A 57,671-nucleotide genomic window follows, 5' to 3' on the forward strand; every position below is an offset into this window, starting at 1 on the left:
ATACTGTTTTTATCCAGGATTGGTGCAGCGGCGTCGTAGAAATACAAACCTTCACTACCGTTTAACGCGCTGATTTGCTCTGCTAAACCAGGTGATGTTAATGGACCAGTAGCAACTACTGTCGGGCCTTCTGGGAAAGCCGTCAGTTCTTCGTGATGCACGGTTACTCGTTCATGATTAGCAAGTTTATCGGTGACCGTTTGTGAAAATGGTGTCCGATCGACAGCTAACGCCCCACCAGCAGGAACGGCATTTTCGTCCGCTGCAGCGATGATAATTGAATCTAAACGGCGCATCTCTTCTTTAATCAAACCAGCCGCATTCGTGACTTGGTTTGCGCGGAGTGAATTGGTACAAACTAATTCCGCAAATTGTTCCGTGTGATGGGCGGGCGTCATTTTAACTGGCCGCATTTCATATAAATGAACATCAACACCGCGTTTGGCGATTTGCCAAGCTGCTTCAGAACCAGCTAAGCCGGCACCAATCACATTTACAAAAGGTTTTGTCGTCATCTAATTACCTCAAATTTTCTCTTATTTTTGAACGGCTTCTTCATAATCACCATTAGGACAGATGACTTGTTTGCCGCCTTTAATTTTCTTTTCAACTAAGTAGTGTTCACACTTAGGACAGTTTCTGCCGACTGGTTTATCCCAGGTGACAAAATCACAGTCTGGATAACGATCACAGCCGTAGAATAACCGGTTTTTCTTAGATTTACGTTCAATGACTTGCCCCTTGCCACATTTAGGACAGGTCACACCGATTTCTTTAACAATTGCCTTGGTATTGCGACAATCTGGGAAGCGACTGCAGGCAAAGAACTTACCATAACGGCCCATCTTAACCACCATTGGTGCCCCACAGATATCACAATCAAAACCAGCCGGTTCATCTTTAATCTGAACCTTTTCGATTTGAACGCTAGCTTTTTCAACTTCTTTTTCAAAAGGTTGGTAGAAATTATCAATAATCTTGATCCAATTTTCTTGGCCTGTTTCAACTTCATCCAAACGATGTTCAAGATCGGCAGTAAAGTCGATGCTGACAATATCTGGGAAGAATTCGACGATTAAATTATTGACGATTTCACCTAGTTCCGTTGGTTCAAATCGTTTGGCGTTCAACTTCACGTAATAGCGTCGTTGAATCGTTTCAATCGTTGGTGAATAGGTTGACGGACGTCCAACGCCGTTTTCTTCGAGCGCTTTAACTAAGTTAGCTTCAGAATAACGTGCCGGTGGTTGTGTGAAATGTTGCGCTGGATCAGTTTTAGCTAATTTAACCTCATCGCCAATCGCTAATTCAGGTAATAAATTATCCTTCGCTGAATCTTCGGTATCACGGGATGAAACGTATAGTTTAGTAAACCCTGGAAAGCGCATTTGTGACCCATTAGCCTTAAATAAGACGTTGTTTTGGTTAATCTTAACCGCCACTGTGTCAAAGACCGCCGGTGTCATCTGACTGGCGACAAACCGGGACCAAATCAAGTTGTAAATCTTATATTGATCGTTTGTTAAAACATCTTTTAAGCTCTTAGGTGTCCGCATCACAGAAGTTGGGCGGATTGCTTCATGGGCATCTTGTGCGCCTTCTGGATTTTTCGTCTTATGGGCTTTAACAGCCGCGTATTCTTCACCATAATTATCGTGAATGAATTGGGATGCTTCGTGTTTGGCCCCCGTTGAAATCCGGGTTGAATCGGTACGCATATACGTAATCAACCCAACCGTGCCTTCTTTACCCCCGAGATTAATCCCTTCATATAACTGTTGGGCTTGCATCATCGTTTTACGGGTTCTGAAGTTTAACTTCCGGTTGGCTTCTTGTTGCAATGAACTGGTGGTAAAAGGTGCCGCCGCAAAACGTTTGCGTTCACGCTTTTTGACATCTTCAATTGTAAAAGGTTGCGTCTTGTCAATTTGCTTTAAGACGTCTTGAACCGCATCGTTATTGCCTAAGGCTGTTTTCTTACCGTTTAAACCGTAAAAACTAGCTTTAAACTTACTGCGGCCCTTCTTGAATTCAGCATCTAATGACCAATATTCTTCCGGTTTGAAAGCTTTAATTTCTTGTTCACGATCAATCACGAGTTTTAACGCCACTGATTGCACCCGACCGGCACTCAAGCCCTTTTTAACTTTTTGCCAAAGGAGCGGACTAATTGAATAGCCCACAATCCGGTCTAAAACCCGGCGTGCTTGTTGGGCATCGACTAATTTCATATCGATACTACGTGGATTTTTAAAGGCACTCTTAACAGTGTCTTTGGTAATTTCATTGAAGACCACCCGATTTTTATCGTTTGGATCTAATTTTAAAATATGCGAAACATGCCATGCAATTGCTTCCCCTTCACGATCGGGATCGGCTGCTAGATAGATATGATCCGCTTTTTTAGCGTGTTTCTTTAATTCTTTAATTGTTTCGCCTTTACCGCGAATTGAAATATATTTAGGTTCATAATTATTTTCGAAATCCACACCCATTTGACTCTTAGGTAAATCGCGGATATGACCCTTACTTGCAACGACTTTATAGTTGCGTCCAAGATATTTCTCAATTGTTTTGGCCTTTGCAGGTGATTCTACAATGACTAAATTTTTGCCTGCCATGGACAAACCCCTTTCAACAGAACGCTTTGTTCAAAATCGTACATAATGATATGTGACGTGGCACCGTTTGTCAAATCTAACGGGCACTAGTGATTATCAGATTAAAGCATAGCATAGGTTTCCCAGTATTCAAAGGAAACTTATCAGAAAAACGACGGATTATAATAAATTCATAACCAATCCTACCGCATTAAACCACAAAAAAACAAGGTGCGATAAAAAATAATTTTTATCCTTACCTTGTTTTCTTGAAAACTATACTCGTGCATTATTAACCAAAATATCAGCAATAATATCAGCCAACTTAATCTGAGCCATCTGATTTTCCGCCGCTTGTTGAACCTGATCATAAGCGTCATTCAAAGCAGATTGGATGTTAGCACCGACCAGACATTTTGGATTGGTCTTATCATCAACATGCAATAGGCGTTGATCAGCATCTAATGCCTGATAGACATCCAAAACACTAATTTGTTCAGCTGGTCGAGCCAATTTAGGGGCAATCGTACCTGGACGACTTTCCAATAAATCAGCTTTAACTAAAATCGACATCAGGCGGCGAACCAAACTTGGATTAGATTCAATACTGCCTGCAATCGCCTGACTCGATAAATCACCATCCTGACAAATTTCGACATAAGCTAAGATATGAATCGCATCACTTAGTTTGTGGGAATATTTCATCGTTTAACCTCAATTTCAAACTTGTTCTCTACTATGATTGTGCTGATAATAACTCTTGAAGAGCCGCCGTTAATGATGGCAATGGCCGCCCTAAGACATCCGGTAAGTCACTTGAAACTTCATCTAGTTCCCCATCACGGATCAGGCCTTGAATCATGGTAATAACCCCAGCAACTTCAGTAGGTAAGCCGCTTGCTTCCAGCCCTTTTTGATAATCAGCGATACTTAATGATGATACCGCAAATTCTTGATTAGTCAATTGTGCAACACTTTTGGCTAAATCAGCGTAAGTGGCGGGTGCACCAGCGAATTCATAAATATCTTTCGTGTCAGTCATGGCCAATACTTTAGCAGCTGCTTCAGCATAAAGACGTTCAAGTGTCCAACCAACATGACTGTCACCAGCGCCATAAACGAATGGTTGCCCCGCGATAGCGCCTTTAATTGTATCGAGTTCGTTTTCAAGATACCAATTATTACGTAAGAAAGAATGCGCAATACCAGATTCGATAATAGCCGCTTCTGTTTTACGGTGGTCTTCAGCTAAACCAGAAGTTGTTTGGTCAGCATGGGGGAAGCTTGTATAACCAATCCAGTTAACCCCGGCTTTTTTAGCTGCCCGGACAACAGCCAGATGTTGTTGATCACGTGGCACTTCTGCGCCTGGTTGAGAGGAAATAAATAGTAGACGATCAACACCTTGTAATGAGTCGACTAATGTTGCTTCTTGTGTATAATCGCCAGGGCGAACGATAACACCTGCTGGTACCATCTTTTGCGCTTTTTCCACGTTCCGTGCCAAACCAATAATATCTGAAGCAGGTACTAATTTTGCTAATTCGTGAACGGCTACTTGACCAAAACGTCCTGTTACAGCTGTGATTGCATATTTCATATTTAAAATCCCCTTAGTGGTTTATTTGTTACTTTATAAGTAACTTGTTGTTTTAACAATAACAGGTAAGCTGATGGATGTCAAACAAAACGGTTTTGCCTAGTCAAAATAACGTAATTCTTCTATTAACATGTTTTTATCTAGCAATGGTGTCGCTCCCGCGGCGATTAATTGGTTGCACCCTTGCGACAGGGATTGATCAATGCGCCCCGGAATTGCATAGACATTGCGATTAGCTTGAAGGGCCAAGTTAGCGGTAATCAAGCTACCACTCTTATGGCGGGCCTCCGTCACAATTAAGCTATGACATAACCCCGCAATAATTTTATTCCGGGCTGGAAATTGATAGCGCCGGGCCGGTGTATCGAGGGCATATTCAGATAGTAACAAGCCTTTTTCAGCAACTGTCTGTTGTAAATGCTCATTTTGTGGTGGGTAACTGCAATTAATGCCCGTGCCAATCACCCCAATTGGTGCTAACCCACGCTGCAAGGCAACTTCGTGGGCCATCGCATCTGCTCCTTGCGCTAACCCACTAATAATCGTAGTGGCAGTTAGTCCTTGTAATAACAGTTCAAGTGATTGTTTAGAATAATGAGTTGCTTGACGCGCCCCGACTACCGCGAGACATGGCCGTTTTAACACTGTTAAATCCCCACGATAAAATAACAAAACGGGCGGCAAATAGGTTTCCAATAAACGCTGGGGGTAGTCGCTATCTAAGATGGTTAAATAAGTGGTTCGAACGTCATGTTCGATGCATTGGCGTTGTAAGGTTGTACTTTGAAAACTTGCTTGAAAAGTCGGCCAATAACGTTCCGGCAAGCGCGCAATCTGCGCAATTTCTAACGCCGATAACGCCCAATGATGACTGGTTGCCAGCCACGCCGCCAAGCGTAATTCACTAATAGGCCCAAACCCCGCCGCTAAATGTACTTTTAAGAGTAATTGATTTTTAGTTAACACAAAAACAGCTCCTTTACGTTAATTAATAATCCGTAAAAGAGCTGTTTTATTTTTCTATAAAGCATCTTGAACTGGGGAAAAACTGCGACGATGAATTGGTGTAACCCCGAGTTCAGCAAGCCCCGCTAAATGCTTAGCTGTCCCGTACCCCATATTGTTAGCTAAATCATAGCCCGGATATTGTTGATCATAATTAATCATCAATTGATCCCGAATGACTTTCGCGACAATGCTGGCTGAGGCAATACTAATACTGCGGGCATCGCCCTTAATTAATTTTTCTTGCGGAATATCAGTGGGCACGGTCATCGCATCCACTAATAAGTAGTCCGGTTGCTTATCCAGACCGGCAACCGCTTCGCCCATTGCCAATTCTGTTGCGTGGTAGATGTTTTCGGTATCGATCCGTTCAGGGGACGCAATTCCGATACTGACACTGACTGCCTGAGCCATAATCTTCCGATACAACGCTTGTTTGAGTTTAAATGACAGTTGCTTAGAATCATTGACCTGCCAAAGATCAAAATCATGGGGCAAAATCACAGCAGCCGTTACAACGGGGCCGGCTAGTGGCCCCCGACCCACCTCATCAATTCCGGCGACTAGCGGATAATCAGGCCAGAGCGCTTTTTCCATTTGGCGCCGTTCTTCAAAAGCCGCTTTTTGGGCCGCTAATTTTGCCGCTCGCTTATGATATTGAACTACCAATTTCTGAACACCCGCCCGCGAATCAGCCGCAAAAGTGGCTAACTGCTCTTCAGTCACTGGTGCTTGTAATAATTGCTTAATTTCAGCAATCGATTGTGCTTTGGTCATCTTATGACGCCTCCACTGGGACAACGTCTAAAGTGAAGCGTCCTAATTTACCTTGGCGCGCATCATTAATGAACTTCACACAAAAACGATCATAGTCTTCTTTGAAACCTAATCGCTTGGTCAAAGTCATGATTAATTCTGCAGCGGGTTCTTCAAGCTCCGCATCTGTTACCTTATAAACTTTTTGAAGTTGACTTGGATAATATGCTTTGAAGTAGTCTAAGGCAAAAATAACGACATCATCGGGATGATAGATGGCATCTGAAATCGCACCGGTAAGCGCTAATTTACTACCGACCGTTGGATCTTCAAACTTAGGCCATAAAACCCCTGGTGTATCGAGCAATTCAAGTGTTTGTCCGGCTTTCAACCATTGTTGGTTCTTCGTCACACCGGGACGATTACCGGTTACGGCGATGTTCTTTTGCACTAAACGGTTTAAAATCGTCGATTTACCAACGTTCGGCACGCCGACACACATCGCCCGGATGACCGGGTTACGAATGCCTTTAGCACGTTTTTTAGCCAATTTTTCAGCTAAAATTTCTTGTGCTACTTTTTCGATCATGGGTAACTTAGCCTTATGCTGGGCATCAAGGGCAATTGCGGTTATGCCGCGTTTCTTGAACGTTTCAATCCATTGTTGCGTCCGTCGTGGATCAGCCATATCGGCCTTATTCATAATTAATAAAATGGGTTTATTTTGACCCAGTTCTTGAATCATGGGATTAATTGAAGCTTCCGGTACACGGGCGTCCACAATTTCTAAAATTAAATCAACTGCCTTGAGCCGTTCTTTAATTTGTTTTTGTGCTTTGGCCATGTGACCTGGGTACCATTGTATTGTCATAATAACTCCTTTATTACTGTTTAAGATGAATACATCTCTTACCGATAGTATTATTCTTAATTCTATCATACCTCAGCGCGAACTTGCTGGCTTAAATTAAAAAGGTTACGACCCGCAGCCGTAACCTTTTTCGTTTATTTAAAATAATTAATCTCTTCAAACGGCCAATAAACGCCCACTGCGCGACCAATAATCATTTCACGTTCGATTGTACCAAACGTGCGACTATCCTTGCTAATTCGGCGATTATCACCAAGAACAAAGTATTGATTAGCCGGAATTCGATCATGATCGGTTAATGTTTTTAAATCAAAATCAGAAGTTAAGACCGTCTTTTGCCGTGATTGCTTCAAAAAAGGTTCCGCAACTGGCCGGTCATTCACGTATAATTGGCCCTCCCGATAAGCAATATGCTCCCCTGGTAACCCAATCACTCGCTTCACATAAGTGGTCCCATTGGCTAAGCGAAAGACGACGATTTCAAAGCGGTGGACCGGCCCAAACTTTTTCAACAAGAGTTGGTCACCCGATTCAAGGGTTGGTTGCATCGAATTACCGGCCACCGTCGCTGGCACCAAAAAGAAGGACCGAATGACAAAGGCAACCAGTCCGGCCACGAGAATTGCTAAAAACCAATTACCTGCGATTGCTAGTTTCCGTCTCATTAAATCGCCTCAATCACTCTTTTACTATGCCTCTTCGCTTTCTTGATACAGCTGATAGGCCTCATCAAAAATTAGCATGCTCGGTAAATAACTACCGTTTAACTCCAAATATTGGGATAACGGTTCATAGTCCCCTTCATGTTTAGGGAATGATTGATCAAAGAAAGCATTGTTAGCAAATTGCGCAACTGGTTCGTAGTTATTCGGATCGCGCTGTGTCATGAGATACCGATAGAAACTCTGCTTCATTTTGCACACCTTATTTCTTATTTTTTAGTGGCACGTATACGGCTAAATCAATCTTATCGTTCTTCAAATCAATATGGCGGGCCTTGACTTGCATCCCGTTAGCTAACTTAAATTCATTCAAGCGCAAGGTAATGCGACTCTTATGCGCATTTAAAACCACCCATTTAGGGAATTTATATTGGCGTTGGATGTAATTAAAAACAAATGACATCGGTACTTTCAACTGACCAACAGCCAATTGCTTAGCACGTAGTTGAATATCACCATTTTCAAGCACATACGGTTTGAAAAAGAGGTTGAATTCGACCGGAAAACCTAAGAACTTAAATTGACCGGAAAGAATCGCTTGTTGGTCTAAAGTAAAATTATACTTCACTTTTGAGTTCTCAAGATAGTTTTCGAGATAATAGGCCACTACACTATTAATTTGCTTCTTGTGCATCTGAATATCAAAGGTACTGTCAGCCTTAATCATTTTTTCAGTCTGAACTTGCTTGGTTTGCGGTGCACTAACGTTATAGGCGATAAAACCCAGTGTGCCAATCACTAACGCTAGTAAAACAATAAAGCTATATTTCCAATAATTAATCGTTCGTTTGGGGCTAACTTGTTCCTTTTTTTTATCTTGTCTAGTTTGCATGAACTAACTTCCTTACTTGGCCCAATCTTTTTGGTGTTGCGCCATCTGTTGCCAAAAAGCGTTGGTAATGAGTTGATACCCTTTTTGGTTAGGATGGAAATGATCGTCGTCGCTAATATAGGGATTAAGATGCTCGTTTGCTGCTAGTGTCTTTTGTAATTGACTACTATCCATCTTAGCGAGCGATTTCGTTTGTTTTACATAGTGACCATCACCATGCGTTAAAAGACGGTCGCTATTGATATAATAGGCCGACTCAAAGTCATTGGCAACTTCTTTGACTGTCTTATTCCAGGCCGTTACAGCCGTTGACATCCCGGTAATCTCTGGAAAGTAAACGTAAAATGGGTTATAGACCCCCATTACGAAAATGGGTGCCGTTAGATTTTGTTGCCGAATTTGTCTAAACAACGTCATCAAATGTGTTTGATAGGCCTTTTGACCGGCTGCAATCTGTTTTTGATTTAAATCTAAAAAGTTGTTCTGCAAGACCGCCATTAAGTCATTACCCCCAACGGTCAAGGTGATGATGTCCGCTTTTTTCAAATTGGCTTGTAAGGTTGGTTGCGTACGCACGCGTTTTTCAATCTGCACGCTGGTATCCCCGGTGACACCATAATTTTCAGTCACCACAGGATGACCCGTTTCGGTTTTAATTTTAGTGGCAATCCGCGAAACATAACCTTCTTTATTTTGCTCATCACCCACCCCGTGGGTCAATGAATCGCCGACTGCTACTAAGTGCAATGTTTTCTTAACTTTTTTTGGTTGAACGACTTTTGTTTTTTGAATACTTTCTTGATGACTACGAACTTTGACTTTCATTGGACGTGGTGTCAATAACTGCCAAACGATAAAGACGACGAGTAACACCCCGGTAAATATCCCTAGGTCAATCAATAATTGTCGTATTTTTTTCATATCTGACACCCTCATATCTCTTTAGATAATAGTTAAGGCTGGGACAAATAAATGTCAACCAGCCTTAGTCATAAACTTCTTAGTTTTCAGTATAATACATCACTGCAAAAGCCCCAGCGCCCGCGTGGGTTGCAATGACTGGATCAGTGGTTCGTACTAAAATTTCGATTGCTGGAAAGGCTGCTTGTAATTGCGCCTTGATTTTTTCACTGAGTTCCAACCCATCGGCGTGTGAAATACCGATTGCTTTAACATTTTTTAACTTTCTGAGGTCATCATCCATTTCATCAATGAACTTCGTAATCGTCTTCATACCACGCCCCTTACGGAGGACCTTAAGCTCACTGTCAGCAACTTCAAGAATTACTTTGATGTTTAATAAACTTGAAATCACACCGGCTGCATGACTTAAACGGCCACCTTTAACAAGGTTAGTTAAGTCAGTCACACCCATATATAGTTTCGTATTATCATGGACTGCTTGAATAGCTGCTAAGGCATCTTCTAATGAGCCGCCTGCTTCAATCACTTCCGCTGCTTTTAAAACTTGGAAGGCCATTGCACGATCTGTAAAGTCACTATCAATAACAGTGACGTCAGCTTTCGCCATTTCGCCAGCTTGACGCGCAGTATCAACTGTCCCGCTAATCGCACGTAACATATGAATTGATAGAATTTGACTACCGTCAGCTGCTAGTTGTTCGTATGTTTCGATAAAATTACCGATGGCTGGTTGACTCGTCTTAGGAAGCGCACTAGCACTAGCCATTTCAGTCATAAATTGATCACGTGTGATTGTTTCACCATCAATATAGACGGTATTGTCAATCATGATGGTCAACGGAATCACCGTAATATGATGTTGTTTAATTTCTTCTGGTGTTAATTGAATTGATGAATCCGTTACGATTTTAATATTAGCCACTACTACTTCAGCCACACTTTCTATCTCGAAACAGGCCCATATGCGGACCGCTATTTCTATGATTATATCTATAAGACAGTATATCAAACTACGCCCATTTTTTCAGCAAAAGTTACTGAGAAAAAATGACAGTCTAACTAAAAAGGATCACGCCGTTCGTTTTTAAACGAATAACGTAATCCTTTTTAACACCGTTTATTTCTAATATCAACAGCCACTAATCTTTGCGTCAACTGCAAGCACAAACAGACTAGCTGCCAATAAATCTGCACTACCACCTGGCGAAATATGGTGTGCTTGGCAGTATTGGATCAACGCCGTAAAACGATCATTGGGAAGCGCGTTTTGACCAGCTTGAATGGCTAGTTGTTGCATCTTAATAAGCGTTTGTTGATCACTGCGGTGTAATACGCAAGTATCTGCAACTGAGCCCATTAACGACAATAACATCTGGAGTTGGGCTTGCTGCGGTGCACTTGTTTGCCATTTTTGATAAGTCTGAATGGCTAGCAAGATATGCGGGTACCCTAAGACCGCCTCTTCATAAGCACCATTCACCCGATACCGTTTTTTTACAACGGCGCCATGTGTAACATTTTGAGGTGTATAACGTTCATCTGGGAATTGCGCTAATTGGCTCACTGTTTTTAAAACGGTCTCAATTTGCGTAGACTTGTGCATACTAATTTGGTGCGCATAAACGCTTACCAAAAGACCCATCACCCAAATAGCGCCTTTATGCGTGTTAACCCCATTGGTGGCTTCAAACATAGCTTGCTCAGCGGCTCGACCAATCTGCGCAATTGTCTCTCGCAATGTCTGATCGACAGGATGATTCCAAGCAGCTTGTGCCATTTGTTCAAAAAAAGGTGTCAAAGCCTGTGCCGACTTGATAAATAAAGATGCATCCATATCCGTATGCGCACCATTATTGTACGCATCAACTAAACCTGGTTTAGGACTCAACTGAACCTCATCGACTAAAGCTTGCTCGACTAAACCAGCTAATTGTTTAATCATCATTTGGTGTGCCTCATTATTTATCAAAGTCTAAACACTCCTTAACTAAATTGCTTTTTAATTCCTGACCATCCTAAATGGAGGAGCCAGCTGAGCATAAACGCGCCGGTTGCCGTGCTCAAGTAGGCAACCACAATCATCGTCCCCATTGGTAATCGTAACCAAGTTGACTTAAAAACTAGCAATAAGGCTTGAAAAACAAAAACATTAGCTAAATACGTCCGATAAGCATAAACCGCTAGCCATTTGAACCAGGGTAACTTAGGTGATTGATTAACAATCATTCTTGAGGCAAACGTAAAGACTGTCAGAATAATCATCAAACTGTATAAGCTTTGCAAGGTATTCAAATAAGGCGCGTGGCCAAAGTTAACATCACCAGGATAAGCTAATAAGGCGCGTACTGATAAACCGCCCACTACTAAGCCAACAGGTAGTAATGCAAAGCGAATTCGATTTAACTGCTTAAAAATTGCTTCATGATAGACAAAACCGGCAACGCCATAAATCCCATAAATTAGAAAACTGACGACCAAGCGGTCTAATAAATACCAGCTTTCAGCTAATGGGCCGTTTAAAACCTGCATACTATAAAAAGAGTACCATCCGATATAAAAAACAGTAGCCCCGATGAGTACCGGCCAAACGAGTTTACGGTTGGCAAAAACGCGATAGCCCAACCAAATAAAGAACGGCATCAATAATTGAATTTGTAACATCATGACCGTATACCATAGATGCGGTGCACCATCACCTGTGACAACTTTCAATAAAAAGGTTCCCACATTAGTGTATGGTGTTTTTTGTTGCACACCTGGGAATACCAATAAATAAGCGATTGTCCATAGTAAATATGGTACAACGAGTTCAAAAAATTTATCCTTTAAAAATTCAAAATAAGATGTTTTCTCACTGGTTTTAACCATATTGTAGACAATGGCAAAAATAAACATCGGTGCTGTGTACTTAGCAAATACATAAAGTGTTCCAACAAAAGCCGCCGTCGTCTGATTATGACAATTAGCCAATGCGAAACTTAATATGGTTTGTAACATGACCGCCGTCACGGCTGATACTTTTTGAAAATCACTAACGTTTATTTTAGTCTTTTGATCTTCGAACATTTTTTCCACCCTCATTTATGACCAAAGTTCTTTGGTTAATAGCGGGCCTGCATCGGTTTTTAATAAAATCTTTTTAGCCGGTGTTCGCAAATATTCCTTTAATGCAAAACCACCCTTGGCGGTTATCACTTGCGTATCAAACTGTTCGAAAAAAGAATGATTGGCAGCAATTACCGTAAGCGGTAACTCTGCCGGCGCGTTAGCATATAGCAATAAATCAAAATCACTCGTCGGCTTAATGGCACTAATACCAGATGATAATTCAAACCCTAAGCTGCCACCAACACCCCATTTGAACCCTGATAATATTTTTCTAGCAGCATGATATTGTGCATAAACCGGAAATTGTGCGACTTCAGTGACTCTGAAAGATTCACGCGTCGTAATTTCCCAGGGATGAATAACAGCTTGAATTGCATCAGCAGGAATTTCGAGAGCAAACCGCTGATTCCGAGCTACTCCGCGAAGGCCGACTGGTACGAGATCTGACTGACTAGCAATTCCCCGTCGAATAACGCCGAAAACCTGTTTAGTCAGCGCTAATTGGGCCACTAAAGCTGGTTGTTGAATAATTTCACGATCAAAGCGAACAATATCATGTGCAGATTTCATTTAATTAAGCATCCCATTCTTCGTCCATTTTTGCTTGGACCTTATTAGTTTCAACACGGCCCATTTTGACAGCAATGTCATTTGTATAGCGATTCGTCAACATCGTATCGTTTGTATGACGAACATCTTCAATGGCATCATTAACGGCTTCAATCACAGTTGCAACGTTATCAGTCGTCGTTTTTTGATCTGTCACACCATCTAAGAAACAATACAAGGCACCTAATTTATTATAATTACGGATATCGTAGGCAATTGAAGGTACTTTTTCCGCTGCTGCTTCAATTTCAGCAATTGATCGTTTAGTAATTCGGCTAGCACTTGCTTTAGACATCGCTTGAACAGTAATTGCGTCACTGTTTAAAGCAATTAACCGACTAGATTGTAACCCATGCGCCAAGAAAGCACCTGAAATAGCATTACCAACAACCACCCCAATTACCGGGTGCCCTGCTTGCCGTAATTTGGCATAAGCCGCTGCACTATTTGCTAACGCCACATGAATCCCGATTAATTCTTCGTTATAACCGTAAGCTTGACTAGGGACATCAATGACGACAACGATTGGTCGTTTAACGATCTTATTTTGATCTTCTTCATAGACGTGATTTAAGATTTGTGCCATCCGGAAGCCTTCTACTAAGCCAACTTCACCATCTCGGACGCGATACATTGGATTTTTACCATCCGGTACAATTGTCGTTACGACAGCATCTTCATTAAAACGATCTGAATCACCGTAATAAACAGTACTAATTGTTGAACTTGGATTCTTTAACCCAGTTAGCGCTTGGAACCAGTCGTACCCAACACTGGCGGTTGCCGGTGTTGCTTGTTCAGTAATCACTGGTAGCTCAACTACTTGTGTTTGGTGTTTGGCAAGTATTTGATTATAGTCTTCAATGGCCATTGGTTTTGAAAGATCGAGTTTTGCCAATAATGACAAGTAAAAGTCAGCATTTTCACTACGGTGGCTATCTTTACGTTCAACCATTGCCGCCACGATTGCATCCTTAACATTTTCGACACTATCAGTCACCAATTCATCAATAATTTGAGCTTCAACGCGTTGACGGGCACCAATTGTATTCCAAATTAAATCTTTGTCGCTGGAATCAAATTCGCGGACACCGGCTTCTTGTTCGATTACTTCTGGGCCATTCAAGCCAACCCGCGCTTTTTTAGTCGTAATTAAATAACTCATTAAAGCTGAAGTAATGGACATCCCACCAAATGAACCAACTCGTCCAGGGACAACCCCAATGACGGGCACGTATTTTTTAAGCGCCACAATTAAGTTGCTAATTTCAGAAATTGAAAGTAGACCATAGTTGGCTTCTTGTAGCCGCACGCCACCAGTATCTAACACGATGATTGGGAAAATTTCATTACCATTTTGATTTTCAGTTAGGGCATGTGTTAGTGCAGCGATAATCTTTGCACCTGAAACTTCGCCAATCCCACCACCTTGGAAACTACCTTCCATTGCGATTACGACAACTTCTTTATTACCAATCGTCCCACGTGACACAATAATGCCATCATCACTTTCTGGGACAATTCCTTGGGCAATCAAGTTAGGGGCTGTCATTTGGTCAAAAGGACCAACTAATTCGCGACCAGTCGGTGTGTCTAATAAAGCATTCACCCGTTCGCGGGCCTTTAATTCTACAAAACTATTTTTCATCAGCTAGTTCCTCCATTGCTTGTGTTAATCGGAGATAAACGACACCTGGTGTTGCACCAAAGTCATTAATCACAATGTCGGCCGAAATTGGATAGCGATCAAAGAAACGGGTTAAAACATTTCCCCATACCTCGTCAAAACCGTCACTACCGGTGCAGACTTTAACTGTTGATTCAGCTTTAGTGGTTGGAAACATTAAAATTTCCAAATCTCCTGATCCAACGACCCCGACGTGTACTCGTTTATTAATGGGTTGGCTTGTTTGATATTGATAAGCTAATTGTTCCATGATAATCTCCCTTTCCTATGACCAAGTTCTGAACTTCATTGGTGGTTGATATAGGCCATCTGACCATTCAACCAAATCATCAATTGTTTGCGCTGCTAATAATGAACGTTTTGCATCGCTTCGTTTGATACCCAAGTCTTCAGGCAGTTTAACAATCCCAGCTCGGCGTAATTGATCCAATGATTCTTTAGTACTTGTCATGCCAAGTGGTGTTACGCCACCAATTGCGGCAATTGCGGCTTGACGCTGTTCTTTGCTAGTTGTCTTGTAAAGATAGGCAATCCCTTCTTCAGTCACAATATGCGTTGTATCTTCGCTATAAATCATAACGGGAGCATTTGCTAGGCTCGCTTGTTTTTGAACAGCAAGCGCATCTAAGGTTTCAACAAAAACTGGCTTCTTATTAGAACCGTATGTTTCAACCATTTGGACGACTAGTTTTTGGCCTTTGCCTAAAGGATTTTCTTCATCACGTAATGATTGCCATGCCGGTGTTGAATGACGACGCCCACCAGGATTATGACCCATGTTAGGTGCACCACCAAAACCAGATAGACGACCTTTGGTAACAGTTGAAGAATTACCATCATAATCTAATTGCAGTGTTGAACCGATAAACATATCAACCGCATATTGCCCAGCCACTTGGCCTAGGACCCGGTTACTGCGCATCGTGCCATCTTGGCCTACGAAGAAAATATCAGGACGAGCAGCGATATATTTTTCCATCCCAACTTCGCCACCAAAACTATGGATACTTTCAACCCAACCAGATTCAATCGCTGGAATAATTGTTGGATGTGGATTTAAAGCCCAATTTTTAGCAATTTTCCCCTTAAGACCTAATGCTTCACCGTAAGTTGGTAAGAGGAGTTCAATGGCAGCTGTGTTGAAACCAATCCCATGATTAAGTGATTGGACACCATGTTCTGCATAAATCCCTTTAATCGCCATCATTGCCATTAGAATCTGAAGTTCCGTAATATTTTGTGGATCACGGGTAAAGAGCGCTTCTAATTCATAAGGTTTGTCCGCTGGAACAACAACATCCACCCAGCCAGCAGGAATATCAATCCGTGGTAATTCATCAACAACTTCATTGACTTGAACGATCACAATCCCGTCTTTAAAAGCGGCTGCTTCAACAATCGTTGGTGTTTCTTCGGTATTAAAGCCGGTATATAAATTTCCTGCTTTGTCCGCTTTATCCGCAGCCACCAATACGACATTAGGAATTAAATCAATGAATAAGCGACCATATAGTTCTAAATAAGTATGAATGTCGCCTAATTTCATTTTGCCGTCTTCGATCATTTGCGCAACACGAACACTTTGTGCCCCTGCATATGAAAAATCAATTTTTGAAGCAATTTGGCGTTCAAAGATATTCAAATGTTCAGGACGTGAAATACTCGACATAATCATGTGTAAATTGTTTACTTTTTCAGGGTTAACTTGTTCTAAACTTTGTGACAAGAAACTGGCTTGCTTTTGATTATCCCCTTCTAAAACGACCTTATCACCAGGGGCGATTAAGGCCTCTAGAACTGTGATAATTTGGTCTGTTTCGACATACTTACCAGTCATTAACTGACTAATTTTCGCTAATCGTTGTGCTTTTTGAACTCGTTTCGTGTCCCAATTGCGTTGTGGTTTTTCCATCTAGTTCATCTCCATTTTCGATATAGAAACGTTGCATCATCAATGCCATGTTGGCTGATATTAATCGTCCGGATTAACTGCTCTCCAAAATTAGCATGAATCAACTTTGTTAACGTATTGCCTGGCGGAAATTCAATCGTCAGATCCATTCCCATTTCCTTAGCAACGGCCATCATTTGTCGCCATTGTACTGGTTGTTCAATATTGGCTAATAAATCTTGACGAATGGCTTCTGCATCCTGTGTGAGCCGCCCATCCGTATTCTTCAAGTACGGACAAGTTGCCGGCTGCAAAGTCAACTGGTTAATGTAAGGTCTTAATTGTTCAACGGTTGCTTGCATCAACTTACAATGTGATGGCACCGGAACCTTCAATAACTTAGCAGTTCGTGCTTGACGCTGCTTAGCTAGTGCCAAAGTCTTCTCAAGGCCAATTATGGCACCCGAGATTGTATGCTGCATTGGGCAGTTCTCGTTTGAAAGATAGACCGGATAATCAGGATCAAATGTTTCTTGAACTACTTGAGCCGCCTCATCCCGGGTCAATCCAACCATAACACCCATCGCATAACCGCTTGGATAAGCAGCCTTCATTAACATTGCTCGTTGATAGACCAACCACACGGCATCATCAAACGATAACGTTTGACAAGCGACAGCAGCGGCAAAAGCCCCCAACGAATGTCCAGCAACCAAATCCGGCACGATGTCATTCTTTTGGATTTCGTCTAAAGCAAATAATGCCTTCACTAACAACGCCAATTGGATAAAGACGGTATCCTCATAATTCTGAGGGACATCAATTAATTGATAGCCCGTCACTTTAGCGACCCGCTCAAGGTATTCAGCGGGAATATCTTGTAACATACCAACTTGTTGACTACCTTGCCCTGGAAATAAAAATGCTGTACTCATTAAATCTCCTCCTTTCGCAATTACCGATTACTCTTTAATCTTAAGGGAGTTCTGTTATAATAAAAAATACTTAAAAAATGGAGAACGATAACTAATAGGTATCAATTAAGGTGGTCAATAATGAAATTAATTCATTTACAATACTTTAAAAAGGTCTTTGAAACTCAAAATATTACGCAGGCAGCCAAGGCACTCTATATTTCACAGCCGGCACTTAGCCGCGCCATTAAACATCTAGAATCTGAGTTAGGGGTAACACTGTTTTATCACACCGGTCGTAATATTGAAGCAACACCATATGCCCATACCTTCTACCCCTACGTTACCAAGACACTAGCCATTCTTGATGACGGATTTCGCGCAGTTACTGCCTTAAATAAGGAGATTATTACCTCAGTGACACTTTGTTTAGAAGTCGCCTCTGTGTCGGTGCCAAACCTAATTCGAATTTTTTCAGAAAAACATCCTGATATTAAATTAACAATTATCCAACATCATCTCCCAGAAAATATTAATGAATCGGTTTTATTTATTACATCGGATTCAAAGCCGGATTTAAATAATGTCCCGATTATAAGAGAGCCCGTCTTAGTCGCTATCCCGAAATCACATCCATTAGCTCACAAAGCAATTTTGCAAACAAGTGATATTGAACAAACACCCATTATTATGTTAAGTCCCAGCAATGCTTTTCGTAATACGATTGATATGGCGCTTGAAGCTAATCATATTCACCCTAAAATTAGTTCAACCACGGATGATCCTGGCACATTGCGCTCCATCATCAATCAGGGATTAGGAATCACCTTCTTCCCGCAAATTTCTTGGTCATATCGAGCTAACGATCACTTCGTCCTCAAAGAAATTGCGGATGTCTCAATTGAACGAACTATCTATCTTTCTTCAACACTGCGAAAAGATCACCCGCTTGTTGAAACAATTGTGACGACACTCCGAGAATGGTTCATCTGCCACAATTAAAAAAGGAACGGTTACTATCATTGATTGATAGTAACCGTTCCTTTTTGTTGTTTATTCAGTTATTCTTTGATAAATCTCAAAAATATGCGGGTATTGATTACGTTCATCAACCGTCCCTGCTTTTTGCGAGATTAATTTAAATTGCGTGTAGTCAATTGTGGGCATATAAACATCACCTTGGAACTTGGCGGCAATCTTCGTGACGTATAGATAATCGACATCGGCCGCAAAAAGTTTAAAGATATCAGCACCGCCGATAATGAACAACTTTTGCGTGGGATGTTCTTTTTGATAATCAAGCAGTTGTATGCGCTCATTAAAAACTAAAACGTCTTTGGCAACTGTCAAACCACTTTGGCGTGTAATTACGATGTTTTGTCGGCCGGGTAACGGCTTTTTAGGCAAGCTGTCATACGTTTTGCGCCCCATAATGACTGCTTCGTTAATCGTTTCGCGTTTAAAATTAGCTAGATCATTGGGTAAGCGCCAAGGTAAATGCCCATCTTGACCGATTAAGCCATTTTGATCTTCAGCCCATAAAAATGCTATCATCTGCTACCTCCTAAACCGCAACGGGTGCTTTAATTGCGGGTTCTGATTCATAATTTTCCACTTTAATATCAGCAACATCAAAATCAAAGATACTCTGCTTGTCTGGATTTAACCACAATTTGGGGGCAGCATGCATTGGCCGTGCCAATTGAGTCTTCACTTGGGTCACGTGGTTACTGTAAATATGCGCATCTCCCAGCGTATGGATGAATTCACCGACTTCAAGCCCCGTTTCATGGGCAATCAAATGCGTTAATAACGCATAGCTAGCGATGTTAAACGGTACACCGAGGAAGACATCGCCACTTCGTTGATAGAGTTGACATGAGAGTTTACCATCGTTGACGTAAAATTGGAACATGGTATGACAAGGTGGTAAAGCCATACTAGGCACATCTTCTGGATTCCAAGCAGACACAATTAAGCGGCGTGAGTCAGGATTTTTTTTAATCATTTCGATGACATTTTTAATTTGATCGATGGTTTCGCCGGAACGTGTTTGCCAAGCGCGCCATTGCTTACCGTAAATATCACCTAATTCGCCATATTGTTTCGCAAATGCTTCGTCGGCTAAGATCCGTTCGTTAAATAGACGCATTTGTTCTTGATAAACGGCTTTGAAATCAGCATCATCTTGGGCCCGATGACTGAAATCGGTCATGTCAGGGCCGCTGTAATCAGCACTTTTAACAAAGCGTTCAAACGCCCATTCATCCCAGATATGATTATTGTGTTGTAATAAATAACGAATATTAGAATCCCCTTTTAAAAACCACAAGAGTTCGCTCTTGATTAAGCCAAAGGGCACCTTCTTGGTTGTTAATAAAGGAAATCCCTCTTGTAAATTAAAACGCATTTGGTAGCCAAAGAGGCTGTAGGTACCGGTATTAGTCCGATCTTCCTTGTAGTGCCCCTCTGCTAAGATTGTCCGTGCTAAATCGAGGTATACTTGTTCTGACATGGTAATCTCCCTTTTGGATAGTTGTGGTAACGTGCTTTTCAAGCTAACTTTCTGCGCTTAGCTTCGTACGCCAAATAATCGACACCGTCGGTTATTCGCCCCACTGTGCTAATGCTCGAAAGTTGACCAAACTTGAACGCACTTCTTTCTTTAATGTGCTTTTTGAAACTGACTCCTGCGCTTAACCATATTTGTCAAATCAGCGATTACATCGCTAATCTGCCAAATCCAGTTAATGCTCAGAGTCAAACCGTTTCAAACGCACTTCTTTCTTTAACGTGTTTTTCAAACCATATTCCTGTGCCTAGCGCCATAAGTCAAACGATTCCTTCCAGTAATCATTCGCCTTATTATGCTAGTGCTCGGAACATAACCGGGCTGAACGCACTTCCCTTCTTTAACGTGCTTTTCAGCCCATACTTCTGCGGCTAGCCACGTCCCGCAAATGCCCGACTTTGTCGGCCATTCACTGGACTACGCTAGTCCTCAAAGTATAACCGGGCTGAGCGCACTTCTTTAGTCTGCGTATTCGCTTAGGTAGTCCCAGCGCGCCATTTTTTCATCTAGTTCTTGGTTTAAACGATCTAACTCAGCTTGCCATTCGGCTAATTTACCGTAATCAGCACCATTTTGATTCATCTCAGTCTTGATTGTTTCGATTTGTTCATCTAGTTTTTCAAGATCTGTTTCAATATGGGCGTATTCCTTTTGTTCGTTATACGTTAACTTATGTTTAGCGGCTGGTTCCTTAACCGTTTCGACAGTGACTTCAGGTGTGGGCTTAGGTGCTGCAGCCTTTGTTGTCGCTGTTTTTTGTTTAGCCAAGTAATCACTGAATAGGCCGACTTCTGTCGTAATGTTGCCGTGGCCATCAAGCACCAATAATTTATCGGCGACTTGATCTAGGAAATACCGGTCATGGGAAACGGTAATGACGGTCCCATTAAAGTTTTCAAGATAGTTTTCAAGAATCGTCAATGTTCCAATATCAAGGTCATTAGTTGGTTCATCCAATAATAAAACGTTCGGTTGTTGCATCAATAATTTCAAGAGATACAACCGGCGTTTTTCACCACCAGATAATTTCTTAATTAACGTCCCATGTGTTGACCGGTCAAAGAGGAACTGTTCCAATAATTGCGTGACACTAATCCGGTCCCCATTTTTACCGATAACTTCTTCGCCGGCTTCTTGGAGGTAAGCAATCACCCGTTTATCAAGATCTAAATCTTCATTTTGTTGCGTGTAATAACCCAAGTTAACCGTCTCACCGACGACCAATTCACCACTATCTAGCGGGATCCGTTCAGCTAAAACATTTAGTAGTGAGGACTTACCAGCACCGTTCACCCCAGTAATCCCAATTCGATCATTAGCTTGCACTAACAAGCTGAAATCTTTCAGGATAGGATGCGCATCAAGTGTTAAGTTAGCGTCTTTGAGTTCTAAGACCTTCTTGCCTAAACGTGATTGGCCCATTTGAATATCAACTTCGGCAGTATCCGGCCCAGTTGTCAGATTGCCCTTCAAATCGTTAAACCGATTGATTCGCGCTTGTTGTTTTGTCGTCCGAGCTTTAGCCCCGGCGCGCATCCACGTCAACTCTTGCTTATAGAGTTGTTGTTGTTTGTGGGCGGCTTGTTGTTCGCGTTCAAGCCGGTCCGCTTTTTGTGTTAAGAATTGTTCGTAGTTCCCGGTATACGTATAGAGTTGACCGGCGTCCAATTCAAAAATTTGATTTGCGACCCGATCCAAGAAATAGCGATCATGCGTCACGATTAAAAGTGCGCCCTTATATTGTGCTAAGCGTTTTTCCAACCATTCGATAGAATCAAAATCAAGGTGGTTAGTCGGTTCGTCTAAGATTAATAAATCGGGGCTTTCAATCAAGGCTTGTGCCAAACCAACCCGTTTTTGTTGGCCCCCCGAGAGCGTATTAATCGGTTGATCTAAGTCAGTTAAATGCAATTGCGTCAAAATTGTTTTGATATCGGTATCCACGGTCCAAGCATCTTGTTGCGTCATCTGCGCATCAGCTTGTTCATATTGCGTTTGCAACTTAGGATTCGTTGGATCGGCCGTATAAGCTGCCAGGACACGTTCGTAATTCTGAATCGTCTTAAACACTGGATTTTGGCCGGCAAAAATAGCGGCCATGATACTCAAATTAGTATCAAAGACCGGTTTTTGCGCTAAATAACTCATCGCGTATTGATTAGGTGTTTCAATCTGGCCACTATCATAAGAGTCAGTGCCTGTTAACGCGTTTAATAATGTCGTCTTCCCAGTCCCGTTAATCCCAACGAGGCCAATTCGATCACCTTCGCGAATTAAAAATGAGATATCTTTAAAGAGCGTTTTTTCGCCATAAGTCTTCGTTAAGTTCGTCGCTGTTAATGTTTGCAATATTTTTCACCTTTTACTTTCATTCTCTCAATCATAGCGAATAATCCGGCGGGTGACAATTAAAAATCACTAAAAAAACCGATTCATAATCGAATCGGTTTTAATGCAGTCATTAAATTTCAGGATATTCATCGGCAATTGAGCTTGTAGCATCAATGACGATGTATAAATGACCATTTTTTTGTGAGATTTGGCTGGTTTGATAAATGTTATCTAAACCGCTTGTATCCTTATTCTTGAATGGGAAGTAAATTTGAAGTGGTTTTTTATCTTGTTCGTCTTCAAAGATAAGGTCTAACTTCTCAATATCTTGATACTTCGTTGCGCGGCCAAACATCCCCATTTCAAGTGAGCCAGTGTTAATGTCTTCACTCTTAACATGATCAGCTTCTGGCAAGATTTCAGCTTTAAAACTCTTACATGGATGAATTTCTTGCATTGGGCCACCATTAATGCGGCCATAGCTCGTTGTTACCCGGCTAATCCAAATATCGTTCAATTCCTTGTGGTTGATTGTCCATGCGTCACCATTTCTAAAATACAATTTCAATTCTTTAAAAACGTGTTGTGCCATCAATGTCACCCTTTCTGAATGTGCTTACATGCTTATTTTAACACAAGTCTTGAAAAAGTGGTTCATTTTTATTTAGCAGCCTTTAGTAACGCTTCCGTGTCATTTGGTAACTCGGCTAGGACCACTTTCCGTTCTAAAATAGCCAGCGTTTTACCTAAAATGGGTCCGGGCTGGAAGCCATTTTGCATCAATATTTGGCCATTAATCGCTAAATCGGCTTTTTGTTTAATTTGTAACCGGTCATAACGCGTGAACCAGTCGGCAGTCGGAATTGTCGCAGTTGTCACTAATTCTGCGATTTGCAAACTGATCACTAAAACTGCTTGGCCAGCTTGATAAAGGTCCCATTGATCGGCAGTTGCCGTCAATAATTTAGGCAGTAAGACTAAGCCCGCTTTAACCGCATCAATCACATCATTAGCACTCTTCCAATGCTTCAAAAAACGCCCAGCTTGTGCGGGGGTTTGCCCAAGTAAATAGGTCACCACTAACCAAACCGTACTTTCGTCATGCAGCTGCTTCGTGGGCAAGGCCGTCAATTGTTCCAAAGCCGGTAATTGATCAGCCAAATCTGGACAATATCGATATAAGCCCGTGTCAATAAACGTCCGTAACCCATTTTGCCGTTCAATCCCTTGCATCAACTTCATAAATTCAACGTGAATGCGTTCAACTGCAATTTTTTCAAGTAAGGCAGCGTGTTTTTCAATCGCGGCTTGCGTGTTTTCAGTCACTGAAAAACCGAGTTGGCTCTCAAACCGAACTGCCCGCATCATCCGAAGTGCATCTTCGTGGAAGCGTTCATCGGCGACACCGACCGCTCGAATTTTATGCGCCTTCAAATCAGCAATGCCGTCAAAAAGATCGATAATTTCACCATCTGCGCGCATCGCTAAGGCGTTAATGGTAAAATCACGCCGTTTCAAGTCCTCTTCCAATGAGCGGACAAACGTTACTGAATCAGGCCGCCGAAAATCTTGGTATCCGGTTTCCGTTCTAAAAGTTGTCACTTCGTAGCCATTCCCATGATCTAAAATCATGACCGTACCATGTTGAATCCCAGTATCGACGGTCCGTTTAAAAATTTGTTTGATTTCAGCTGGATAGGCAGATGTCGCAATGTCAACATCATGAATTGGTAAGCCCAATAAATTATCACGGACACTCCCCCCAACAAAGTAAGCCTCAAAACCAGCTGCTTCAATTTGTTCTAGGATTGGCAGTGCTTCTGCAAATTCGGGCGCAAAAGTCGTTAATTTCATTTATTCAACCTCTTATCTGACCACTATTGGTACATCATTTTATCCATTTATCATACCACAATCCTTTGCTAAACTTAATTGGCTTAGTCATGACAGCGATTCCGTGCTATATTTAATAGTAGGTACCACAGTAAGGGGGAATGACAAATGACACAAAAAACAAATTTGACCACCACTTTCCGTGATTTAATCGCGATTGCCATTGGTTGTGCGATTTACGCCTTTGGTTTGATTACGATTAACATTCAAAACCACTTAGCTGAAGGTGGGTTAACCGGGATTACCTTAATTGTGCGCTATTGGCTTCATATTGATCCAGCATATACAACTTTAATTTTAAATATCCCATTAGTAATTCTTGGGTACAAATTTTTAGGCAAACGCGCCTTAGCGTATACAATTTACGGCACCGTCATGATGTCCGTCTTCTTATGGATTTGGCAACGCGTCCCGGTCACCATTAATTTAAATCACGATATTTTCATTGCCGCGCTACTGGCTGGTTTATGTGGTGGTTTTGGTAGTGGTATCATCTACCGCTACGGTGGTACGACAGGCGGTAGTGATGTCATCGCCCGAATTATTGAAAAACGACGGGGAGTCCAAATGGGGCGTTCCCTATTAATTTTTGATATCTTTGTTTTAACAGCTTCCCTCAGTTACCTCGATATCGAGCACATGATGTATACCTTAATTGCATCATACGTTTTCTCCCGCGTCGTTAACTTTACACTCGAAGGGGCGTATGCGGCCAAAGGTTTGTTAGTCGTCAGCGATCACTATCAAAAGATTGCCAATCAAATCATGTCTCAAACCGGTCGGGGCGTGACTTTCTTACACGCTGAAGGGGGTTATTCACACCAATCGCGTCAAATGATTTATTGTGTAGTCGGTGCTAGCGAAGTGGCCCACCTCAAAAGAATTATTGAACACCAAGACCCAAAAGCCTTCATTTCAATTATTGACGTCCACGAAGCACTAGGAGAAGGCTTTACGTATGAGACGCCCATGAAGGATTAAATAGCATAACCGAAAAAAGGCTGAACAGATATTTGTTCAGCCTTTTTTGATTTCTTGTTTTAAACAATCGTCATGCTTCATTCTTAATAATCCCAATTTCTTTACTTCGTAATATTTAAATCCACCGCTTGATAGAAGGCATTTGCCGTATCCGAAATATTCCAAACACCTAGCAACACATTATAGCCACTTCGGTCGGTTGGAATATTAATCGTCTGTGCAACGTCTTTGGCTGGTAACTTTCCTTGATCATCAATCGAAGAAATCTTTTCAAAGTTTAAAATACTTAGCGGTTGATTTGGATTCCAACCTGGGCGGGTTAAGTAATAGTCCCACGTACTTGTTTTATGTTGTGCCGTTAAGTGCCACTTAATCGTTAATGCGCCTGATTTAACTTGATTTTGATGCCATCTCGTACTCGTTTGTTCATCAAGATTCGAAAATGAACTGATATTAGCACTCGCTAATTTGCCATCGATAAATGTATTCTTAGGGGCTTCAATACTTTGTGGCTCGTATTGAACTTGACCAACATTGGTGTTCAATGGTTTTTGACCGGTATCATTTGTGAACGCATTACTACCTAAATACGCGCGACTACCTGGGGATGTGATATACCCGTGTGCGCTAACTTGTCCGGCACCTAATGCTGTCACACCTAATACTGAACAAAAGCCAACGATGGTCCATTTCAATAATTGCTTCTTCATCATATCCACTCCTTATCATTTATATTACATTTTAATGTTATCAAGCTCGAGAAAGCGTTGTCAAAAAATTACGCTTCATTCTTTCTGCCTTTTTAAAATCAATACCGCTTGCACACTAAAAAAGACCCTTCAGTTAGATAACACTAACTGAAGGGTCTTCAATTTATAGTAATTCTTTACCGTCGATCATTTCAATTTCTTTTTCTTCTTCCTCCGCCGTTATGAAATACTGTTGATTGCGAAGAACGAATAAAATCCCAATTAGAATCATCAAGCCGGCGAAGTAAAATGTCCAGTGAGCTGACCATTTTTCAGCAATTTTACCAGCGACAAAAGGCGCAATGGCCCCCGGTAAACCGAATGAAACTGTAGGCAGACGATGCAACACTGCGTTCAATCGTCTTATTTTCCATTGCAACCGTTGTTAAGAGCGTATTGACTAAGCCTTGGAAGAAGCCGGCGATGATCACGCCAAAGGCCACTAGGACTGGTTGATCAGCATTAATCCCAATCACTACTAAGCAAACGAGGAAAAAGCCCAACCCAATCAACAATGTCATTAACGTGTTCGTCTTTTGTTCCAAGCGAGGTGCTACAAAAACGGACGCAATGGCGAGTAAGATTCCCCAGCCAAAGAAAACAAACCCGACTTGCATTTCAGTGAGCCCAACTAATAAAAAGGGTGCGTACGCTAAAATTGTAAAGAAGCCAAAGTTATACAACAATGCAATAATTCCGATTGAGCGGAGGCGATGATTTTTTAAGGCAACCGCGCCGGCAAAAAAGCGCGCTTTTTTAACGGGTTTGGCAATCGGTTCTAATAAAAATACAATCGTCATCGCAGCGATAAACATTAAGATTGCTACGCCATAAAACGGAAAACGCCAAGAAAAACTCCCCAGCGCCCCACCGACTAACGGACCAACTGCCATTCCGATTCCCATTGAACCTTCGTATAACATAATGGCTTGTTCCGTTTTTTCGGGCATCACACTAACAATTGCCGTTAACGCTGTCGATAAGAACAATGCGTTCCCAAAGCCCCAACCGGCCCGCAACGAAATTAATTGTGAGATTGTCTGTGAACGACCTGCTAAAGCGGCAAATAATACAATAATGATTAAACCGATACTAATTGTTCTTTTGGCACCAATTCTAGTCGAAATGAAACCAGTAAATAACATAATAATCCCTGTCACCAACATATAACTCGTAAATAATAGCGTCGTTTGCGCTGGTGTTGCATTCAATTTAACCGCGATGGTTTTTAAAATTGGATCAACTAAGCCAATCCCCATAAAAGCGACCATACACGTAAAAGCCAAGGCATACGCTGATCGCAGCCCTTTATTTTGATTCTCCATTAACATATCACTCTCTTTCTCTTTATATAAAGTACACTAGATTTTAAAACGTGTCAATTTTGACACTAATTTTTGACATGAATTAATGACATGTTTGTGAAAGGAAAGTATGTTATACTGAGCAATAATTAATCGATTAAAGGGTGAAACAAGATGAGTACACTCAGCTATATTTTATTATGTATGTTAGTTCGTAAACCTTGCAGTGGTTATGAGTTAAAGCAGTATATTAATTTATTTTGGGAAGCACACCATAGCCAAATTTATACAGCTTTGAATAAACTTCATGAACAAGGCTACGTATCAGTCGAAACCGATGCCATTCACAAGCAAAAAAAAATTTATCACTTAACGCCTGAGGGACAACTCGTGGTTGCTGACTGGTTCCAAGAAGAAACCAATGTCCCTACTCAACGTGACGAATTTTTAGCTAAAGTGTATGTCATTGCTTTATTCAACCAAGAACAGGCAACCTCTTTACTCCAAGATCGCCGTCACCATTACCAAAAAACACAAAAACAATATCAACATAAGATGCAAGAATACGACGCGATTACGGACCCCATTGAAAAACAGAAAAATTTAGGCCGCTACCTCATCTTGAAACGGCGCTTAATGGTCTGTGCCACCGAATTAGAATGGTGCGATTGGGCACAGGAAACACTTAATCAAACCTATTTAACTGACTAATCATTATGCATTACACAAAAAAAGCGTTAAGGCCAACTATATCGTTGGTCTTAACGCTTTTTTTAATTACCTAATGTTTGATAATCATCATAAAGAGTCTGCATATCAAGGTCATTGGGCACTAATTGTAGGTATTGTTTCAAAGCCGCTAATAATTCTGGGACTTGCGCCATTTCTTGGAAGAATAAGATTAAGTCGTGTAAAAATTCTGGATTATCCTTTAATTCCGGATAAGCAAGTAAATAATTCTCACGTGCATCGTCGAATGCTTCAAGCGCAAATTGCGATTGTGCCAATGACCAATAAAGTTCAGCCGTTGGTTTATGATTGGCAATTGCTTCTTGCACAAAGGCCACGTTTTCCGCATGGCGGTTTTGACGGCGATAAACTTGACTCAAGGCACTGATTTCACCCATATTATCCGGGTTAATTTCCAAGGCCTTGTTTAACATTTGTTCGGCCACTTGGTCGTCACCTAATTGGAGGGCTAAATCGCTCCCCTTTTGATAGAGGACCTCACTATACATATCGTAGCCAATCCCGGTTTGAACGGTCGTGAGCGCCTCTTGAAGCTCATTTTGAGCCTCTTGGGCTGTCGCTAGGTAAACGTAAAGCGATGTGTATTGTGGATCAGCTAATTGAAGTTTCGTGAGAATTTCAATTGCCTTTTGATAATCCTTGATTTGTAGGTATAAAAAGCCCATTTGGAATTGATCGTCTTCCGTTAAAAATTCGACGGTCATTGTTTCGTAAATTTGGAGTGCTTCTTCAAAGGCCCCACTGCTGGCATAACTTGTTGCCAAGCGTTTTTGAATATTAACTTGGCCCAATTCCAGCACATCTTGGTCAATCAAAGCTTCGTAGTAGTTAGCTGCCTTACCGTATTCACCCATTTCAAAGTACAATTCGGCTAGTGCAAACTGCATCACTGGTTCATCAGGATAAAGACGTAGCGCCGTTAATAGTTTCTGTTCGCTGACTTCTGGCAAGCCCATCGTCTGGTACACGTCAGCGGCCGTTAATAGGCTTTCTGCGTACGCATTAGATTCCGGCGTAATATCCGTCAATAAATTGAGTGCGTCGTCGTATTGGCCGTTGCTGACCGCAATATCGGCCAACGTCGTCCGAATTTGATCTTCATCTGGGAATTGCGCTAATAATTGTTGATAGATTGTCGACGCTTGTTCCAAAAAACCCATTGCGTAGAGTTCTTCGGCCAAACTGTACAACGTTTCTGGATCGTCTTCTTTTAAAGCCTTTTGGAAAAGCTCATCGGCTTGTTTTAAATCATTATCTTCTAATGCTGATAGCATTTGTTCTGAATTCGTCATTTAACCACCCTTTTTCGATTTATCTATTCTACCATAAAATGACTTTTAACCAATCAAAAAGGACTGGGAAAATCCCAGCCCTTTCATGAATTCTTATTTAACAGAATCCTTTAAAGCTTTACCTGGCTTGAATGCAGGTACTTTGCTTGCAGGAATCTTGATTTCTGCACCAGTTTGTGGGTTACGGCCCTTACGAGCTGCACGTTCACGTACTTCGAATGTACCAAAGCCGATTAGTTGAACTTTGTCACCTTGTTTCAAAGTGTCTTGGATTGAACCAAATACTGCATCTACTGCAGCAGTTGCATCTTTCTTAGTTAAACCAGTTTTTGATGCAACGTTTTCGATCAATTGTGCTTTGTTTGCCATGTTTTTCACCTCCTGCTCATCACAGATAATCAGTAATAAATACCGAAACCATTTTTGAGTGGTCAAAAATGACGAAACAATGAGTTGATCACCATTTCATTTTTAAATTTATCACACAAACCTAGTGATAGCAAGGATTTTCGCTAAAAAAAGGGCTTTCTTTCCAATTTAGTTAATCATATTAGCTTATCAACTTCGAAATTTGTTTATTTCCGTTGACGAGGGATCAAATGAATTGGTGTACCAGTAAAGTCAAACGTTTTGCGCAGTTGATTTTTCAAGAAACGTTGGTATGAGAAATGTAATAGATTAATATCATTAACGAAGACGACAAATGTCGGTGGTTGAACCGCCACTTGGGTCATGTAATAAATTCTCAAACGTTTCCCGTTAATCGCTGGCGTTGGTGTCACCGTTGTGGCTTCCATCAAGACGTCATTTAATAAGGCTGATTGAATTCGTCTGTTTTGGTTTTCACTGACTAATTCGATCATTGCTGGTAAGTTTTGGAGACGAACACCCGTCTTAGCTGAAACAAAGATGATTGGTGCGTAGTCTAAGTATTGGAATTGATTCCGAATATGGTCTTCGAATTCCTTCATCGTATGGTTATCTTTTTCAAGCGTATCCCACTTATTAACGACGATGATAATCCCACGACCGGCTTCATGTGCGTAGCCAGCCACTTTCTTATCTTGTTCCCGAATACCTTCTTCAGCATTCAAGACGACTAATACGACATCTGAACGGTCAATCGCGCGTAAAGCCCGCATAACCGCGTACTTTTCAGTATTTTCGTAGACCTTACCACGTTTACGAATCCCGGCAGTATCAATCATTGTAAATTCTTGATTATTTTCCGCCATGAACTTCGTATCGATGGCATCACGCGTTGTGCCTTCAATTTGAGAAACAATCACCCGATCTTCTTTTAACATCGCATTTACTAATGATGATTTACCAACGTTGGGACGACCGATTAAACTAAATTTAATACTATCGTCTTCTTCTTCTTCAAGATCCGTTGGGAATTTAGCAACAGCGGCATCTAATAAATCCCCGACCCCTTGTCCATGCGCACCAGAAACGGGAATTGGATCGCCAAAGCCTAAGCTGTAGAAATCAAAGATATCTTGACGTTGTTCTGGATTATCAGCCTTATTAACCCCTAATAGGATTGGCTTGTCAGCGCGATAAAGAATCTGTGCAACACGTTCATCAGCATCTGTCACACCTTCTCTGGCACTCACTAAGAAGATAATAACATCTGCTTCATCAATTGCGATTTCTGCTTGTTGTTTAATTTGTTCCATAAATGGTGCATCACTAATTTCAATCCCACCGGTATCGATTAGACTGAATTCATGACCTAACCATTCACTTGCTGTATAAATCCGGTCACGTGTAACACCTGGCGTATCTTCAACGATTGAGATCCGTTCGCCCGCGATCCGGTTAAAAATTGTTGATTTACCGACGTTCGGCCGGCCAACAATTGCGATAACTGGTTTTGACATTGTATTCATTCCCTTCATTGTTCAGTTTACCTTGTCCATCAATTGACGACAAGCACGTTCTTGCGAAAAAAGGCCGCAAAATAACACAAGGACAAAAAGTGCTTTAAGCAAAGCGACCCCTTGTCCCGCGATTAGTCTATTTAGCGACTATCAGGAAAGGGTCTGGGACAAAAACCTAGTTTCGTCCCAGACCCTACCTTAAGCCTATTAAGCATTCAATACGATTTTACAAACTATTTTTCGTCTAATGCTTTACCAAGCATATCACCGATACTAAAGCCAGTTTCTTCTTCTGGCATTTCGTAATCTGATGGTGCAACGTCTTCTGGTTCAGAATCCTTAGCACCTGCTGGTTTTTCTTGTAAAGCTTTGATTGATAAACCTAAACGTTGTTGTTCAGGATCAACTGACAAGACTTTCACTTGAACAGTTTGACCTTCTTCTAAAACATCGTTTGGTGTTGCAATATGTTGATGTGAGATTTGTGAAATGTGCACAAGGCCTTCAACACCAGGGAAGACTTCAACAAACGCACCAAAAGTAGTTAAACGTTTAACAGTCCCTTCTAATGTGCTGCCGACAGGTGCTTTTTCAGCGATATCATCCCAAGGACCAGGTTGTGTATCTTTGATTGATAATGAAATCCGGCCTTTTTCTTGGTCTAAGCTAAGAATCTTAACTTTCACTTTTTGACCCACTTCTAATACGTCTGAAGGTTGGTTAATGTGATCGTATGAGATTTCTGAAACGTGAACCAACCCATCAACGCCGCCTAAGTCAACAAAGGCCCCGAAGTTAGTTAAACGTGCAACTTCGCCTTCAACAATATCACCAGGCAATAGTTTTTCAAAAACGGCTTTAAGTTGTGCTTGACGTTCTTGTTCTACTAAAGCTTTACGTGATAAGATTAAGCGGTTTTCGCTTGGTTCAATTTCAATGATTTGTAATTCTAATTCTTGACCCTTAAAGCTATTAAGATCACGAACGAAACGATCTGAAAGCATTGAAGCGGGAATAAAGCCACGCACGCCAGCATCAACGACTAAGCCGCCTTTGACAACGTTTAGAACAGTTGCTTTAATTGTTTCTTTATTTTCAAATTTTTGTTCGATTTCTGCCCAAACTTTACGGGCTTCTAAACGGCGCTTAGATAATAAGTAGCTACCATTTTCCTTGTCGTTACCGATTGTCGCAATAACAACTAAATCAAATTGATCACCAACTTTAACAGCGTCCGTTAATGTTTCAATTGGTTGACTTGATAATTCTTTTTGAGGAACAACGCCTTCAACGCCAGTTCCTTCAATACCAACAATGACTTGTCGGTCTTCAATTACTAAAACTTCACCCTTAACAACGTCCCCAATTTTGACTTCATGGACACTATCTAAAGCAGCTGCCATTGTTTCACTGCTTTGGGTGTCATTCAAATTAGCATCATTCATAGCTAAAATCCTCCTTAACGACTATCTATACATCTTTTATTTTAGTTGATATGGCAACGGATTACCAGTTATTTTATCTGATTAACCCATAAAATTACATATTTTGTTTTGCAATCGTTAAAATTTCAGCAACAACTTCGTCAATTGAGAGCTTTGTTGTGTCAATTTCGATTGCATCGTCAGCTTTTCTAAGCGGTGAAACTGCCCGTGTACTATCTTTTTGATCACGTAATTCGATTTCTGCTTGTAACGTTGCTAATGGGGTCATAATCCCTTTAGCCGTATTTTCAGCATAGCGCCGTTTAGCACGTTCCTTTGCACTAGCCACCATAAAAATTTTAACTTTTGCATCTGGTAAAACAGTCGTGCCAATATCGCGACCATCCATGACAACTTGTCCTTGTTCGGCAATTTGGCGTTGACGATCAACCATTTCTGTTCGAACGGCTGGTAACGCTGAAACTTGCGAAACGTTATTCGTAATTTCTGGTGTCCGGATTGCTAAAGTAATGTCTAAACCATTTAAGAAGACTTTTTGACCCGCTTCATCTGGTTGGAATTGAATATCAGCTTTAGCCAATTCAGCCATTAAACCGGCTTCATCACCATAATCAAGGCCTAATTGTTGTGCCAAGACGGTTGCTGAACGGTACATTGCACCCGTATCAACATAAACGAATCCTAATTTAGTGGCAACAATCTTCGCCACGGTACTTTTACCAGACGATGCTGGTCCATCAATTGCAATTTGCATGTAAATCCTCCTAAAAAAATCATTAAAAAAGGCTGGGAGAATCCCCAGACCTTCTGTTTAGCATTATTATTTAACCTTGAGTGCGGTTCCTGGTGCAACACTTGAGTTAGCTGTTAATCCCGGATTCAATGCTAATAATTCACTCAATGACATGCCATTATTGGCAGCAGCCCGGTAAAGACCTTCCCCTTGTTTAAGGGTATACGTGCCACCTGCTGTTTCTGACGAGCTACTTGTTGAAGTAGCTTGTTCACTTGATGAACTAGCAGCAGATTCTAAGGCAGCTTGTTGACTAGCGCTATCAGCAGCAGCTTGTTGTTGGCTAGCAGCTTGTTCACTCGCTGCTTGTGCTTTAGCACTTTCGCTAGCCGACTTGGCACTCGCTGCTTCACTATCAGCCTTAGCCTTACTTTCACTCGCTGCTTTACTTTCAGCGCGTTCTTGGCTTTCACTGGCTTCTTTAGCCTTCTTAGCGGTTGATTTACTCTTACTCTTCTCGCTATCAGCGGTTTTAACGACAATCTTAGAATCCTCTAAACCGGGGCGGTTGGCACGACTAGAATGAACGGTGTAAGCGATAATTGGAAATGCGATCATCAAAACTAATAATACAGCTAGAATAATAGCGAAATATGTATTTCCTTTTTCCTTACTCTTGGCAGCAACACGAGATAAATTCCCTTTGTCATCCCGATCATCGTCGAACTGGCTTTCCCAGGGTTTTTCTTCCGTCGGATTATCTTGTTTTTTCTTATCATCTTTGAGCATTGACGGCCCTCCCTATTGGTATTCTTTGATATTGTACCACAGACTTTTCTAAAAAACTTTAAATTTATCTAAAATAATTGGTCCAGGATTCCCGTCCAACCAGTTAGAACACCGGTTTCAGCCGTTTTACAATTAATAGCCTGTTCTAAGTCTAACTGGGCCAAAAACGCGGTGGTATCCTGCTCGCCACAACATGTTTCACTGTGTTCAATCGTCTTTGGTGCCTGGTCAAAGTAGTTCACAATAAATTGACGCCGGCAGCCCTTGAGCGTCAAATAATCTAACATTGTTTGTAATGAAAATTGTTTTTCAGTTTGGCGATTATCCAATAGGGCAATCACCTCTTCTTCGGTCATCCCCAGTTGTTGGTAACGACGCAACAGTTCAAATTCATTGCCTTGACTTTGTTTAAATAATTGCGGTTCCTGATAATAGCGCCGAATGAGTCCGGGTTCCGGAATCCCAAATGATACGAGTGATTGTTGTAAATATAAATCTTGCGGGGTTGTTAGGACTAAAGCATACGCTGCTTGCCCATCTCGACCTGCTCGTCCAATTTCTTGTAGATAACTTTCGATATTTTGTGGCAAGTGATAATGAATCACAAAGCGAATATCCGCTTTGTTAATCCCCATCCCAAAAGCATTAGTGGTACAAATTAAATCGAGTTGTCCTTGCATAAATTGTTGTTGAATTAAATACCGCTCCTGGGTTGATAACGCTGCGTGGTAATAAGCAATTTTTAGATCAGTCTCCTGCTGTAAAAAGGCTGCAATCGCCATTGTCTTTTGCCGACTTGAAAAATAAACAATCCCGGGACCTTGGCTTTTTTGCACTAAGCTGGCTAAAAATTGATTCTTCGCTTGTTCATCAGGTTGTTGGCTCACGCCCAAATAGATATTAGGTCGATCAACAGAGGTCATAATTTGGGCCGCATTTTTTAACGCCAACTTATTCAAAATATCCTGGCGCACACGGTCATTGGCAGTCGCCGTCAGAGCCAGCGTTGCGGTTGGCTGTAATTGATCTTTAATGGTTGCTAAAACTAAATAGTCCGGTCTAAAATCAATCCCCCATTGTGAAATACAATGGGCCTCATCAACTACAAACAAATCGATTTGACAACGTTGAAGCGCCTGAATAACCTCGGGTTGACTGATAGTCTCTGGTGCCATAAAGATAAAGCGGTAATCCGCTAAATGCGTCAACAACTGATGTTTTTGCTGAGGTACTAAGTTAGAATTAATCGCGACAGCTCGTTTTTCCCCCTGGTAGTTAAGTTGGGCGACTTGATCTTGCATTAACGCAATCAACGGTGAGACGATCACCGTCGTATGTCCCAAAATATAAGCAGGTAATTGGTAACACAACGACTTCCCGGTCCCAGTTGGTAAAACGGCTAATGTCTCCTGCCCAGCAAGTACCGACTGAATAACCGCTAACTGGCCCGGTTTAAAGGTTGAATAACCAAAACGTTGCGCTAACTGATCATAAATGAGTTGTTCAGAAATCATGCAGCCACCACCTTGGTTTTAATTTGATATAACCGATAACTGAAAAAATCCAGCGTCGGTAACTGCTCATGTGCAGCATTAAACGTTAAATCGGGTACTTCAGCCATCAAGGCCGCCAAAGCCGCCTCTAAATCTGAGCTAATAAACCGGTCAAACGGAAACTGCGGCTGCAAAATTGCCGTCTCTAAAATATGCTCCCTAATTGTGCCTAACTTGACCCGCCGTCTTTGACTAATCGTTTCAATCGACTGCCCTTGTTGCAACAGTGCCCAGGTTTGCGCTGTACTTAAACTTAAAGTGGCATCTAGCGGCGATAATAAGCCCGCCAATAATGGATAGTCGGTGGCCTGCTGGCTAAGAATTGCAAAAAACTGAGCTTGCGCATCTAACAGCCGAATCGTTACGGTCAGTGGCTCTAATGTCAATTTTTGCGCTAATTGCTGTTGACTCTGTCCGATTATTTGGTGACCAACTAACCGATTGGCTAGTAAATCAGCTTGAGTAGCTGTTAACTGTGTTAAAATTTGTTGTAATTCTCCTCTAAACTGAGCGACCATCTCTGAGTCATGTTTATGTTGTTTAAACCAACTGACAACTTGCACCCGATCACGCATACTGGTTTCAATTGGATAATACTGTGTATTATGGTGACTATATTCTGATATAATTTGAATCGCCAAAAATAAGCGACTTTGAAACTGCTGTAAGTGCCCCATCTCTGGCCCATAATAATGCGTTGGCCATTCTAACGTCGTCATTAAAGCTGTCTTCTGATTATCACCAGCCGGGGTCAACCAAGCTTGGCGATCTTCAATCACTAACCAACCTTTTTCTTGTAGTTGTGCTAATTCAGCTTGAAATTGCGCCAATTCTAGATTAGGATAAATCTGAAGCCACTTTAATAAACCATACGCTAAACCAGCATACAGGTTAGATGTGGTACGCTTACCAACCAATGTATAATAAATCGCTTGATAGCGGCGGGGTTCCGTCGCAAATAAACAGAGTAAATAATCTGTTAACATCTTAATAATTCCTCTAATCTAGAAAGTGTGAAAATAATGTTCTATAGTAAAGTTATCCCTGAACGGTGTATTGCATGCGGGTTATGTCAGTTAAAAGCACCCGAGCTCTTTGACTACGACCACGAAGGCGTTGCTTTTTTTAAACCAGACAATAATGCCGGCCAAACACCCATCGAAAATCCGCATGATTTAATTGCTTTTAAAGCCGCTTATACCGCTTGTCCAACCCGCGCCATCGTCCGTCAAGATGGCCCATTTTCATCGTAGCATATTCAACCCAATAATACACGTTTTGTCACTAAACTAATAAAAGCCTATCGCTATTTTGCGGTAGGCTTTTATACTAGATTGCTGTTTTCATATGTTGTTTTAACCATGGTAAAATCCTGAGATATAAGACCGCAAAGACAACTGTGATTAAAGCGCCTTTAATCAAGTTAAAGGGCACTAATCCGATAAAAATATATTTAGTCATCGACATCCCCAAATTAAAGTTCAATAGTTTAATATACATCGGTAAGATAAATAACCAATTGGCTAAGCACAATACGATTGTCATACAGATTGAACTGATTGTTCCGGCAATCACTTGCCCCCATATCACACTCTTTTGACGGTTAAAGAGATAGTAGAATGGTAATAGATAAAAAATGGACGCCATCACACCAGATAAATCACCAACCAAACTAGGTAAACTGGCGCCAGTCATAATGAAATGGAGTAACGAACGAATTACCGCCACGCCGATTCCGCCGATTGGTCCGTAGATAAACGTTCCCAATAAGACAATTACATCACTGAAATCAATCTTCAGAAATGGAAAAGCTAAGATAATGGGAAACTCGAAAAACATGACAATAAATGAAATCGCCCCTAACATCGCGACCCCGACCATTGTCCGTACTTTTGAAACACGCATTGCAAACACCCTCCGTATGAGGTTGCCTTCGTCAGCGGACCCGCTGAGTCGATTGTACCTAAAAAGGCCTGCTAATCAGGGTGATTAACAGACCTTAGTTGAATACGTTCATACTCAAATAAGCCCTATCTTCTTCCATCTAGACTTTCACTATCGGTACTGGGATCACACCAGTTCAGCCACCACAAGAATCGACATTGCAGCAGGTCGCGGACTTTTACCGCCGGTCGGGAATTACACCCTGCCCCTGAAGACGAACCATAATATTTTATTACGAGATAAGCATAGCAAATCAATATTAGAAAAGCAACTAATTAGTCATGCCGTGATAATTTTGGTCGGTTTTTATGCTTGGGTTTTTCATTGAGTTCTGCAATCTTCTTGAATTCAGCCACTTCAATTGGTTTTAACGCCCGGTATTCGCCAGAAACTAAACCATCCAACGTTAAGAAACCATATGTTTCCCGTTTTAACTTAGAAACAGGTAAGCCAACAGCGGCTAACATATTCTTAACTTGATGATTCATCCCTTCATGAATCGTAATACTTAAGATGGCTGTATTCTTACGACGATCCGTTGAAATGATTTTCACTTTAGCAGGGGCTGTCTTACGTTTTTCAAGCATGATCCCCTTCCGTAATTGACGGAGCATTTCAGCGGTGGGTAAGCCTGATACTTTCGCGACATAGGTTTTATCAACCTTATATTTCGGATGCATCATCATGTTGGCAAAATCGCCGTCATTAGTTAATAGCAATAAACCTGATGTATCATAATCAAGCCGGCCAATTGGGTAAACACGTTCTTGAATATCTTCAAGGTATTCTGTGACCACGCGGCGCTTTTTATCATCGGTGACAGCTGAAATCACTTGGCGCGGTTTATAAAGGGCATAATAAACCTTTTTTTCACGCGTTAATGGCACACCATCTACTTCGATATGCGCAGAAGTGCTATCAACCTTAATCCCCATTTCCTTAACCACTTTACCGTTTAAAGTAACGTGACCAGTCGCAATTAGCGTTTCAGCCTTCCGCCGTGAGGCAACGCCCGCATTTGCGATGACTTTTTGTAGTCGTTCCATAGTTATTGTTCTCCTTTAGGGGCCGTCTCTGGTCCCGTTTCATTTAATGTCTGTTCAAACTGACGATAGTATAAATCCGCGGAATCATTCTCAGGTTCTGCTGTATCGTCTGTTAATGTCATTTGTTCTAATTCTGGTAATTCTTTCAACGAGCGTAAGCCAAAGTAATCTAAGAAATAATCACTAGTGCCATATAAAATCGGCCGACCAGGTGCATCCTTACGTCCTTTTTCAACGATTAATTGTCTGGCAAGTAGCGTTTGAATCGCACCACTACTCTGAACACCGCGTACTTCGTCAATTTCAATTCGCGTTAGTGGTTGCCGATAGACGATGATTGCCAATACTTCAAGGGCTGCTTGACTAATACTCGTCGAAACGGGACCGTCAAAATAAGCCTTCAATAAACCCGCGTAAGCCTTCTTAGTCACCAACTTATAACAATCAGCCGCCTGAATTAAGCTAAGACCGGATTGTTCATCTGTCTGATACCGTTCAGCCAATTTCGTTAGTAACTGTCGTACTGCAGCCTCGTCTAACATAATGAGTCGCGCGATGTGTGGCAACGTAATGCCTTCATCGCCGGCAACATAGAGTAAACTTTCAATTTCAGCGAGATGGTTCATCTGCAATACCTTCTTTCAATGTCACAAATATCTGGTCATCATAATCTGCTTGATCACAATTAATCAGCCGTTCTTTCATCAATTCTAAAACCGCTAAAAAGGTGGTGACAATTTCTTCACGATCAAAGCGGTTGATGACCAACTGTTCAAAAGTCGTTGTTGCTCGCGTTTTTAAGCGCTCGATAATCCAATCCATCTTTTCAGCAATTGTAATTTCATCATTTTGAACCGTCTTAAAATCTGGTTGTTGAACTGCCGCCTCAACCAACATTTTAGATACAGCAGCCGCTAAGTCACGGGGCTTGATTACACCGCGTGCCAGTGGGACCACCTTTTCAGCAGGATTAGCACTTGCCGGTTTCGCAAATAATAATTGCCTTTCCGATTCTCGTTCCTGCAAGACCGTTGCAATTTTTTGAAAAGCTTGGTAGGCCAACAATTGATCCACCAACTCTTGGCGCGGATCGACATAATCTGCTTCTAAGGTTTCGGCCATTGCCGGCGGTGCTGGTAAAAGTAGCTTGCTCTTGATTTTCATTAAGGTCGCCGCCATTACTAAATAATCACCCGCAATATCTAACTTCAGTTCTTGCATCTGGTGCAAGTAGTCTAGATATTGCGTGGTGATTTCAGCAATTGGAATATCATAAATATCAATTTTAGTCTGATTAATCAAATGTAATAATAAATCTAATGGTCCTTCAAAGTCCGTCAAAATTAACGTTAATTGTTCAGTCATGCGTTACTCTAATCCATTTCTTTAGTCTGCTGCTCCCATTTAGCAATTAAAGGCGCTGTCTCTAATGATCCCATGACCCGATTATCAGGATAAATTGCCGCCAGCTCATTCAAGACCCGGAATAGATTAGCATCATTTCTTTCAGATGGGCTAAGTGAAATATGGCGCACTAAAATAAAATCGGTCCCAATTTCAATTCCCACGATACCAGCAAAGTCACCTTCATCATTGCGCCAAAGGTATAAGACATGTTGGTCATCTTGGTTGTAAAAAGCAAGTTCTGATTGTACATGACTCACTTCTTTTAAATCCGGAATAAACGATAAAAAACCCATCGCAATTTTTTCATAATCATTCTTGTACTTAAATAACATGTTGACCTCCAATGATCAAACAAAGTTCTATTAGCAATACTCTACCATAAATTAGAAAACACGACAAATCAGTCTAATCTCTTGGATGGCTTCTTTGATAAACTTCCGTGAGATGTTTCTTACTGATATGCGTATAAATCTGAGTGGTCGAAATATCAGAATGGCCCAATAATTCCTGCACAATTCGTAGATCGGCGCCATTTTCAAGCAAGACGGTTGCAAAAGAATGCCGTAATGTATGTGGTGTCACATCTTTTTCGATTCCAGCGGCCTGGACAATGGCTTTTAAATTCTTCCAAATCCCCTGTCTGGTTAGCCCATTTCCGTGAAAATTAACAAATAAATAAGGCGAATTCTTCCCCTTAGTTAACTGATTGCGACTACGTTCTAAATATTGATTAATCCAGTCGACTGCAACATCGCCAATTGGGATAATCCGTTCCTTATCCCCTTTGCCTAAAGTCTGAATCAACCCTAGGGATAAATGTAAGTCCGTCAATTTCAGATGAACTAGTTCACTAACCCGCAGACCAGTCGCATACAAGACTTCAAGGATTGCCCGGTCCCGCAGGCCTAAAGGCGTACTCGTATCTGGTGTCTTTAACAAACGTTCGATTTCTTCTGATGACAAAACCGCCGGTAAATGCCGGCCTTGTTTCGGGGAATCAATCTGTAACATTGGATCTTTTTGAATATGCCCTTCACGCGTTAAGTATTGATAAAATTTACGCAGCGTCGAAATACTCCGCGTAATACTGCTTTGTGCCTTGTGGGCCGCCGTTTGCGCCTGTAGAAAATTTAAGACAACAAATCGATCTTCCGTAAAAGTTGTCAATTTTTGTGACTCTAAAAACTGTTGATACTGTTTTAAATCCTGACGATAACTCTGACGCGTATTTTCAGAAAGACCACGTTCAATCTTCAGATAATGTAAATAATCTTGAATTAAATCATCCAAGTGAACTCCTCCTACAATTGACTAATATCCACTTGCTTGCTTGGATCGAGCTGATTAGCTGGTAATCCGTTGGCTAAATTAGTCGCTTGACAGTTTGCGCAAATTCCCTGAAGCGTTAACCGGTGATCTAAGACGGCAAATGAGAACCGCTCAGCAACTGTCTGTTCAACATTTACCAATAAGTCTTCATGAATTTCTTCGATGGCCCCACATTGCAAGCATAACAAATGATGATGGAAATGCTGACTGGCATTTTCTTCGCATAAATCATAATGCGTCACACCATCTTCTACAAAGCTAATCTTATTCAAAACATGTAACTCAGTCAACATTTCCAACGTGCGATAAACTGTTGCTAAGCCTATCTCTGGCACTTCAGCTTTAGTCTTAATAAAGATTTGTTCAGCACTTAAATGCGCCTGCGAGTACTCTAGAATCACCGCTACAGTTGCTTCTCGTTGGGCGGTTAGCTTGTAGCCTGCTTCTTGCAATTGTTTTCTGATTTGTTCTAACTGCTCAGCCTTACTCATCAATAGAGACTTCCTTTTTAAATAAATCCCGACATTACTGTCGGCAATTCAAATTAATCTTGGTCTTGATCGTTATCAACAATTGGTTCAATATCTTTTTGCCCCTTGGCCGTTAAAATTGTTTCGCCCTCTTCTTGAACGATTAAGCCGTTTTTCATTAGCCGCCCTAAAGCACGCTTAAAACTGCCCTTGCTAATTCCGAAATAACTCTTAATTAATTCTGGGTTGCTACGGTCAGTATATGGCATTGCGTAGCCAGGTTGGCGTTTTAAGACCGCCATAATCATTTCGGCATCGTCCCCAATTTCTTCATAAGCTCTTGGTTTCAAGCTAACATTTAAGCTACCTTCTGGACGGACCCCAATGACCCGGCCTTTAACCCGTTGGCCAAGACGTGGTTCTGCTTCTCGTTCTGAAGGATGAATAAAACCGATGTAGAAATCATCTGTTAATAAGAAAGTCCCCGCCATCTTCAATCGGTAGACGGTCCCTTCAATATCTTGGTTCTTCATTTCTTGTTTAGCACCCTTAGAAATAGCTCTAAAGATATTTTCGTCGGCTAATTGGCCCCACATCCGACCTTTTTGATCAACTTCGATGGCAATCATCAAGCGATCGCCAACCTTAGGCCATAATTTCATGATAGTTGGTAACACATCAAGCGAAACCACAATATCCTTATCAGGTAAGCCGATATTAACAAAAACACCGAGATCACGACGGGTTTCAACGACTTCACCAAAAGCAAAGTGACCGACACGTGATTTAGGAATAACCGTTGATAAAACTAATTCCCGGCTTGAATTTTCATATGCAAAACCGGTAACTGTTGCCCCGATTGCTAATTCTTCTTCTAAATATTCTTTCTTAAGTTCAAACGTGACACCGTCTTTTTGGGCGAAGTACGCTTCTTCATTTTCATCTGTTACAAGTGCTGTAATCACTTGTCCGATTAATTCGTTCATAGTTAACCTCTTTATTCTTCTTAATGGATTGGTACTAAATTGAAAATTGTTAAAATGGTGTAGGTGATACCTGCAGCAATCACCGGTCCAGCCGCGATTCCCTTAAGGAAAACGACGCCCATAATTGTTCCAAATACAAGTGCCACTGTCATTTCGGGACTAGCGGCTAACAAGCCCACGCCCTTTGCCGACAAAACAGCGACCAGCACACCACAACCAACGGCAATAAAACCTGCCGGCGTCTTAAAAGCACTGATTAATTCTTTAAAGCCGATTTGCCCGGTCGCAATTGGGACCAAAATAGCCACTGAAATGACCGTTACGCCCCAATTAATCCCTTTAGCCTGGATCACCGGCAATACTTTTTCAGAAATTGGTAATGCTTTTAAGACTAAAACAACTGCGGTGGCAATGATTAAAGATTGATTTTTTGCTAATAAGGCAACGATTAAAATCGCTGCTAAAAATAACCAACTTTCCATGTGAACCTCCAATAAAGTCTCCCTACCATTGTACCGATAATTAGCCAGCTTGTCAGTATTTTCATAAAAGTAATTTCGGAAAACAAAATTTCCAAAGCAAAAAGCCACTTTGACTACAAAAAAACACCCTCAAAATTTGAGGGTGTTTTCTTTCTTAATCAGCGTTTGATTAAAGAGCGTTTGTTGCACCGCGGTAAACAATACCACGACGTGAATCAACAGTAACAACTTCGCCATCTTTGATAGCTTCTGTTGCGTCTTTAGCACCAACAACAACTGGGATACCCATAGCGATACCCACAACAGCAGCGTGTGATGTTAAACCACCGTTTTCAACAACGATAGCACTTGATTTTTCGATTGCTGGTAAGTAATCTTTGTCAGTTGCTTTAACAACTAAGATACCACCATCAACAGCTTTTTCAGCTGCTTCTTTAGCATTTGAAGCAACAACAGCCTTGCCAACGATTGTTTCATCGCCAACACCTTGGCCTTGTGTTAATTTTGAACCAATTAATTGGATCTTCATAACGTTTGTTGTGCCACGTTCGCCAACAGGAACACCAGCAGTGATCAAGATTAGGTCGCCTTCTTTAGCAAAACCATGTTCTTGAGCTGTTTGTGTAGCTAAGTTGAACATATCATCTGTATTAGCAGGTTTCTTAGCCATAACTGGGTATACACCATAGTTAACTGTTAAACCACGACGTGTACGTTCGTCAAATGTAACAGCCAAGATATCAGCTTGTGGACGGTATTTAGAAATCATACGTGCTGTAGAACCTGATTCTGTAGCAGCAACGATTGTCTTAATACCTAAGTTACGTGCAGTATGTGCAACAGCTTGGCCAATTGATTCTGTCAAGTTAGTCTTGCTGTATGCTTTTAATGCATATGCATCGCGGTCTGTTAATGATTTTTCTGTTCTTTCATCAATGCGGGCCATTGTTGCAACAGCTTCTACTGGGTAGTCACCGTTAGCACTTTCACCTGAAAGCATTGTTGCGTCAGTACCATCAATAACAGCGTTAGCAACGTCATTAACTTCAGCACGTGTAGGACGTGGGTTTTCTTGCATTGAGTCCAACATTTGTGTTGCTGTGATAACTGGTTTGCCAATAGCGTTACATTTCTTGATCAAGTTCTTTTGTACGAAAGGAACGTTTTCAAATGGAATTTCAACACCCATGTCACCACGAGCAATCATTAAACCATCTGAAACTTTCATGATATCGTCAATGTTGTCGATACCTTCTTGTGATTCAATCTTAGGGAAGATTTGAACATGTTCCATGTGTTTTTCTTCTAATAATTCACGGATATCTAAAACGTCTTGAGGTTTACGAACAAAACTTGCAGCGATAAAGTTGATATCGTTGTCTAAACCAAAACGGATGTCACTAGCATCTTTTTCTGTGATACCAGGTAAGTTGATTGAAACACCAGGTGCGTTAACACCTTTACGTGAACCAACCATCCCATCGTTTTGAACTTCAGTAACAAGTTCTTTGTTTGCTTCGTCTTTTTCAATAATCTTAAGATCCACTAAACCATCATCGATTAAAACGTGGCCACCAACGTGAGTATCGTCGTATAGACCTGGGTAAGTAACGGCAATTTTTTCAGGTGTTCCTTCAAGTGTATCGTCCATTGAAATACGTACCACTTCACCAGTGTGTAATTCAAATTTCTTACCTTGTTGAACAGTTGTCCGGATTTCAGCACCCTTAGTATCTAACATGATACCAACAGTTTTGCCTGTAGCTTTTTCAGCTTCGCGAACCATATTCATACGGCTTAAATGTTCTTCATGATCACCATGAGAGAAGTTAAAGCGGAATACGTTAGCACCTGCTTCAATTAATTTTGTGATGATTTCTACACTGTTACTTGCGGGTCCAAGTGTACTTACGATTTTGGTTTTTTTCATAAGTGGAATCTCTCCTTTTATGTCTGTTTTTTTAAAAGACTTTACAGTCATTTTAACGAATTTTGGGTGGAACTATATACTAGTATGCTAAATCTTCATTTAAATCATAAAGACCTAATTGCGCATGGTGTTTGTGGTTGAATAAGTCTGTAATATCATGTGCGATAATTTCATTCTTTTCAATTCCAAGTGCCAAACCGCCTTTGCCTTCAAGCAATAATTCAACTGCTTTTGAGCCTAAGCGACTAGCTAACACACGATCACTAGCTGTTGGTGAGCCACCACGAACAACGTGTCCTAAAACAGTTGAACGTAAGTGGAAGTCGCCGTATTCAGAAAGTTTTTCTGAGAATTCATCGGCGTGCATAACACCTTCAGCTAAAACAATAATAGCATGTTTTTGACCATGTTCACGTGAAGCACGTAGCTTATCTGCAACGGCCTTAACATCGAAATCATGTTCTGGAATAATAATATCTTGTGCGCCACCGGCAACACCAGCCCATAAAGCGATGTCGCCAGCGCCACGGCCCATTACTTCCACAACAAAAGTTCTTTCGTGACTTGCAGCCGTATCGCGAATACGGTCAATTGATTCAAGAACTGTATTAACAGCTGTATCAAATCCAATTGTTTGGTCTGTAAATGGAATATCATTGTCAATCGTTCCTGGTAGACCGATTGTGTTATAACCATGTTCAGTCAAACGTAGTGCACCGTGATAAGAACCATCACCACCGATAACAACTAAAGCTTCGATACCGAACTTGTTGAGTTGTTCAATACCTTTCAATTGTCCTTCGACTTGTGCAAATTCTGGATAACGAGCTGAATACAAGAAAGTACCACCACGTTGAACCTTATCACCAACCGTAATTGGATCCATCTTGAAGATATCACCGGCAACTAAACCAGCAAAACCATAATTGATACCATAGACTTCAAGGCCTTCATGCATTGCTTTTCTTGCAACGGCACGGATAGCAGCGTTCATACCAGGTGCATCCCCACCACTTGTCAAAATACCTATGCGTTTCATCTTTTCACCCCAGGCAAATATTTTACTTAAAAAACCGTTTTGGTCTTTCAAAGTCACTAATATATTATCACTTTTCTGAAAAGAAGTCTTGTCTTTTCAGAAGTTTTTAACAAACTTATTTTCAAAACTAAACTAACTAAAGCCCTTTAAAATAACGTTTGTAGGCCCCAGTAAGGTTGTAAGCGCCGTCGTTAGTTTTTCATCGTTCGCAATCCAATAGCGTTCGTTTAAAAGAATTGACTTCTTCGTTGCTGAATTATAGAGAATGACCGGGATTGGACCCCGACTTTTTTCGAGTAACTGATACATCTTTTGTTGCTGTTCGCGCGTTAAATCTGCTGATAAGCGCAAGTAAAGTGTCGCTTTAGGCAGACCTGTTTGGGCTTGTTCCGCTAACATAATCTGATTGCCAATAAGTTGCAACTCTTGGCGCTGTTCCGTCTTCCCCGTGACGAGGATCACTTGTTCTTTGGCCAACCAGTCCGCTACTTGCCGATAGACTGATGCAAACAATGTGACACTAATTTCGCCAGTGGCGTCTTGTCCTGTTACAAAAGCCATTTGCTCGCCTTTTTTCGTCCGAATCACCTTAATGCGACGGACAAATAAGACCAACCGAACATTTTGGTTGGGTGCTAAGTCACTGACTTCTGGCACATGGTAGTACCGCCGAACACGGTCGTACTTTTCAACCGGATGCCCTGAAAGATAAGCCCCGAGGTACTCTGCTTCTTTATCTAAGCGCTCTGTTAACGTCAAGTTGGGCACCGTTTTTTCTTTAGGCGCTAGAATTTCAAACAACGACATGTTATCACCCGCTAACTTGACACTATCCAATAAATCATCCAGATTCATCAAAAGCGCATTGCGGTTGGGATTAAACTGATCAAAAGCCCCACTGTAAATTAGCGCTACTAACGCGTCTTTTTTGAGATACTTCGCCGCTAGTCGTTGTAGAAACTGTAACACAGATTTGAACGGACCACCCGTTTGGCGCTCATCCAAAATCGCCGCGACAAAATCCCGACGTAAGCCCTTGATGCTGTATAACCCAAAAATAATCCCGGCATCTGTCACCTTAAAATAACGCTGACTGAGATTAATATCGGGTGGTAAAACTGCTAATTTCCGTTTTTTAGCTTCCGCTAAATACGTTTTGGTCTTCGTCCCTTGGTTCAAGACAGCATTTAAAACTGCAGCGAAAAAAGCTTCTGGATGATGAACCTTTAAATAAGCTAACCAAAAGGCAATTTTGCTGTAAGCGACCGCATGCGAACGGTTAAAACCATAATTGGCAAACTGCTCGATGTAGTCGTAGACTGTTGTCGCTGCTTGCTCAGTATGGCCTAAAGCCAGTGCACCCTCGATAAACTTGGTACGACTTGCATCAATGACTGCTTTTTTCTTCTTACTCATTGCCCGCCGTAAGATGTCGGCTTCCCCTAAAGTAAAGCCCCCCATTTTAGAAGCCGCCTGCATAACCTGTTCTTGGTATACTAAAATACCGTAAGTTGGTTGCAAAATCTCAGCTAAGGAGTCATCCGGATAAGTCACGGGAACCTTGCCATTTTTACGGTCGATAAAGGTATCGATATTTTCCATTGGACCTGGTCGATAAAGTGCATCAGTTGCGACAATATCTTCAAAAGAAGTTGGCTTCAAGCGCCGTAAAACATTTTTGATGCCTGTCGATTCAAACTGGAAAATACCGTTTGTATCGCCTTGTTGAAATAGCGCTAGCGTTGCTGGATCATCTAACGGAATATTTTGCGGATTAAAAGGCTGGCCTGTTTGTTGACTGACTAATTTAACAATATTCGCTAAAATTCCCAGATTTCTCAGGCCCAAGAAGTCAATTTTCAATAGGCCTAACTCTTCAACATTACCCATTGGTAGTTGAGTTAATTCAATTTCTTCACCACCACTTTGCAGCGCAACGGTCTCGGTTAATGGTGCTTGACTCAATACAATGCCTGCTGCATGGGTTGAATAATGGCGTGGTAAGCCTTCAATTCGCTGCGCAGTTTCAAATAATAAGCGATTTTGTTGAGAATCCGCTACAAGGTTCTTCAAAGCTTGTGATTGCTCGTAAGCTTCTTGGAGCGTAATTTTTAAAACGTTGGGAATTGCTTTGGACCAAGCGCTCATTTCAAACTGACTGAGTCCAAAGACCCGTCCAACATCTTTTAACGCCATCTTGGCAGCCAAAGTACCAAACGTAATGATTTGGGCCATATGATTTTGACCGTATTTTTGATAAACGTAATCTAAAACTTCATCCCGCCGATTATCCGGGATATCCAAATCAATATCTGGCATATTGGCGCGATTGGGATTTAAGAACCGTTCAAATAGTAACTGATACTGAATTGGATCAACATCTGTAATCCGTAGCGCGTAGGCCACTAACGATCCGGCAGCCGAACCCCGCCCTGGTCCCGTCATGATGTTTTGTTGATGAGCGTATTGCATCACATCGGCAACAATCAAGAAATAATCAGCAAAACCCATTTCGTTGATAACCTGTAACTCGTAGTCTAAGCGTGCCTGGTAAGTCTCTGGAATAGCTTTTGTCCTAAAACGCGCTTGTAAACCCGCTTGACTCTGTTGCTTTAAATAAGTGGCGGCTGATTGGCCGGCGGGAGTCTCAAATTGGGGAAGCTGGGCCCGTTTGAAAGATAAATCAACCTGACATTGAGCCGCAATTTTTTGCGTATTAGCAATCGCTTCTGTTAGTTGTAACGTCTCAAAGGCAGCCGTTACCTGCTGCGCGTCTTCTAAATAATAGCCACCTGGCGCTTGTGGTGTTTGGAGATTAACCTGCGTCCCTGCCTTAATATGCTGTAGGACTTGAACCGCAAATGCGTCTTCCGGCTCTAAATACCGCACGTCACCTAAAGCAACTAACGGTACTGCCGTTTGCTGACTTAATTGTCCCAGCGGCACTCGCTGTTGGCTAGCCGCTTGTTTAGCACTAATCCCTAGATAAAGGCTATCTGCATCAGCAACCGCCTTTAACTGCTCAAGATAGGCCTGTGCTGTCGTTGTATCATTTTGCAATAATAGGCGCACTAACTCACCATCTTGACTGGGTGTAATAACCACTAATTGCCCTAATAGTGATTGAACCGTTTCAAACGGCACCAATCCTGATTGCGTCATAATTTCCGTTGAAATTTTTAAAATATTTTGATAACCCGTTAAATTTTTAGCCAATAAAATTAATGGAAACCGTTCGTCGGTTTGTAAGATCCCACCGACTTCAATTGTGATCCCCAATAACGGCTTAATCCCGGCCGCTTTGGCCGCCTTGTAAAAATCCACTAACCCGTAGACAACGTTCTTATCAGTTAACGCTAAACTCTGATAGCCCCGCGCTTTGGCGGCTGTTACTAAATCCGTAATTTTAGTGGTACTTTCTAAGAGCGTATAGGTACTCTTAACCTGGAGTTGCACAAATGCCAAGAACGCCCCTTCTTTCTGATGACAGATTCTAATAATTCCAGTATAACAAATTATTTCAAATGAATCTCGTTGTAAAACGTGTTACAATATCATAGAATTGCATGAAAGAAAGAAGGTCAATCATGAAATACGTTATGACGCTTTTTTGGACACTAATCTTCGGATTTGTCGTTGGCTTCATCGGTTCTAAGTTAGTTAAAATGGACTTTAATGTTCAAGCAACGTTGACTGTCTCAGTCATCTTTGGGATTTTACTCAACCTAGTACCCCTTGTTTTACCTAAAGACCCAGCTGCATAAGACTTAAAAAAGGACGGCCCAACATTTTGTTGGGTCGTCCTTTTTGTTTTATTTTGTAATGTAGATGTATAAATGGCTTGCGGAAAAGCCGGTATTAAACTTAACGCCGTTTGAAGTAATGGTCTTCATTGTCGTTTGATTACTCTTTTTGTTTTTCTTCGTAAACTTACTGAATTCAGACATCACTTTCTTAGAATCTGCACCAGTTGATTGTGCCAGTAAGGCAAAACTCGTTCCGAATTCCTTCAAAGCGGCTTTATCTTTCAGTGCTTTAATCGGTGCAATTAAAGTGAGTCCCATCATATCTTGATCAGCAACTGCCCCCCGAATCACAACATTATCAGTTTTCACCAGTTGATGAACGCCATTCGCTGGTTTGGCTGGTAATAATTGTGCCTTCTTAGCAGTTTTAGCTTGTTGCATAGCTGCTTGAACATCTTTTTGCGTTTGTTGGAGTGCCATTAATTGAGCTGGTGCCAATTGACCGGCTTTAGCTGCTGCCGCTTGTTTTTGTAAACTTTGCGCTTTGGCTTGGTCTGCCTTTGATAAAGCCATCCCAATGACCGCTTGATTATACTTGTCGGCAATTGTCTGATATTGACCAACAGCGGTGCCGGCTGCTACCGTGACTTTCTTTTCAATCGTCTTTGAGCCCGTTTTAGCCTTCAACGTGACCGTTTGTTGTTTGGTTGTTGTTGGCACTTGAACCACGTATGTGCCTTCTCTAACACTCGTTTTATGGGTTGCACCTTGATCAATTTGATAGCTTAAGTGTGCCTTTTTGTTCGTAGTGCCTTTGACAACTGCTACCATCCCATTTTGATGGTAATTTGTTTTAGAAGTCGTTAACTTTGCTTGACCACAGCCCGCTAGTAAACTGACCAATCCCAAACTCACGACTAATCCAACTACTGTTTTTTTCATTTTTCGTCACCTTTTCATAAAAAATTATCGTTAATGAGCTTTTAGCGTAACCCTTTTAGACCAACATTTCAAGTTAAAACGACGAGGTGTCACAAATATTTCGGCCATACAAAAAGGCCACCGCAAATCCGGCGACCTTCATTAGTCTTTTTATTTTAAACCTGTTTTCTTTTCGTAACGATTGAACATAATCAATGCAACAATTGTAAAGAAGACTGGACCGGCAATTGACCAGAATGTTTGGCCAAGGTTACCGTCGATTGCAGGTTGAATAATGGTGAAGACATTGGCGAAACCAACTGTAAACATCACCATCCAAACACAGAATTTATAGAAAGTTTTACCCTTATAAATCGTGAATGGTTTTTCGATACTGTTATCCTTCTTAAAGCCAAAGAAGGCAAAAGCAACGAATAAGTATGGTAATGTCATTGAAACGTTTGTCATTGCTGTTAAAATTTCGAAGAACTTAGCAGCACTCTTACCACCAAAGGCAACAAAAGCGATAATCACGATGACAATCGCAGCTTGCACAATCATTGCGTTAACTGGCATGTTGTGTTTGTTCTTCTTAGCGAATGACTTAGGCCATAATTCGGCTGGTGTGCCTTCGATAATCGTCTTAAGAGGTGAGAAAATCAATGTAAAGAATGCACCACTAAGTGCAAGGAACATTGAAAGACCCATGTAACGACTCAACCAAACCCCAACTTCAATAGCAGCATGTTGACTCATATGAAGCGCAAGTCCTAATTGGTAACCCATGTTGTTCATCGCAATATAAGCAACGTTCCCTAAAGTAACTTCGGCATTTGAGCCAGTTGCTTTGGCAAAACCGCCACCTGTTTTGAAGACGAAGTCCCAGTTAGTAAAGGTCCCCATCATGAAAATCCCAACGGCATAACCAATTGCAATTACGATTGCTGAAATTGCTAAGCCTTTAGGGAAGTTGACTTTAGCATTTTCTGTTTCATCAACTAACCCACCAACAACTTCCAAACCACCATATGCGAAGATTGCAAATACAACGAAACTAAAAACTTGAATCATTGATGTGTAACTTTCATTAGGTGATTGGAAAAAGGCCTTAGCCGTAATTGGTTGCGCTGTAACACCCTTGTTTAGGATCAGGATTAATAACCCACCTAAGAATAAGATCACATTAATCAATGTGATGGCTGAACCACCGATGCTTGTTACTTTTTTGACTTTATCAAGCCCTTTGGATGTGACAAAAGTAATCACAATAATCCAAATAATAGCAAGAATTCCTAATGTTTGCACACCATTGGTTAACCCAAAGAATGTCCAACTTTGCGTCTTATCAACTCCGAAAATAGCATTTGATAATGGAATCCAAATCCCGTTCCCAACGTTAACCATCCAAATGATGTATGACGCAAACCACATGAAAGTCCCAATAAAGGCAAATTTAGCATTGACGGATTTTTCCATCCAAGAATAAATCCCACCCTTAGCTTCACCAAAGGCAGCGCCCATTTCCCCGAGCATAAATGCATAAGGAATAAAGAAGGTTACAGCCGCTAAAACGTACCAAAAAATTGATGCATATCCCATTAAGAAAAACGCTCGTGGAATATTTGTAAACCCAAAGACTGACGTGAAAATCATCAGAATAAGTGCCCCTAAGGTCAACTTACTCGTCTTTTTCTTTTCTGCCACCCCAAACACCTCTTTCAAATAGTTTAATGGTCTAAGAATAAGAGCCATTTGCCTAATATTGTTTATTATTAGATTAATAACAAACTAACTAGTCATCTTCATTTTACGGTGTAAACCAATTTAGGTAAACGCTCTATTTTGTTTTCTAATCTAATTATTTTATTCTTTAATCTAAATTTAATAATCTTTCTAATTACTTATTTTTTATCAGCCGTTTTTAACGTTGTAGTTTGCTCTTTTTTGACCGTAATCCGAATTGCGATTTTATAAACGACACTCTGACACGCTAACTTCAATAATGTTTTTTGCGTTTCAGTCACTAAACCATTAGCCGGCTTGGTTCCTTGTTCAAACGGACTGTATTCTTCATCTAACTGGTGAACTGCATCTAGAAACGTCAAAATGAAGTAATCGTAGAGTTGTTTTTCGTTACGATCAGTTGCCGTTTCCACTGAGAGCAACCGGCCGATTTCTTCAATTGAAAAATTAGTCTTTAATAACGCAATAATCAAGACTTGTGAGATTTGTTGTTTAGCATAGCGTTTCTTGTCCGGCGCAACGACTAGCCCCTTTTTCACGTAATTATTGATCATTGCAGCCGTGATTTCATCTAAATCGAGGACTTCTAAATATTGATTGATATAACTGACCACTTGGTCCATATATAGATTCAAACCCGGTAGATCCGTCCAACGGGGTAATTGTAATAGTTGTAATTGATTTAAGTCTCGTTTTAATAGCTCATTATTCATAATAATCAGCCTCCTTATATTTAATTACAATTATATCATCATCTAGTTTCAAAAACTAGTATAAGGCATAAAAAAAGAGCTTCCCGAAGGAACCTCTTAACTAAGACTAGTCGTTAGCTTTTGGTGTAACAACTTGTTCGCCTTTGTAGAAACCTTTTGGTGAAACACGGTGACTTACACGGTATTCGCCATTAGTTGCATCGAATTGTACGTTTGGTGTGTTCAATTTGATATGTCCACGACGCATACGTTTCTTCGTCTTTGATGTTCTTCTTGCTGGAACTGCCATTATTTTCAGACTCCTTTATATCTTAGATTCATTAATGATATACCGAACTCAGGGAACTTAGCAAGGATTAAATCAATCTTTGCTAAATTGATTTAAAATCAATTAGACGTCCCACTACTTTTGTCCGCGACTTCTATAATACTATGTTTACGTAACAAGAGCAAGTTATTTCATAAAAAACAATCTACTCAACGAATTCAATCAAAACAAAATTCGAGATTGAAACTCATCATTTCAATCTCGAATTCATGTTTAATCTTATTCTCAATAAACACAAAGTCAATCACTGATTACTCGTAATTGTATAATACCAATCTTGATAAATCAATCATAATCCGACTATTTTGAAAAAGCTTCTTACAAAAATTAGTCAGTTGCTTTGTTTTCGAATACTAATTGATCTTCTTTTAGACCAATTTCAACTGTTGTGTTAGGTAAAACGTTTCCGGCAATGATTTCTTTGGCCAATGGCGTTTCAATCCGGTTGGTAATATAGCGCCGTAATGGTCGTGCCCCAAACGCTGGATCATACCCTTCTTTGGCAACCCACAACTTGGCATCTTCAGAAATCGTCAATGTAATTTCTTGATCTGCTAAACGATGTGATAAATCTGCCAACATCTTAACTACGATTTGTTCGACATCTTGTAAGCTCAATGGCGTAAACATAATCGTATCATCAATTCGGTTCAAGAATTCTGGCTTGAATTTTGTTTGAATCAAGGCTTGAACGCTGTTGGCTGCTTCTTTTGAAATTTGACCGTGCTCATCAACACCATCCAAGAGGATTTCAGAGCCCAGGTTAGAGGTCATAATGATAATCGTATTCTTAAAATCGATCGTCCGACCTTGTGAATCGGTTAATCGACCATCATCTAAGACTTGTAAAAGAATATTGAAGACATCTGGATGGGCCTTTTCAATTTCATCTAACAAGACAATTGTATAGGGGTTACGACGAACAGCTTCCGTCAATTGGCCGCCTTCTTCATAACCGACATACCCCGGTGCTGCCCCCACAAGTCGTGATACCGAGTATTTCTCCATGTATTCACTCATATCGATTCGGACCATGTGTCGTTCAGAATCGAAGAGGTCTTCCGCTAAAGCTTTAGCTAATTCCGTTTTACCAACCCCAGTAGGGCCTAAGAACAAGAATGAGCCCAAAGGTCTATTAGGGTCTTGCAAGCCAGCACGCGCTCTTAAAACGGCATCTGTGACCGCATCAACAGCTTGGTCTTGGCCGATTACCCGTTCGTGTAAATGATCAGCTAATTGTAATAGTTTCTGCCGATCGCCGGCCACTAATTTAGCGACTGGAATCCCGGTTTGCGAACTAACAACGGTCGCAATTTCATTTTCAGTAACTGATTCTTGAACCATCCAATCCTCTGGCTTTTCAGCCTTTTCAAGGTCCGCCAGATCTTGTTCCAATTGTGGAATCGTAGCGTGTTGTAACTTAGCAGCGGTTTCCAAATCGTAGTTACTTTGAGCGTCTTCTAATTGCCGTTTTGCCTGGTCTAATTCTTCTTTTTTGTCGTTAATCTTGTTCAAATCGGCTTTTTCGGTTTCCCAACGCATCTTCAAATTATTGGTTGTTTCGCGTAAATCCGCTAATTGTTTTTGCGTTTCAGCTAATCGTTTTTGTGAAGCCGCATCCGTTTCATTCTTCAATGCGGCTTCTTCAATTTCTAGTTGCATTAATTGCCGGGTTGCTTGATCGAGCTCAGTGGGTTGTGAGTTCATTTCAACGTTAATATTAGCACTCGCTTCATCAACTAAGTCGATTGCCTTATCAGGCAGGAAACGATCCGTGATGTAGCGGTTAGATAACGTTGCGGCGGCCACTAAGGCATTATCATGAATACGAACACCGTGGAAAATTTCGAAACGTTCCTTCAAGCCTCGTAAAATACTAATCGTATCTTCAACGGTTGGTTCTTGAATTAACACTTTTTGGAAACGTCTTTCGAGCGCTTTATCTTTTTCGATATTTTGTCGGTATTCATCAAGCGTTGTCGCCCCGATCATGTGTAATTCGCCACGGGCCAACATTGGTTTCAAAAGATTGCCGGCATCCATACTACCTTCAGTCTTACCAGCACCAACGATTGTGTGAATTTCGTCGATAAAGACTAAAATCCGACCTTCGCTCTTCTTAACTTCTTTTAAGACTGCTTTGAGCCGTTCTTCAAACTCACCACGGTATTTGGCCCCTGCAATTAAGGTCCCCATATCAAGTGAAACAATGGTTTTATCCTTTAAGTTATCAGGAACATCTTTTCTAACGATTCGTTGCGCTAAACCTTCAACAATCGCAGTTTTCCCAACACCGGGTTCCCCGATTAAAACCGGATTATTCTTGGTTTTTCTAGAAAGAATTCGAATCACATTTCTAATTTCTTCGTCCCGGCCAATCACGGGATCCATTTTGCCTTCACGAACCGCTTTCACTAAGTCTGTGCCATACTTTTCAAGCGCTTGGTAGTTATCTTCTTGGTTTTTAGATGTCACACGCTCGCCTCCTCTTAAGTTAGTAATAATGTCTTTTAATTGTTTAGTTGTCACGTTATTTTTTTGTAAAAATTGTACCAACGGATTATATTTCAATTTCATCAAGCCGAGAATAACCGTTTCAGTTGATAAAAATTCATCTTGGAAGGCTTGCATGTAAGTTTGAGCCGCGTTTAAAACTTGATAAAGATTTTGTGAAATATTTTGGCCGTAGTTTGTTTGACCTTCGACCGTTGGAATCGTATCAATCTCGCGGTCAATTTCATTTTCAAGTGCGGTTAAATCAATGCCCGCTTCCTGATAGATTTGCCGCCCTAATTGTTGGGGTTGAATTAAATATTTAAATAAATGAGGGACATCGATTTCTGTTTGATGACGCGTTTTTGCAATATTCTGTGCTTCGGCAATTGCATCTTGAACAGCTTGTGTCATTTGTTCTGGATTCATAAACGTCATTCCTTTTTAAGTTTATTTTTTGAATTAAATGTCAATAATGTTTGACTAATTCTATAATAGTCAAAATAGGTCAAACATTCAAGATTAATGCTCAAAAATAGGACTTAAGTCTAATAAAAAAAGAGGTACCTGCCGAAATAATTCCGGTCGATACCTCTTTTTATGATTACATTTGTTTGTCACGCATTAATTGCTTCATTTTAGCGTTCATTTCGTGTAATTCGGCTTCTTTATCAGCCAATAGTTTATCATAAGCCTGCTTTTGTTTAGCTTGTTCTGCTTCAACTGCGGCTTTAATTTTTGCTTCTTGATCTTGTTCTAGGTCTGCTTTTTCTTTAGTCCATTGCTTTTGTGCCTTACGTTGACTCAATGAACTCCCCGTTGCGGCTAAGAACGTGATAATCGCGCCGATTAAAAGGGACACAACAATTACGATAATCAAGGGCCAATCAACCGTTGTAAGGCCAAAATTAATGGCAACTGGATCAACATTCAAGACAGCAAAAACCACTACGATGAGTGCGAGAATTAAAATGGTAATTAAACGACCTTGCTTTTTCATCATCCGACCTCCTATTTTTTGTTAAACAAATGACCAGCGACATAATCACCGATATGGGGCGCCAATTGATAGCATTGGGCACCTAGTGACATCAACCATGGTGCATTAATTTCGCGTTTAGGATGTCCAATAGCCCCGACAATCTTGTGCGCGAGTTGATCTGGATCAAGCACAATCCAGTTAACTGATTTAAGATAGTTACCCGTTTGATCAGCAATGTCAAAAAAGGCGGTATCAATCGGCCCTGGATTAACGGTCGTCACTTGAACCCCAAATGGTTTCAATTCAAGCCGTAAT

General features: G+C 41.1%; 57 protein-coding genes, 1 pseudogene and 1 riboswitch (2 of these 59 only partly in view). Of the genes and pseudogenes, 5 read left to right on the forward strand and 53 right to left on the reverse strand.

Annotated elements, in window-relative coordinates; genetic code table 11:
* The 19 genes from trmFO to C0213_05790 all read right to left on the reverse strand — a co-directional run.
* Positions 1-515: the 5' portion of a methylenetetrahydrofolate--tRNA-(uracil(54)-C(5))-methyltransferase (FADH(2)-oxidizing) TrmFO gene (trmFO, locus tag C0213_05700; GenBank protein ID AUX11925.1), read on the reverse strand. Its footprint begins 796 nt before the window's first position; only the first 515 of its 1,311 coding nucleotides appear in the window; it begins with the start codon at positions 513-515; its stop codon lies off the left edge, out of view.
* Between the two features lie 21 nt (positions 516-536).
* Complete coding sequence (locus tag C0213_05705; protein ID AUX11926.1) at positions 537-2,621, reverse strand: type I DNA topoisomerase; 2,085 nt, start codon at positions 2,619-2,621, stop codon at positions 537-539.
* Between the two features lie 255 nt (positions 2,622-2,876).
* Positions 2,877-3,305: a transcriptional regulator gene (locus C0213_05710; GenBank protein ID AUX11927.1), complete on the reverse strand. Its 429-nt coding sequence runs from the start codon at positions 3,303-3,305 to the stop codon at positions 2,877-2,879.
* Positions 3,306-3,336: 31 nt separating this feature from the next.
* Complete coding sequence (locus tag C0213_05715) at positions 3,337-4,200, reverse strand: NAD(P)-dependent oxidoreductase (GenBank protein AUX11928.1); 864 nt, start codon at positions 4,198-4,200, stop codon at positions 3,337-3,339.
* Positions 4,201-4,299: 99 nt separating this feature from the next.
* A complete protein-coding gene (dprA, locus tag C0213_05720; GenBank protein AUX11929.1) occupies positions 4,300-5,166 on the reverse strand; it encodes a DNA-protecting protein DprA in 867 nt (288 codons plus the stop codon).
* Between the two features lie 54 nt (positions 5,167-5,220).
* Positions 5,221-5,982, reverse strand: a complete 762-nt coding sequence (locus C0213_05725; protein AUX11930.1) for a ribonuclease HII — start codon at positions 5,980-5,982, stop codon at positions 5,221-5,223.
* A gap of 1 nt (position 5,983) precedes the next feature.
* Positions 5,984-6,832: a ribosome biogenesis GTPase YlqF gene (gene ylqF, locus C0213_05730; GenBank protein AUX11931.1), complete on the reverse strand. Its 849-nt coding sequence runs from the start codon at positions 6,830-6,832 to the stop codon at positions 5,984-5,986.
* Positions 6,833-6,966: 134 nt separating this feature from the next.
* Positions 6,967-7,497 (reverse strand): signal peptidase I, encoded by a 531-nt coding sequence (lepB, locus tag C0213_05735; GenBank protein ID AUX11932.1) that lies wholly within the window; start codon positions 7,495-7,497, stop codon positions 6,967-6,969.
* A gap of 24 nt (positions 7,498-7,521) precedes the next feature.
* Positions 7,522-7,746: a YozE family protein gene (locus C0213_05740; protein ID AUX11933.1), complete on the reverse strand. Its 225-nt coding sequence runs from the start codon at positions 7,744-7,746 to the stop codon at positions 7,522-7,524.
* Between the two features lie 10 nt (positions 7,747-7,756).
* The gene (locus C0213_05745; protein AUX11934.1) at positions 7,757-8,386 is read right to left on the reverse strand and encodes a DUF2140 domain-containing protein; all 630 of its coding nucleotides are present in this window, start codon (positions 8,384-8,386) and stop codon (positions 7,757-7,759) included.
* 12 nt (positions 8,387-8,398) lie between these two features.
* Positions 8,399-9,307, reverse strand: a complete 909-nt coding sequence (locus C0213_05750) for a lysophospholipase (protein AUX11935.1) — start codon at positions 9,305-9,307, stop codon at positions 8,399-8,401.
* Between the two features lie 79 nt (positions 9,308-9,386).
* On the reverse strand, positions 9,387-10,232 hold the full coding sequence (locus C0213_05755; GenBank protein AUX12818.1) for a DegV family protein: 846 nt from the start codon (positions 10,230-10,232) through the stop codon (positions 9,387-9,389).
* A 207-nt stretch (positions 10,233-10,439) separates the two neighbouring features.
* A complete protein-coding gene (locus C0213_05760) occupies positions 10,440-11,279 on the reverse strand; it encodes a triphosphoribosyl-dephospho-CoA synthase MdcB (protein ID AUX11936.1) in 840 nt (279 codons plus the stop codon).
* Between the two features lie 14 nt (positions 11,280-11,293).
* The gene (locus C0213_05765; protein AUX11937.1) at positions 11,294-12,376 is read right to left on the reverse strand and encodes an acyltransferase; all 1,083 of its coding nucleotides are present in this window, start codon (positions 12,374-12,376) and stop codon (positions 11,294-11,296) included.
* Positions 12,377-12,391: 15 nt separating this feature from the next.
* Positions 12,392-12,988 (reverse strand): malonate decarboxylase, encoded by a 597-nt coding sequence (locus C0213_05770; protein AUX11938.1) that lies wholly within the window; start codon positions 12,986-12,988, stop codon positions 12,392-12,394.
* Positions 12,989-12,992: 4 nt separating this feature from the next.
* Positions 12,993-14,675 carry a biotin-independent malonate decarboxylase subunit beta gene (locus tag C0213_05775; protein ID AUX11939.1) on the reverse strand — a complete coding sequence of 561 codons (1,683 nt, stop codon included), beginning with the start codon at positions 14,673-14,675 and terminating at the stop codon, positions 12,993-12,995.
* Positions 14,665-14,964, reverse strand: coding sequence for a malonate decarboxylase acyl carrier protein (mdcC, locus tag C0213_05780; protein AUX11940.1), 300 nt, complete (start codon positions 14,962-14,964; stop codon positions 14,665-14,667). The genes C0213_05775 and mdcC overlap by 11 nt, the downstream gene beginning before the upstream one ends.
* A gap of 15 nt (positions 14,965-14,979) precedes the next feature.
* Positions 14,980-16,626 (reverse strand): malonate decarboxylase subunit alpha, encoded by a 1,647-nt coding sequence (gene mdcA, locus C0213_05785; GenBank protein AUX11941.1) that lies wholly within the window; start codon positions 16,624-16,626, stop codon positions 14,980-14,982.
* Positions 16,627-16,631: 5 nt separating this feature from the next.
* On the reverse strand, positions 16,632-17,540 hold the full coding sequence (locus tag C0213_05790; protein ID AUX11942.1) for an acyl transferase: 909 nt from the start codon (positions 17,538-17,540) through the stop codon (positions 16,632-16,634).
* 120 nt (positions 17,541-17,660) lie between these two features.
* Between C0213_05790 and C0213_05795 the strand changes: the two genes are divergently transcribed.
* Positions 17,661-18,521: a LysR family transcriptional regulator gene (locus C0213_05795; protein ID AUX11943.1), complete on the forward strand. Its 861-nt coding sequence runs from the start codon at positions 17,661-17,663 to the stop codon at positions 18,519-18,521.
* Positions 18,522-18,572: 51 nt separating this feature from the next.
* Here C0213_05795 and C0213_05800 read toward each other — a convergent pair whose 3' ends face one another.
* The 5 genes from C0213_05800 to C0213_05820 form a co-directional block, all read right to left on the reverse strand.
* Positions 18,573-19,073: a dihydrofolate reductase gene (locus C0213_05800; protein ID AUX11944.1), complete on the reverse strand. Its 501-nt coding sequence runs from the start codon at positions 19,071-19,073 to the stop codon at positions 18,573-18,575.
* Between the two features lie 10 nt (positions 19,074-19,083).
* Complete coding sequence (locus C0213_05805) at positions 19,084-20,034, reverse strand: thymidylate synthase (protein AUX11945.1); 951 nt, start codon at positions 20,032-20,034, stop codon at positions 19,084-19,086.
* 516 nt (positions 20,035-20,550) lie between these two features.
* Positions 20,551-22,440, reverse strand: a complete 1,890-nt coding sequence (locus C0213_05810) for a multidrug ABC transporter ATP-binding protein (protein AUX11946.1) — start codon at positions 22,438-22,440, stop codon at positions 20,551-20,553.
* A gap of 112 nt (positions 22,441-22,552) precedes the next feature.
* A complete protein-coding gene (locus C0213_05815) occupies positions 22,553-23,014 on the reverse strand; it encodes a hypothetical protein (protein ID AUX11947.1) in 462 nt (153 codons plus the stop codon).
* A gap of 68 nt (positions 23,015-23,082) precedes the next feature.
* Positions 23,083-24,276 carry a CCA tRNA nucleotidyltransferase gene (locus tag C0213_05820; GenBank protein ID AUX11948.1) on the reverse strand — a complete coding sequence of 398 codons (1,194 nt, stop codon included), beginning with the start codon at positions 24,274-24,276 and terminating at the stop codon, positions 23,083-23,085.
* Between the two features lie 147 nt (positions 24,277-24,423).
* Between C0213_05820 and C0213_05825 the strand changes: the two genes are divergently transcribed.
* Entirely contained in the window at positions 24,424-25,296 is an 873-nt protein-coding gene (locus C0213_05825; protein ID AUX11949.1) for a hypothetical protein, read from the forward strand.
* Positions 25,297-25,397: 101 nt separating this feature from the next.
* Here C0213_05825 and C0213_05830 read toward each other — a convergent pair whose 3' ends face one another.
* Together C0213_05830 and C0213_05835 are read right to left on the reverse strand one after the other, a co-directional pair.
* Positions 25,398-26,006, reverse strand: a complete 609-nt coding sequence (locus C0213_05830) for a chitin-binding protein (GenBank protein ID AUX11950.1) — start codon at positions 26,004-26,006, stop codon at positions 25,398-25,400.
* Positions 26,007-26,169: 163 nt separating this feature from the next.
* A pseudogene (locus C0213_05835) lies at positions 26,170-27,370 on the reverse strand (MFS transporter).
* Positions 27,371-27,523: 153 nt separating this feature from the next.
* Between C0213_05835 and C0213_05840 the strand changes: the two are divergent.
* On the forward strand, positions 27,524-28,060 hold the full coding sequence (locus C0213_05840) for a PadR family transcriptional regulator (GenBank protein ID AUX11951.1): 537 nt from the start codon (positions 27,524-27,526) through the stop codon (positions 28,058-28,060).
* A 62-nt stretch (positions 28,061-28,122) separates the two neighbouring features.
* Here the strand turns inward: C0213_05840 and C0213_05845 are convergent, their stop codons facing one another.
* The 8 genes from C0213_05845 to C0213_05880 all read right to left on the reverse strand — a co-directional run bounded on the left by C0213_05845 (position 28,123) and on the right by C0213_05880 (position 36,783).
* Positions 28,123-29,391 (reverse strand): hypothetical protein, encoded by a 1,269-nt coding sequence (locus tag C0213_05845; protein AUX11952.1) that lies wholly within the window; start codon positions 29,389-29,391, stop codon positions 28,123-28,125.
* Between the two features lie 93 nt (positions 29,392-29,484).
* Complete coding sequence (locus C0213_05850) at positions 29,485-29,760, reverse strand: HU family DNA-binding protein (protein AUX11953.1); 276 nt, start codon at positions 29,758-29,760, stop codon at positions 29,485-29,487.
* A 206-nt stretch (positions 29,761-29,966) separates the two neighbouring features.
* The gene (locus C0213_05855; GenBank protein ID AUX11954.1) at positions 29,967-31,277 is read right to left on the reverse strand and encodes a ribosome biogenesis GTPase Der; all 1,311 of its coding nucleotides are present in this window, start codon (positions 31,275-31,277) and stop codon (positions 29,967-29,969) included.
* Between the two features lie 233 nt (positions 31,278-31,510).
* Positions 31,511-32,722 (reverse strand): 30S ribosomal protein S1, encoded by a 1,212-nt coding sequence (locus C0213_05860; GenBank protein ID AUX11955.1) that lies wholly within the window; start codon positions 32,720-32,722, stop codon positions 31,511-31,513.
* A 94-nt stretch (positions 32,723-32,816) separates the two neighbouring features.
* Positions 32,817-33,476: a (d)CMP kinase gene (locus C0213_05865; protein ID AUX11956.1), complete on the reverse strand. Its 660-nt coding sequence runs from the start codon at positions 33,474-33,476 to the stop codon at positions 32,817-32,819.
* 66 nt (positions 33,477-33,542) lie between these two features.
* Positions 33,543-34,244 (reverse strand): LysM domain-containing protein, encoded by a 702-nt coding sequence (locus C0213_05870; protein ID AUX11957.1) that lies wholly within the window; start codon positions 34,242-34,244, stop codon positions 33,543-33,545.
* 68 nt (positions 34,245-34,312) lie between these two features.
* Positions 34,313-35,758 (reverse strand): ATP-dependent DNA helicase RecQ, encoded by a 1,446-nt coding sequence (locus C0213_05875; protein AUX11958.1) that lies wholly within the window; start codon positions 35,756-35,758, stop codon positions 34,313-34,315.
* Positions 35,755-36,783: a hypothetical protein gene (locus C0213_05880; GenBank protein AUX11959.1), complete on the reverse strand. Its 1,029-nt coding sequence runs from the start codon at positions 36,781-36,783 to the stop codon at positions 35,755-35,757. Before C0213_05880 ends, C0213_05875 begins: the two co-directional genes overlap by 4 nt.
* A gap of 36 nt (positions 36,784-36,819) precedes the next feature.
* On the opposite strand from C0213_05880, the gene C0213_05885 reads away from it, so the two are divergent.
* Positions 36,820-37,050: a ferredoxin gene (locus C0213_05885; protein AUX11960.1), complete on the forward strand. Its 231-nt coding sequence runs from the start codon at positions 36,820-36,822 to the stop codon at positions 37,048-37,050.
* A 76-nt stretch (positions 37,051-37,126) separates the two neighbouring features.
* Here the strand turns inward: C0213_05885 and C0213_05890 are convergent, their stop codons facing one another.
* The 12 genes from C0213_05890 to C0213_05945 all read right to left on the reverse strand — a co-directional run bounded on the left by C0213_05890 (position 37,127) and on the right by C0213_05945 (position 49,895).
* Positions 37,127-37,702 (reverse strand): ECF transporter S component, encoded by a 576-nt coding sequence (locus C0213_05890; GenBank protein AUX11961.1) that lies wholly within the window; start codon positions 37,700-37,702, stop codon positions 37,127-37,129.
* 123 nt (positions 37,703-37,825) lie between these two features.
* Positions 37,826-37,961: riboswitch (FMN riboswitch) on the reverse strand.
* 55 nt (positions 37,962-38,016) lie between these two features.
* On the reverse strand, positions 38,017-38,787 hold the full coding sequence (locus tag C0213_05895) for an rRNA pseudouridine synthase (protein ID AUX11962.1): 771 nt from the start codon (positions 38,785-38,787) through the stop codon (positions 38,017-38,019).
* Between the two features lie 2 nt (positions 38,788-38,789).
* On the reverse strand, positions 38,790-39,413 hold the full coding sequence (gene scpB, locus C0213_05900; protein ID AUX11963.1) for an SMC-Scp complex subunit ScpB: 624 nt from the start codon (positions 39,411-39,413) through the stop codon (positions 38,790-38,792).
* Complete coding sequence (locus tag C0213_05905) at positions 39,397-40,152, reverse strand: segregation and condensation protein A (protein AUX11964.1); 756 nt, start codon at positions 40,150-40,152, stop codon at positions 39,397-39,399. The genes scpB and C0213_05905 overlap by 17 nt, the downstream gene beginning before the upstream one ends.
* An 8-nt stretch (positions 40,153-40,160) precedes the next feature.
* Positions 40,161-40,526, reverse strand: coding sequence for an N-acetyltransferase (locus tag C0213_05910; protein ID AUX11965.1), 366 nt, complete (start codon positions 40,524-40,526; stop codon positions 40,161-40,163).
* Between the two features lie 73 nt (positions 40,527-40,599).
* A complete protein-coding gene (gene xerD, locus C0213_05915) occupies positions 40,600-41,484 on the reverse strand; it encodes a site-specific tyrosine recombinase XerD (protein AUX11966.1) in 885 nt (294 codons plus the stop codon).
* Between the two features lie 11 nt (positions 41,485-41,495).
* The gene (locus C0213_05920) at positions 41,496-42,014 is read right to left on the reverse strand and encodes a transcriptional repressor (protein ID AUX11967.1); all 519 of its coding nucleotides are present in this window, start codon (positions 42,012-42,014) and stop codon (positions 41,496-41,498) included.
* Between the two features lie 53 nt (positions 42,015-42,067).
* A complete protein-coding gene (locus C0213_05925; GenBank protein ID AUX11968.1) occupies positions 42,068-42,979 on the reverse strand; it encodes a DNA-binding protein in 912 nt (303 codons plus the stop codon).
* 20 nt (positions 42,980-42,999) lie between these two features.
* Complete coding sequence (locus tag C0213_05930; GenBank protein AUX11969.1) at positions 43,000-43,461, reverse strand: DUF441 domain-containing protein; 462 nt, start codon at positions 43,459-43,461, stop codon at positions 43,000-43,002.
* Positions 43,462-43,630: 169 nt separating this feature from the next.
* Positions 43,631-45,391 carry a pyruvate kinase gene (pyk, locus tag C0213_05935; protein ID AUX11970.1) on the reverse strand — a complete coding sequence of 587 codons (1,761 nt, stop codon included), beginning with the start codon at positions 45,389-45,391 and terminating at the stop codon, positions 43,631-43,633.
* Positions 45,392-45,470: 79 nt separating this feature from the next.
* On the reverse strand, positions 45,471-46,430 hold the full coding sequence (gene pfkA / locus C0213_05940; protein ID AUX11971.1) for a 6-phosphofructokinase: 960 nt from the start codon (positions 46,428-46,430) through the stop codon (positions 45,471-45,473).
* A gap of 132 nt (positions 46,431-46,562) precedes the next feature.
* Positions 46,563-49,895, reverse strand: coding sequence for a DNA polymerase III subunit alpha (locus C0213_05945; protein ID AUX11972.1), 3,333 nt, complete (start codon positions 49,893-49,895; stop codon positions 46,563-46,565).
* A gap of 122 nt (positions 49,896-50,017) precedes the next feature.
* Between C0213_05945 and C0213_05950 the strand changes: the two genes are divergently transcribed.
* Positions 50,018-50,194: a DUF2929 domain-containing protein gene (locus C0213_05950; GenBank protein ID AUX11973.1), complete on the forward strand. Its 177-nt coding sequence runs from the start codon at positions 50,018-50,020 to the stop codon at positions 50,192-50,194.
* Positions 50,195-50,242: 48 nt separating this feature from the next.
* Here C0213_05950 and C0213_05955 read toward each other — a convergent pair whose 3' ends face one another.
* The 7 genes from C0213_05955 to C0213_05985 form a co-directional block, all read right to left on the reverse strand.
* Positions 50,243-51,118 (reverse strand): hypothetical protein, encoded by an 876-nt coding sequence (locus tag C0213_05955; GenBank protein AUX11974.1) that lies wholly within the window; start codon positions 51,116-51,118, stop codon positions 50,243-50,245.
* 150 nt (positions 51,119-51,268) lie between these two features.
* The gene (locus C0213_05960) at positions 51,269-52,801 is read right to left on the reverse strand and encodes a glutamate/gamma-aminobutyrate family transporter YjeM (GenBank protein ID AUX11975.1); all 1,533 of its coding nucleotides are present in this window, start codon (positions 52,799-52,801) and stop codon (positions 51,269-51,271) included.
* 197 nt (positions 52,802-52,998) lie between these two features.
* Positions 52,999-53,553, reverse strand: coding sequence for a hypothetical protein (locus C0213_05965; GenBank protein AUX11976.1), 555 nt, complete (start codon positions 53,551-53,553; stop codon positions 52,999-53,001).
* 106 nt (positions 53,554-53,659) lie between these two features.
* The gene (rpmF, locus tag C0213_05970; protein AUX11977.1) at positions 53,660-53,842 is read right to left on the reverse strand and encodes a 50S ribosomal protein L32; all 183 of its coding nucleotides are present in this window, start codon (positions 53,840-53,842) and stop codon (positions 53,660-53,662) included.
* A gap of 366 nt (positions 53,843-54,208) precedes the next feature.
* Positions 54,209-56,803: an ATP-dependent chaperone ClpB gene (clpB, locus tag C0213_05975; protein AUX11978.1), complete on the reverse strand. Its 2,595-nt coding sequence runs from the start codon at positions 56,801-56,803 to the stop codon at positions 54,209-54,211.
* Between the two features lie 175 nt (positions 56,804-56,978).
* Positions 56,979-57,377: a DUF1049 domain-containing protein gene (locus C0213_05980; GenBank protein ID AUX11979.1), complete on the reverse strand. Its 399-nt coding sequence runs from the start codon at positions 57,375-57,377 to the stop codon at positions 56,979-56,981.
* Positions 57,378-57,385: 8 nt separating this feature from the next.
* On the reverse strand, positions 57,386-57,671 hold the end of the coding sequence (locus C0213_05985; GenBank protein ID AUX11980.1) for a short-chain dehydrogenase. The gene runs 524 nt beyond the window's last position; only the last 286 of its 810 coding nucleotides appear in the window; its start codon lies off the right edge, out of view; it ends in the stop codon at positions 57,386-57,388.

It is taken from the genome of Latilactobacillus sakei (assembly GCA_002953655.1).
Lineage (GTDB): Bacteria > Bacillota > Bacilli > Lactobacillales > Lactobacillaceae > Latilactobacillus > Latilactobacillus sakei_A.

Excerpts from the sequence above, each read along its gene's own strand:
- C0213_05865 (AUX11956.1), bottom strand. The coding sequence starts at position 33,476 with ATGCAAATTGCAATTGATGGACCAGCATCGTCTGGTAAAAGTACCGTG.
- C0213_05710 (AUX11927.1), bottom strand. The coding sequence starts at position 3,305 with ATGAAATATTCCCACAAACTAAGTGATGCGATTCATATCTTAGCTTAT.
- C0213_05790 (AUX11942.1), bottom strand. The coding sequence starts at position 17,540 with ATGAGTACAGCATTTTTATTTCCAGGGCAAGGTAGTCAACAAGTTGGT.
- C0213_05805 (AUX11945.1), bottom strand. The coding sequence starts at position 20,034 with ATGTCAGAACAAGTATACCTCGATTTAGCACGGACAATCTTAGCAGAG.
- C0213_05775 (AUX11939.1), bottom strand. The coding sequence starts at position 14,675 with ATGAAAAATAGTTTTGTAGAATTAAAGGCCCGCGAACGGGTGAATGCT.
- C0213_05850 (AUX11953.1), bottom strand. The coding sequence starts at position 29,760 with ATGGCAAACAAAGCACAATTGATCGAAAACGTTGCATCAAAAACTGGT.
- C0213_05725 (AUX11930.1), bottom strand. The coding sequence starts at position 5,982 with ATGACCAAAGCACAATCGATTGCTGAAATTAAGCAATTATTACAAGCA.
- C0213_05955 (AUX11974.1), bottom strand. The coding sequence starts at position 51,118 with ATGAAAAAAACAGTAGTTGGATTAGTCGTGAGTTTGGGATTGGTCAGT.
- C0213_05885 (AUX11960.1), top strand. The coding sequence starts at position 36,820 with ATGTTCTATAGTAAAGTTATCCCTGAACGGTGTATTGCATGCGGGTTA.
- C0213_05705 (AUX11926.1), bottom strand. The coding sequence starts at position 2,621 with ATGGCAGGCAAAAATTTAGTCATTGTAGAATCACCTGCAAAGGCCAAA.
- mdcC (AUX11940.1), bottom strand. The coding sequence starts at position 14,964 with ATGGAACAATTAGCTTATCAATATCAAACAAGCCAACCCATTAATAAA.
- C0213_05800 (AUX11944.1), bottom strand. The coding sequence starts at position 19,073 with ATGATAGCATTTTTATGGGCTGAAGATCAAAATGGCTTAATCGGTCAA.
- C0213_05740 (AUX11933.1), bottom strand. The coding sequence starts at position 7,746 with ATGAAGCAGAGTTTCTATCGGTATCTCATGACACAGCGCGATCCGAAT.
- pfkA (AUX11971.1), bottom strand. The coding sequence starts at position 46,430 with ATGAAACGCATAGGTATTTTGACAAGTGGTGGGGATGCACCTGGTATG.
- C0213_05880 (AUX11959.1), bottom strand. The coding sequence starts at position 36,783 with ATGTTAACAGATTATTTACTCTGTTTATTTGCGACGGAACCCCGCCGC.
- C0213_05925 (AUX11968.1), bottom strand. The coding sequence starts at position 42,979 with ATGAACGAATTAATCGGACAAGTGATTACAGCACTTGTAACAGATGAA.
- pyk (AUX11970.1), bottom strand. The coding sequence starts at position 45,391 with ATGAAAAAAACCAAAATCGTAAGTACACTTGGACCCGCAAGTAACAGT.
- C0213_05830 (AUX11950.1), bottom strand. The coding sequence starts at position 26,006 with ATGAAGAAGCAATTATTGAAATGGACCATCGTTGGCTTTTGTTCAGTA.
- C0213_05910 (AUX11965.1), bottom strand. The coding sequence starts at position 40,526 with ATGTTATTTAAGTACAAGAATGATTATGAAAAAATTGCGATGGGTTTT.
- C0213_05745 (AUX11934.1), bottom strand. The coding sequence starts at position 8,386 with ATGCAAACTAGACAAGATAAAAAAAAGGAACAAGTTAGCCCCAAACGA.
- C0213_05770 (AUX11938.1), bottom strand. The coding sequence starts at position 12,988 with ATGAAATCTGCACATGATATTGTTCGCTTTGATCGTGAAATTATTCAA.
- C0213_05750 (AUX11935.1), bottom strand. The coding sequence starts at position 9,307 with ATGAAAAAAATACGACAATTATTGATTGACCTAGGGATATTTACCGGG.
- C0213_05965 (AUX11976.1), bottom strand. The coding sequence starts at position 53,553 with ATGAATAATGAGCTATTAAAACGAGACTTAAATCAATTACAACTATTA.
- C0213_05715 (AUX11928.1), bottom strand. The coding sequence starts at position 4,200 with ATGAAATATGCAATCACAGCTGTAACAGGACGTTTTGGTCAAGTAGCC.
- C0213_05860 (AUX11955.1), bottom strand. The coding sequence starts at position 32,722 with ATGAATGATGCTAATTTGAATGACACCCAAAGCAGTGAAACAATGGCA.
- C0213_05930 (AUX11969.1), bottom strand. The coding sequence starts at position 43,461 with ATGGAAAGTTGGTTATTTTTAGCAGCGATTTTAATCGTTGCCTTATTA.
- clpB (AUX11978.1), bottom strand. The coding sequence starts at position 56,803 with ATGAATCCAGAACAAATGACACAAGCTGTTCAAGATGCAATTGCCGAA.
- scpB (AUX11963.1), bottom strand. The coding sequence starts at position 39,413 with ATGAACCATCTCGCTGAAATTGAAAGTTTACTCTATGTTGCCGGCGAT.
- C0213_05905 (AUX11964.1), bottom strand. The coding sequence starts at position 40,152 with ATGACTGAACAATTAACGTTAATTTTGACGGACTTTGAAGGACCATTA.
- C0213_05855 (AUX11954.1), bottom strand. The coding sequence starts at position 31,277 with ATGTCAAAACCAGTTATCGCAATTGTTGGCCGGCCGAACGTCGGTAAA.
- C0213_05895 (AUX11962.1), bottom strand. The coding sequence starts at position 38,787 with ATGGAACGACTACAAAAAGTCATCGCAAATGCGGGCGTTGCCTCACGG.
- C0213_05815 (AUX11947.1), bottom strand. The coding sequence starts at position 23,014 with ATGGCACAACACGTTTTTAAAGAATTGAAATTGTATTTTAGAAATGGT.
- C0213_05820 (AUX11948.1), bottom strand. The coding sequence starts at position 24,276 with ATGAAATTAACGACTTTTGCGCCCGAATTTGCAGAAGCACTGCCAATC.
- C0213_05795 (AUX11943.1), top strand. The coding sequence starts at position 17,661 with ATGAAATTAATTCATTTACAATACTTTAAAAAGGTCTTTGAAACTCAA.
- C0213_05765 (AUX11937.1), bottom strand. The coding sequence starts at position 12,376 with ATGTTCGAAGATCAAAAGACTAAAATAAACGTTAGTGATTTTCAAAAA.
- lepB (AUX11932.1), bottom strand. The coding sequence starts at position 7,497 with ATGAGACGGAAACTAGCAATCGCAGGTAATTGGTTTTTAGCAATTCTC.
- C0213_05890 (AUX11961.1), bottom strand. The coding sequence starts at position 37,702 with ATGCGTGTTTCAAAAGTACGGACAATGGTCGGGGTCGCGATGTTAGGG.
- mdcA (AUX11941.1), bottom strand. The coding sequence starts at position 16,626 with ATGGAAAAACCACAACGCAATTGGGACACGAAACGAGTTCAAAAAGCA.
- C0213_05980 (AUX11979.1), bottom strand. The coding sequence starts at position 57,377 with ATGATGAAAAAGCAAGGTCGTTTAATTACCATTTTAATTCTCGCACTC.
- C0213_05920 (AUX11967.1), bottom strand. The coding sequence starts at position 42,014 with ATGAGTAAGGCTGAGCAGTTAGAACAAATCAGAAAACAATTGCAAGAA.
- C0213_05950 (AUX11973.1), top strand. The coding sequence starts at position 50,018 with ATGAAATACGTTATGACGCTTTTTTGGACACTAATCTTCGGATTTGTC.
- rpmF (AUX11977.1), bottom strand. The coding sequence starts at position 53,842 with ATGGCAGTTCCAGCAAGAAGAACATCAAAGACGAAGAAACGTATGCGT.
- ylqF (AUX11931.1), bottom strand. The coding sequence starts at position 6,832 with ATGACAATACAATGGTACCCAGGTCACATGGCCAAAGCACAAAAACAA.
- C0213_05845 (AUX11952.1), bottom strand. The coding sequence starts at position 29,391 with ATGACGAATTCAGAACAAATGCTATCAGCATTAGAAGATAATGATTTA.
- C0213_05840 (AUX11951.1), top strand. The coding sequence starts at position 27,524 with ATGAGTACACTCAGCTATATTTTATTATGTATGTTAGTTCGTAAACCT.
- C0213_05870 (AUX11957.1), bottom strand. The coding sequence starts at position 34,244 with ATGCTCAAAGATGATAAGAAAAAACAAGATAATCCGACGGAAGAAAAA.
- C0213_05825 (AUX11949.1), top strand. The coding sequence starts at position 24,424 with ATGACACAAAAAACAAATTTGACCACCACTTTCCGTGATTTAATCGCG.
- C0213_05875 (AUX11958.1), bottom strand. The coding sequence starts at position 35,758 with ATGATTTCTGAACAACTCATTTATGATCAGTTAGCGCAACGTTTTGGT.